The organism is Salmonella enterica subsp. diarizonae (genome assembly GCF_008692785.1).
Classification (GTDB): domain Bacteria; phylum Pseudomonadota; class Gammaproteobacteria; order Enterobacterales; family Enterobacteriaceae; genus Salmonella; species Salmonella diarizonae.
The window spans coordinates 57,672-115,342 of the sequence record NZ_VXJV01000006.1; the positions used below are offsets into that span (position 1 = coordinate 57,672).

At 49.9% G+C, this 57,671-nt stretch carries 55 protein-coding genes, 1 tRNA gene and 4 pseudogenes (2 of these 60 cut by a window edge); 28 read left to right on the top strand and 32 right to left on the bottom strand.

The genetic code is table 11. The annotated features are described in order from the left end of the window. The 4 genes in view from F4V72_RS13435 to F4V72_RS13450 are tightly spaced (at most 48 nt apart) and all read right to left on the bottom strand, a layout consistent with a single transcriptional unit that may run on beyond the window. A protein-coding gene (locus F4V72_RS13435) for a protein disulfide oxidoreductase (RefSeq protein WP_023248711.1) crosses the window boundary here: on the bottom strand, nt 1-491 show its 5' portion. Its footprint begins 16 nt before the window's first position; the window shows 491 of its 507 coding nt (coding positions 1-491); the start codon lies at nt 489-491; its stop codon lies off the left edge, out of view. Further along, entirely contained in the window at nt 481-1,104 is a 624-nt protein-coding gene (locus F4V72_RS13440; protein ID WP_023248712.1) for a DsbA family protein, read from the bottom strand. Before F4V72_RS13440 ends, F4V72_RS13435 begins: the two co-directional genes overlap by 11 nt. Then, on the bottom strand, nt 1,101-2,987 hold the full coding sequence (locus F4V72_RS13445; protein ID WP_070804033.1) for a protein-disulfide reductase DsbD family protein: 1,887 nt from the start codon (nt 2,985-2,987) through the stop codon (nt 1,101-1,103). The genes F4V72_RS13440 and F4V72_RS13445 overlap by 4 nt, the downstream gene beginning before the upstream one ends. A gap of 48 nt (nt 2,988-3,035) precedes the next feature. Beyond that, nucleotides 3,036-3,398 carry a copper resistance protein gene (locus F4V72_RS13450; RefSeq protein WP_070804032.1) on the bottom strand — a complete coding sequence of 121 codons (363 nt, stop codon included), beginning with the start codon at nt 3,396-3,398 and terminating at the stop codon, nt 3,036-3,038. Between the two features lie 234 nt (nt 3,399-3,632). On the opposite strand from F4V72_RS13450, the gene cbpA reads away from it, so the two are divergent. The 3 genes from cbpA (at nt 3,633) to F4V72_RS13465 (ending at nt 5,875) form a co-directional block, all read left to right on the top strand. After that, a complete protein-coding gene (cbpA, locus tag F4V72_RS13455; protein WP_023248715.1) occupies nt 3,633-4,553 on the top strand; it encodes a curved DNA-binding protein in 921 nt (306 codons plus the stop codon). Next, on the top strand, nt 4,553-4,858 hold the full coding sequence (gene cbpM, locus F4V72_RS13460; protein WP_023227206.1) for a chaperone modulator CbpM: 306 nt from the start codon (nt 4,553-4,555) through the stop codon (nt 4,856-4,858). Before cbpA ends, cbpM begins: the two co-directional genes overlap by 1 nt. 654 nt (nt 4,859-5,512) lie before the next feature. Further along, nucleotides 5,513-5,875, top strand: coding sequence for an anti-adapter protein IraM (locus F4V72_RS13465; RefSeq protein ID WP_023248717.1), 363 nt, complete (start codon nt 5,513-5,515; stop codon nt 5,873-5,875). A 408-nt stretch (nt 5,876-6,283) separates the two neighbouring features. Here the strand turns inward: F4V72_RS13465 and F4V72_RS13470 are convergent, their stop codons facing one another. The 9 genes from F4V72_RS13470 to hpaG form a co-directional block, all read right to left on the bottom strand. After that, nucleotides 6,284-7,222, bottom strand: coding sequence for an MBL fold metallo-hydrolase (locus F4V72_RS13470; protein ID WP_023248718.1), 939 nt, complete (start codon nt 7,220-7,222; stop codon nt 6,284-6,286). A 13-nt stretch (nt 7,223-7,235) separates the two neighbouring features. Further along, a complete protein-coding gene (gene hpaA / locus F4V72_RS13475; RefSeq protein WP_000336602.1) occupies nt 7,236-8,132 on the bottom strand; it encodes a 4-hydroxyphenylacetate catabolism regulatory protein HpaA in 897 nt (298 codons plus the stop codon). 9 nt (nt 8,133-8,141) lie between these two features. Beyond that, complete coding sequence (gene hpaX, locus F4V72_RS13480) at nt 8,142-9,518, bottom strand: 4-hydroxyphenylacetate permease (RefSeq protein WP_053530158.1); 1,377 nt, start codon at nt 9,516-9,518, stop codon at nt 8,142-8,144. Nucleotides 9,519-9,590: 72 nt separating this feature from the next. Further along, entirely contained in the window at nt 9,591-10,385 is a 795-nt protein-coding gene (gene hpaI, locus F4V72_RS13485) for a 4-hydroxy-2-oxoheptanedioate aldolase (RefSeq protein WP_136058368.1), read from the bottom strand. Nucleotides 10,386-10,395: 10 nt separating this feature from the next. Beyond that, nucleotides 10,396-11,199: a 2-oxo-hept-4-ene-1,7-dioate hydratase gene (gene hpaH / locus F4V72_RS13490; RefSeq protein ID WP_000884795.1), complete on the bottom strand. Its 804-nt coding sequence runs from the start codon at nt 11,197-11,199 to the stop codon at nt 10,396-10,398. Between the two features lie 77 nt (nt 11,200-11,276). Next, entirely contained in the window at nt 11,277-11,657 is a 381-nt protein-coding gene (locus tag F4V72_RS13495; RefSeq protein WP_070801978.1) for a 5-carboxymethyl-2-hydroxymuconate Delta-isomerase, read from the bottom strand. A gap of 9 nt (nt 11,658-11,666) precedes the next feature. After that, nucleotides 11,667-12,518 carry a 3,4-dihydroxyphenylacetate 2,3-dioxygenase gene (hpaD, locus tag F4V72_RS13500; protein WP_136058369.1) on the bottom strand — a complete coding sequence of 284 codons (852 nt, stop codon included), beginning with the start codon at nt 12,516-12,518 and terminating at the stop codon, nt 11,667-11,669. Between the two features lies 1 nt (nt 12,519). Further along, nucleotides 12,520-13,986 carry a 5-carboxymethyl-2-hydroxymuconate semialdehyde dehydrogenase gene (gene hpaE / locus F4V72_RS13505; RefSeq protein WP_136058370.1) on the bottom strand — a complete coding sequence of 489 codons (1,467 nt, stop codon included), beginning with the start codon at nt 13,984-13,986 and terminating at the stop codon, nt 12,520-12,522. Beyond that, entirely contained in the window at nt 13,983-15,272 is a 1,290-nt protein-coding gene (hpaG, locus tag F4V72_RS13510) for a 4-hydroxyphenylacetate degradation bifunctional isomerase/decarboxylase (RefSeq protein ID WP_053530156.1), read from the bottom strand. Before hpaG ends, hpaE begins: the two co-directional genes overlap by 4 nt. A 274-nt stretch (nt 15,273-15,546) precedes the next feature. Here hpaG and hpaR point away from each other — a divergent pair, with 274 nt between their 5' ends. The 3 genes from hpaR to F4V72_RS13525 all read left to right on the top strand — a co-directional run bounded on the left by hpaR (nt 15,547) and on the right by F4V72_RS13525 (nt 18,298). Further along, complete coding sequence (gene hpaR / locus F4V72_RS13515; RefSeq protein ID WP_023248725.1) at nt 15,547-15,987, top strand: homoprotocatechuate degradation operon regulator HpaR; 441 nt, start codon at nt 15,547-15,549, stop codon at nt 15,985-15,987. Nucleotides 15,988-16,205: 218 nt separating this feature from the next. Beyond that, the gene (hpaB, locus tag F4V72_RS13520; protein WP_000801496.1) at nt 16,206-17,768 is read left to right on the top strand and encodes a 4-hydroxyphenylacetate 3-monooxygenase, oxygenase component; all 1,563 of its coding nucleotides are present in this window, start codon (nt 16,206-16,208) and stop codon (nt 17,766-17,768) included. A gap of 17 nt (nt 17,769-17,785) precedes the next feature. Beyond that, on the top strand, nt 17,786-18,298 hold the full coding sequence (locus F4V72_RS13525; protein ID WP_023248726.1) for a 4-hydroxyphenylacetate 3-monooxygenase reductase subunit: 513 nt from the start codon (nt 17,786-17,788) through the stop codon (nt 18,296-18,298). Between the two features lie 123 nt (nt 18,299-18,421). Here F4V72_RS13525 and hiuH read toward each other — a convergent pair whose 3' ends face one another. After that, nucleotides 18,422-18,832, bottom strand: coding sequence for a hydroxyisourate hydrolase (gene hiuH, locus F4V72_RS13530; RefSeq protein ID WP_023248727.1), 411 nt, complete (start codon nt 18,830-18,832; stop codon nt 18,422-18,424). Between the two features lie 135 nt (nt 18,833-18,967). Between hiuH and hprR the strand changes: the two genes are divergently transcribed. The 4 genes from hprR to F4V72_RS13550 all read left to right on the top strand — a co-directional run bounded on the left by hprR (nt 18,968) and on the right by F4V72_RS13550 (nt 22,859). Then, entirely contained in the window at nt 18,968-19,648 is a 681-nt protein-coding gene (hprR, locus tag F4V72_RS13535) for a response regulator transcription factor HprR (protein WP_023248728.1), read from the top strand. Then, nucleotides 19,641-20,999, top strand: coding sequence for a heavy metal sensor histidine kinase (locus F4V72_RS13540; RefSeq protein WP_023248729.1), 1,359 nt, complete (start codon nt 19,641-19,643; stop codon nt 20,997-20,999). The genes hprR and F4V72_RS13540 overlap by 8 nt, the downstream gene beginning before the upstream one ends. 180 nt (nt 21,000-21,179) lie before the next feature. Continuing rightward, a complete protein-coding gene (locus tag F4V72_RS13545; protein WP_150342466.1) occupies nt 21,180-22,649 on the top strand; it encodes a C69 family dipeptidase in 1,470 nt (489 codons plus the stop codon). A 108-nt stretch (nt 22,650-22,757) separates the two neighbouring features. Continuing rightward, nucleotides 22,758-22,859 (top strand): hypothetical protein, encoded by a 102-nt coding sequence (locus tag F4V72_RS13550; RefSeq protein WP_044136463.1) that lies wholly within the window; start codon nt 22,758-22,760, stop codon nt 22,857-22,859. 8 nt (nt 22,860-22,867) lie between these two features. Here F4V72_RS13550 and F4V72_RS13555 read toward each other — a convergent pair whose 3' ends face one another. Continuing rightward, entirely contained in the window at nt 22,868-23,038 is a 171-nt protein-coding gene (locus F4V72_RS13555) for a YlcI/YnfO family protein (protein WP_023248731.1), read from the bottom strand. 332 nt (nt 23,039-23,370) lie between these two features. On the opposite strand from F4V72_RS13555, the gene F4V72_RS13560 reads away from it, so the two are divergent. Both F4V72_RS13560 and sigE read left to right on the top strand, forming a co-directional pair. Then, entirely contained in the window at nt 23,371-25,050 is a 1,680-nt protein-coding gene (locus tag F4V72_RS13560; protein WP_088734029.1) for a type III secretion system effector inositol phosphate phosphatase, read from the top strand. A gap of 15 nt (nt 25,051-25,065) precedes the next feature. After that, nucleotides 25,066-25,407: a type III secretion system chaperone SigE gene (gene sigE, locus F4V72_RS13565; RefSeq protein ID WP_023248733.1), complete on the top strand. Its 342-nt coding sequence runs from the start codon at nt 25,066-25,068 to the stop codon at nt 25,405-25,407. A gap of 250 nt (nt 25,408-25,657) precedes the next feature. Here sigE and F4V72_RS13570 read toward each other — a convergent pair whose 3' ends face one another. Both F4V72_RS13570 and F4V72_RS13575 read right to left on the bottom strand, forming a co-directional pair. Beyond that, the gene (locus F4V72_RS13570; protein WP_053510719.1) at nt 25,658-26,065 is read right to left on the bottom strand and encodes a hypothetical protein; all 408 of its coding nucleotides are present in this window, start codon (nt 26,063-26,065) and stop codon (nt 25,658-25,660) included. A gap of 326 nt (nt 26,066-26,391) precedes the next feature. Further along, on the bottom strand, nt 26,392-26,925 hold the full coding sequence (locus F4V72_RS13575; protein ID WP_023248735.1) for a DUF2165 family protein: 534 nt from the start codon (nt 26,923-26,925) through the stop codon (nt 26,392-26,394). Between the two features lie 290 nt (nt 26,926-27,215). Here F4V72_RS13575 and F4V72_RS24810 point away from each other — a divergent pair, with 290 nt between their 5' ends. The 4 genes from F4V72_RS24810 (at nt 27,216) to F4V72_RS13595 (ending at nt 30,104) form a co-directional block, all read left to right on the top strand. Next, the gene (locus F4V72_RS24810; protein ID WP_071891266.1) at nt 27,216-27,296 is read left to right on the top strand and encodes an IS1-like element transposase; all 81 of its coding nucleotides are present in this window, start codon (nt 27,216-27,218) and stop codon (nt 27,294-27,296) included. 106 nt (nt 27,297-27,402) lie between these two features. Continuing rightward, nucleotides 27,403-27,492, top strand: a complete 90-nt coding sequence (locus tag F4V72_RS24815) for a hypothetical protein (protein ID WP_380913895.1) — start codon at nt 27,403-27,405, stop codon at nt 27,490-27,492. A gap of 200 nt (nt 27,493-27,692) precedes the next feature. Then, complete coding sequence (locus tag F4V72_RS13590; protein ID WP_053510724.1) at nt 27,693-29,030, top strand: surface lipoprotein assembly modifier; 1,338 nt, start codon at nt 27,693-27,695, stop codon at nt 29,028-29,030. Between the two features lie 9 nt (nt 29,031-29,039). Then, on the top strand, nt 29,040-30,104 hold the full coding sequence (locus F4V72_RS13595; protein WP_121767776.1) for a transferrin-binding protein-like solute binding protein: 1,065 nt from the start codon (nt 29,040-29,042) through the stop codon (nt 30,102-30,104). A gap of 184 nt (nt 30,105-30,288) precedes the next feature. Here the strand turns inward: F4V72_RS13595 and F4V72_RS13600 are convergent. The 7 genes and pseudogenes from F4V72_RS13600 to F4V72_RS13635 form a co-directional block, all read right to left on the bottom strand. Further along, a pseudogene (locus F4V72_RS13600) lies at nt 30,289-30,500 on the bottom strand (Hha/YmoA family nucleoid-associated regulatory protein). A gap of 133 nt (nt 30,501-30,633) precedes the next feature. Then, nucleotides 30,634-31,743, bottom strand: coding sequence for a fimbrial protein (locus F4V72_RS13605; RefSeq protein WP_232081681.1), 1,110 nt, complete (start codon nt 31,741-31,743; stop codon nt 30,634-30,636). A 73-nt stretch (nt 31,744-31,816) separates the two neighbouring features. Next, nucleotides 31,817-34,309 (bottom strand): fimbria/pilus outer membrane usher protein, encoded by a 2,493-nt coding sequence (locus F4V72_RS13610; RefSeq protein ID WP_232081682.1) that lies wholly within the window; start codon nt 34,307-34,309, stop codon nt 31,817-31,819. A 64-nt stretch (nt 34,310-34,373) separates the two neighbouring features. Next, entirely contained in the window at nt 34,374-35,105 is a 732-nt protein-coding gene (locus F4V72_RS13615; RefSeq protein WP_053509657.1) for a fimbria/pilus periplasmic chaperone, read from the bottom strand. A 56-nt stretch (nt 35,106-35,161) separates the two neighbouring features. Further along, nucleotides 35,162-35,698: a fimbrial protein gene (locus F4V72_RS13620; RefSeq protein WP_023247011.1), complete on the bottom strand. Its 537-nt coding sequence runs from the start codon at nt 35,696-35,698 to the stop codon at nt 35,162-35,164. Between the two features lie 1,749 nt (nt 35,699-37,447). Next, entirely contained in the window at nt 37,448-38,335 is an 888-nt protein-coding gene (locus F4V72_RS13630) for a siderophore-interacting protein (protein WP_023247013.1), read from the bottom strand. Nucleotides 38,336-38,350: 15 nt separating this feature from the next. Beyond that, complete coding sequence (locus F4V72_RS13635; RefSeq protein WP_023247014.1) at nt 38,351-39,562, bottom strand: MFS transporter; 1,212 nt, start codon at nt 39,560-39,562, stop codon at nt 38,351-38,353. Nucleotides 39,563-39,694: 132 nt separating this feature from the next. On the opposite strand from F4V72_RS13635, the gene iucA reads away from it, so the two are divergent. From iucA to iutA, 5 genes are read left to right on the top strand one after another with little or no spacing between them, the layout of a single operon-like run. Next, a complete protein-coding gene (iucA, locus tag F4V72_RS13640; protein ID WP_149667662.1) occupies nt 39,695-41,419 on the top strand; it encodes an aerobactin synthase IucA in 1,725 nt (574 codons plus the stop codon). Next, nucleotides 41,420-42,367: a N(6)-hydroxylysine O-acetyltransferase gene (gene iucB / locus F4V72_RS13645; protein WP_085347509.1), complete on the top strand. Its 948-nt coding sequence runs from the start codon at nt 41,420-41,422 to the stop codon at nt 42,365-42,367. Next, the gene (gene iucC / locus F4V72_RS13650) at nt 42,367-44,100 is read left to right on the top strand and encodes an aerobactin synthase IucC (protein WP_023247017.1); all 1,734 of its coding nucleotides are present in this window, start codon (nt 42,367-42,369) and stop codon (nt 44,098-44,100) included. Before iucB ends, iucC begins: the two co-directional genes overlap by 1 nt. A gap of 3 nt (nt 44,101-44,103) precedes the next feature. Continuing rightward, nucleotides 44,104-45,438 carry an NADPH-dependent L-lysine N(6)-monooxygenase gene (gene iucD, locus F4V72_RS13655; protein WP_023247018.1) on the top strand — a complete coding sequence of 445 codons (1,335 nt, stop codon included), beginning with the start codon at nt 44,104-44,106 and terminating at the stop codon, nt 45,436-45,438. A gap of 25 nt (nt 45,439-45,463) precedes the next feature. Then, a complete protein-coding gene (gene iutA / locus F4V72_RS13660) occupies nt 45,464-47,665 on the top strand; it encodes a ferric aerobactin receptor IutA (protein WP_079836515.1) in 2,202 nt (733 codons plus the stop codon). 147 nt (nt 47,666-47,812) lie between these two features. Here iutA and F4V72_RS13665 read toward each other — a convergent pair whose 3' ends face one another. The 3 genes and pseudogenes from F4V72_RS13665 to F4V72_RS24825 form a co-directional block, all read right to left on the bottom strand. Then, entirely contained in the window at nt 47,813-48,766 is a 954-nt protein-coding gene (locus F4V72_RS13665; RefSeq protein ID WP_226296218.1) for a hypothetical protein, read from the bottom strand. A 637-nt stretch (nt 48,767-49,403) separates the two neighbouring features. Beyond that, nucleotides 49,404-49,619, bottom strand: a pseudogene (tnpA, locus tag F4V72_RS24820) (IS200/IS605 family transposase); the annotation flags it as partial. A gap of 130 nt (nt 49,620-49,749) precedes the next feature. Then, nucleotides 49,750-49,935, bottom strand: a pseudogene (locus tag F4V72_RS24825) (lysozyme inhibitor LprI family protein); the annotation flags it as partial. A gap of 272 nt (nt 49,936-50,207) precedes the next feature. On the opposite strand from F4V72_RS24825, the gene F4V72_RS13680 reads away from it, so the two are divergent. Both F4V72_RS13680 and F4V72_RS24445 read left to right on the top strand, forming a co-directional pair. Continuing rightward, complete coding sequence (locus F4V72_RS13680; protein ID WP_053530145.1) at nt 50,208-50,978, top strand: N-acetylmuramoyl-L-alanine amidase; 771 nt, start codon at nt 50,208-50,210, stop codon at nt 50,976-50,978. 137 nt (nt 50,979-51,115) lie between these two features. Further along, nucleotides 51,116-51,448, top strand: a pseudogene (locus F4V72_RS24445) (tyrosine-type recombinase/integrase); the annotation flags it as partial. 103 nt (nt 51,449-51,551) lie between these two features. On the opposite strand, the gene F4V72_RS13690 reads toward F4V72_RS24445, so the two are convergent. After that, nucleotides 51,552-51,639, bottom strand: a tRNA-Ser gene (locus F4V72_RS13690). Nucleotides 51,640-52,030: 391 nt separating this feature from the next. Here F4V72_RS13690 and yccA point away from each other — a divergent pair. Next, the gene (gene yccA / locus F4V72_RS13695) at nt 52,031-52,690 is read left to right on the top strand and encodes an FtsH protease modulator YccA (protein WP_023247024.1); all 660 of its coding nucleotides are present in this window, start codon (nt 52,031-52,033) and stop codon (nt 52,688-52,690) included. Between the two features lie 86 nt (nt 52,691-52,776). Next, nucleotides 52,777-53,106, top strand: a complete 330-nt coding sequence (gene tusE, locus F4V72_RS13700) for a sulfurtransferase TusE (protein ID WP_000904448.1) — start codon at nt 52,777-52,779, stop codon at nt 53,104-53,106. On the opposite strand, the gene yccX is transcribed toward tusE, so the two are convergent. From yccX to F4V72_RS13715, 3 genes are read right to left on the bottom strand one after another with little or no spacing between them, the layout of a single operon-like run. Continuing rightward, nucleotides 53,103-53,384: an acylphosphatase gene (gene yccX, locus F4V72_RS13705; protein ID WP_023247025.1), complete on the bottom strand. Its 282-nt coding sequence runs from the start codon at nt 53,382-53,384 to the stop codon at nt 53,103-53,105. The two genes, tusE and yccX, sit on opposite strands and share 4 nt — an antisense overlap. Before the next feature lie 48 nt (nt 53,385-53,432). Next, nucleotides 53,433-54,212 (bottom strand): AraC family transcriptional regulator, encoded by a 780-nt coding sequence (locus F4V72_RS13710; RefSeq protein ID WP_023247026.1) that lies wholly within the window; start codon nt 54,210-54,212, stop codon nt 53,433-53,435. A 25-nt stretch (nt 54,213-54,237) separates the two neighbouring features. Further along, nucleotides 54,238-54,786 (bottom strand): YbhB/YbcL family Raf kinase inhibitor-like protein, encoded by a 549-nt coding sequence (locus F4V72_RS13715; protein WP_023247027.1) that lies wholly within the window; start codon nt 54,784-54,786, stop codon nt 54,238-54,240. Between the two features lie 214 nt (nt 54,787-55,000). Between F4V72_RS13715 and rlmI the strand changes: the two genes are divergently transcribed. Both rlmI and hspQ read left to right on the top strand, forming a co-directional pair. Continuing rightward, nucleotides 55,001-56,212, top strand: a complete 1,212-nt coding sequence (gene rlmI / locus F4V72_RS13720; RefSeq protein ID WP_023247029.1) for a 23S rRNA (cytosine(1962)-C(5))-methyltransferase RlmI — start codon at nt 55,001-55,003, stop codon at nt 56,210-56,212. A 57-nt stretch (nt 56,213-56,269) separates the two neighbouring features. Continuing rightward, the gene (gene hspQ, locus F4V72_RS13725) at nt 56,270-56,587 is read left to right on the top strand and encodes a heat shock protein HspQ (RefSeq protein ID WP_000561983.1); all 318 of its coding nucleotides are present in this window, start codon (nt 56,270-56,272) and stop codon (nt 56,585-56,587) included. 54 nt (nt 56,588-56,641) lie between these two features. On the opposite strand, the gene F4V72_RS13730 is transcribed toward hspQ, so the two are convergent. Further along, the gene (locus F4V72_RS13730) at nt 56,642-57,055 is read right to left on the bottom strand and encodes a CoA-binding protein (protein ID WP_001537782.1); all 414 of its coding nucleotides are present in this window, start codon (nt 57,053-57,055) and stop codon (nt 56,642-56,644) included. A gap of 173 nt (nt 57,056-57,228) precedes the next feature. On the opposite strand from F4V72_RS13730, the gene F4V72_RS13735 reads away from it, so the two are divergent. Then, nucleotides 57,229-57,671, top strand: partial view of a DUF2057 family protein gene (locus F4V72_RS13735; protein ID WP_136058372.1) — the 5' portion only. It continues 220 nt past the right edge of the window; 443 of the gene's 663 nt are visible here — the first part of the coding sequence; the start codon lies at nt 57,229-57,231; its stop codon lies off the right edge, out of view.

The window sequence follows — 57,671 nt, forward strand, 5'->3', positions numbered from 1 at the left end:
CACCACAGCCGAAGCTTCATGCCCCAATAGCTGGTCCAGCCGCTGGTGGTGAAAACGACCCGACCCTGTGAAACCACCACCAGCGTTGGCGTCACGCTGATTTCCCAGCCAGCGGATAAGGCACCGTTAGCATCATTGACGACCGGAAAGTCAACGCCCTTGCGCGCTAGCCAGCGGGCAACCTCTGCGTCATCGCCGGAGCGGAGCGCAACGGTCATGACGTTTTCCCCTTCCGCCGCCAGGCGAGCGACCGCAGGCGTAGTAAAGCGGCATACCCCGCACCAGCTAGCCCAAAAATAGAGCAGTACGGGGCGTTCCTCGCTCAGTGTCGCCAGAGTTGTCGACTCTCCCGTCAGCGTACGTAACGGTGTAGCAGCAAACGACGGAGGTGCCTGCGGCGCGCGCCAGACGTCCATGGCCACCATCACCGCGATGAGGAGCGCCAGAAAAACCGCGGCTTCACGCAGCCAACGCCGCAGTTTACCCGCCATTGGCAGCCGCCAGTTTTTCTTTCACCACCGCTTCCAGCGTATCCCAGGGCACTGCGCCCGGAATCAGTTCGTCGCCGATGATCGTCGCTGGCGTTCCTTGCACGCCGACCAGCCTTGCCAACTGCAAATTCGTGCGTATGGTTTCCATGCTTTTTTCATCCAACGTCACTGGCGTAGCCCCTGCTTTCTCCTGGGCCTGTTTAATACTGCCATCCGTATGGTAACCGCGCTTTTGCATGAGTTTTTCATGTAGTGCGAGGAACTGTTGCGGATGATCGCGCCAGGTGGTCAGCGCAATACGCGCCGCCAGTACGGAGCTCTCTCCTTTGAATGGCAGCGGTTTAATAATGACCGCAACGTCAGGATATTTCTGCACAATCTTCTCAAGCATCGGATCGAGCTGTTTACAATACGGACAGTTGTAGTCCGTAAAGTTCACCAGCGTCAGTTTAGGGTGTTTAGCGCCTATCCGCGGGCTGGCAGGATCGTTAAACAACGCCGCATGGATCAGATTTTCAATCTGCTTTTCCTGATCCGGCGTAAAAGGGGCGGTTTCTTGCGCGATGCTCAGCGTCGAAAACAGCGCCAGCAGTAAAACAATCATGTATTTCATTGGGTTATTCCTTTCGCTTTTTTCAACGTTTGTAATACCGCATCGCGGGTCAGCAAGGTGGGCAATGCCTCCCCTTCCGGCAAGCCGGGGCCATATATCTGATTAAACGGAACGGCGACCTGGCCGCGCGTTTTCAGAAAATCTGTAATGGCATCGGACGGCAGCGTCCAGTCTCCCCGCAGCGCCACAACATCCGGCTGTTGCAAGGCGGCCTGCACATCCTCTTTTTGCAGCACGTTGTATTTATTCACTTTACAGGTAATACACCAGTCCGCAGTGACATCGACAAATACCCGCTTATGCTGCGCCAGCGCCGACTGGATTGCCTGTTCACTCAACGGTTGCCACTGAACATTGTCTTGCGCGCTCTTTGACGCCGTGAAGCCGAAATGCGGCAGGAGTAACGTCGCCAGCCAGATAGCCGACCCCAGCATCATCAGACCGAGAACCCTGCGCAGGACGTTCATCCAACGCCCGGGGCGCGGTAAACGTAGCGCAAGCCCTGGTCGTATCGCGACCAGTAGCCACGGCGCGCTCATTCCCAGGCCTAGCGCAAGGAACAGCCCCCAAAGCGTCGGCAGCGACGCCGTGAGCGCCACCGCTACCGCCGTGCCCAAAAACGGCGCGCTACAAGGCGTCGCCAGCAGCGTGGCGAACGCACCCTGCCAGAAATGTCCCGACATACCATTACCGCCGTAAGTGGCCAGTTTCGTGGTCACAGATGAGGGAAGCCGGAACTCAAAAAGCCCGAACAGGCTGGCGCTAAACAGCAACATCACCAGCGCCATAAAACCAATAAACCATACATTCTGGAACTGGACTCCCCAGGCCAGCGCATGATTTGACAGGCGAAGGAGGGTCATAAACGCCGCCAGCGCCATAAATGACGCAATGATACCGGCGACCGAAGCCAAAAATTGTCGCCTGATGTGAGAGCGGCTTTTTTCCTCTACCAATAAGATAGAGCCAAGTTTCATGCCCAGAACCGGCAGTACGCAGGGCATTAAATTAAGAATCAGTCCGCCGACCAGCGCCATCAATACAACCTGCCAGAAAGGTAGCGCCGCATTGTCCGGCGTCTGCGCTGGCGCCGCGCCAATGGTTTGCGTGCTCTCCTGGGCGATAGCGCCATCGGCTAACACGAGGGTCAGCGATTTGTCGCGCAAATCGGGCGACTTTTCGCCCCAACTGTCCGTCACCGGCACCGTCGCCTGTAACCTGTCGCCCTCTACGCGCAGACGAGGCTTCGCAAAATCAACGTCATCTATGGTGTCAAGATAGAGCCCGGGCGATGACCAGCCCGCCGCTCGCGTAGCAGTGATCACCAGTTCTCCCGTGCGATAGCCGACCTCAAGCGAGTCCGTTAGTCCACTGCGTAGCGGAACTTTGCCCATCGCCCGCGCATAGTCATGGGCAAAATCGGCATTCTGCACAGTGGGCGTCACGGAAAAGGGGTAATCGGTCAACAGACAAACATTGCTGCAGGTTGATAACGTCAACACGCCGCTCAAGGTCGCGGGCGGCGTACCGCGCACGATCATCGGGAAGGTCACCTCGTCGTGATAGCCCTGGGTGGTGATATTCGCCACATCAAAGCGCGAGGGGGTTGGCCAGAACCAGCTCACCTCAGGCATGTCGCCTTTCCAGGCGATAGAGGGCGCGACGCCCCCTTCCCCCGGCGCGCGCCAGTAGGTTTTCCAGCCGTTGTCCAGTTTTACATCCAGCAACAGCCGGGTCTCGCCATTAGCGGACGTATCGGCACGTAGCCGTATGCTGGCATGGTCGTTATCGGGCGAACGCAGCCAGCCGCTTTCCGCCGCCCAGGAGACGGGCAGCCAAAGCCATAACAGGCAGAACAGTATCCGCCTGAACAAAATCATCATATTTTTTCTCCGTGAATGAGTAATTAACCGTTAGCAATAACCGGTCTGTCATTCACGGAAGACACAAAATCGTAGATGTACCCGTAATGTGGGCGGCGAAATAGCCCGTGGAGGCGAAAACGGCAGGCGCATGACCCGGACAGGCGCCAGCAAGGAAAGCAGTAGACAAAGCGCAAGGATAGCGCCTTCAAAGAGTACCGGAGGCGCCGCCAGCAGCGACTTCGCGCTTAATTCACAGGGAGTGACCGGCGAGGCGTCATCCGTCGAGGGATGGGCGCTAACTACCGCTGAAGAGGCCGTCGCCTGCATCTGCAAGGCGTGCAGGCCCGCCATGCGTTGCGCGGTACAAACCATTACCACGACACATGCAAGGCAAAGAAACCACCAGCCCATCCGTTGTTGTTTCGCCATTGCGCCCTCACTGTTTAACGCGAGTTATCTTAGCCACTGGGGCGGTTTTGGCAACCTTTCCCCTGTAAAGTTATGTCGGCGCGTTACGCAACCTCTGATAGTCGGACGACGTAATTTATTCTTACTCATGATATAACTGGTGTTTTCATACGCATTTTTCAGGTTTACCCTACACTTAGTGGAGATACCTTTTTGGGGTCCCTTCTGTATGTATTGATTTAGCGAGATGATGCTATGGAACTTAAGGATTATTACGCCATTATGGGCGTGAAACCGACGGACGATCTCAAGACGATTAAGACCGCCTATCGCCGACTGGCCCGCAAGTACCATCCTGATGTCAGTAAAGAACCCGATGCCGAAGCCCGTTTCAAAGAGGTTGCTGAAGCATGGGAAGTGCTGAGTGATGAGCAACGGCGCGCCGAGTATGACCAGTTATGGCAACACCGTAACGATCCACAATTTAATCGCCAGTTCCAGCAACACGAAGGCCAACCGTATAACGCCGAAGATTTCGATGATATTTTCTCATCTATCTTTGGTCAGCATGGTCGCCATTCGCACCACCGCCACGCCGCACGCGGTCATGATATCGAAATCGAAGTGGCGGTATTCCTGGAAGAAACGCTGGACGAGCACCAGCGTACGATTAGCTATTCCGTCCCCGTTTATAACGCGTTCGGCCTGGTGGAACGGGAAATACCCAAGACATTGAATGTGAAGATCCCGGCTGGTGTCAGCAACGGGCAACGAATCAGACTGAAAGGCCAGGGCACGCCGGGGGAAAACGGCGGACCTAATGGCGATTTATGGCTCGTTATCCATATTGCCCCGCATCCGCTCTTTGATATCGTCAATCAGGATCTGGAAGTCGTCCTTCCGCTTGCCCCATGGGAGGCGGCGCTCGGCGCTAAGGTGTCCGTACCAACGCTTAAAGAGCGCATTTTGCTGACCATTCCCCCCGGCAGCCAGGCAGGCCAGCGGTTGCGTATTAAAGGCAAAGGATTAGCCAGTAAAAAACACACAGGCGATCTCTATGCCGTCATCAAAATCGTTATGCCGCCGAAACCCGATGAGAAGACAGCCGCCCTGTGGCAACAACTGGCGGACGCGCAGTCGTCCTTTAATCCACGCCAGCAATGGGGGAAAGCATAATGGCTAACATCACTGTCACCTTTACCATCACCGAATTTTGTTTGCACACCGGCGTGACGGAAGAGGAGCTGAACGAAATCGTCGGACTTGGCGTGATTGAACCTTACGAGAATGATAATGCCGACTGGCAATTCGACGATCGCGCAGCGAGCGTGGTACAACGTGCGCTACGCTTACGCGAGGAGCTGGCGCTCGACTGGCCAGGGATCGCGGTCGCGTTAACGCTGCTGGAAGAGAATTCACGGCTGCGCGAAGAAAACCGACTCCTGCTGCAACGCCTTTCTCGCTTTATCTCTCATCCTTAATCCGCAATAAAGGCAATAAACCGCGGGTGGGCTTTCAGCCCGCCTCGGATTTATATGCACCTGATAAAATACCAGAACGCATCTGACGCGCTCCACCAACTGAAGATATATAGTCTTACACAACGCCTGCGGCCTGTTCAACAAACCACCAATGTTATGAATTAATGCACCATTAAGAACCTCATCGTTTAAATAAAGACCAGCCGCAAGTTCACATGTTTTAGATGTTTTTGTTATTTTTACACGCCAGCATTCATTTATTGTCTGAAGAATATATTCTTTCGCTGTTTCGTACTCCCTGGTTGATACACATCTTCTTCCTGCCAATATCCGGTAAAATGTGCCGCTGCGTTTACAGGTTGCGGTATTTATAAATAAGAAAGACAACAGACACTTACAGTTTAATTATTGAGCATTATAACATCCCCTGCTGTCCAATATTTACACCGATACTAAAACACAAAAATGTAATAGAATGTAAACAAAATAAGAGCATACAATAAATAACTTATTAAAAAATCAATATAAATGGAGTGGTCAATAAAAAACGATCGTTTTCAACGAGTTATGTTTTTCAGATTTTCATCTATCCTGAATAGGCTTGCGAAAAATGTAATTTACACCATTGACTATTTCACTTAAAAGGTTTCTGTAATGGAATGGAAGGTCGTTGATACAGTTATAAGCCCCTCTACCGGAGTGTCATTCTCATGCATACATAGCCTAAAAAATCTTAGATTGACCTTATGGTATCAGGCAGATGTTTACATGCCTCCTGGTAGCATTATCATACCCTTTAATAAGGGGGTCTTAATAAACGATAAACTTTATCCCGTTACTGTTTACAACGTTACCAGGTTTAATCCTGTACTATGGAAATCGCTTAAAGAAAATAGCCACTGTCCTGGTACCTGCAATCCAAAACCAGAAACCTGCAATTATCCTTTCGAGTGTCTGGTGTCCGTTTGTCCATTTGGTTTAACCAGAAATATTCAAATAGATAATAAGAAAGTTTAGGAAATAAAGTATGCATAAGCTATGCTACTGATTAAGTGTATTCGCGCACGTTTGCAGTATTTTGCAGTTAAATATGTTTGATATAAAAATTGTCCAGTTCGGATATTTTTTGATTTGTTTAATCTAACCTTCACTTTGGCAACGATGAGCCGGTACACAGGATATTACTGATGGCCGGCAGACAAAGAAACGCATTGCTTTTAACACTGTATAAATTCCATCCGTGACATTCTTATTTAGTAATATTTCACCAGAGCAATTATCTTACCTTTATTCTGCATAAAAATCAGCAAGTAGTGTTTAGAAAAAATAATGTTTCAGACGAAAAGATCTACGCGTCATGCTGATCGCCAAAAACATAACGGACTGACATCATGTCAGCCCGTTGGTTTACCCCTCCCCTGATGTTTACGGTACGCTTAGCGTCATATTGTCATGACCGACAATGACAGGACCCGGGTAATTTTTCATGGCTTCCTGTTGCCAGACGTCATCCGCAACCGTCGCAGGCACCAGATGACTTAACACCAGTTTTTTCACGTGGGCCTCGCGAGCAATCTTACCTACGTCTTCAATCGTGGTGTGATGCGACGCAATCGCTTCAGCAAGCGTTTTTCCGTTGCCAATACTATTAGCCAGTTTTGCTACCGAAGGGACATGTACCGCCTCATGTACCAGGATATCCGCCCCCTGAGCGAATGTTGCAAGCGGCGGAAACCAGGACGTATCGCCAGAGAAGACGATTCGCTTACCCTGGGTATCAAAACGGTAAGCGAACGCTTCACCGTCCGGGAAAGGGGAATGAGGCACTTTCAGCGCGCTTATTGTGACCAGTTCATCTTTATAGATGACGCCCTGGCCAATATCTGTCGCCTTAACCAGGTTGCGCGGATCGGGTTTCCCCTCTTCTTCCATGCGTAGCGTGATATCCCGGTCAAAGACTTTCCAGCTAGCCTTCGTCATCGCCTGGGTTCCCGGCGGGCCATAAACCTGTATGGTATGGTCTTTCAGGCCACTTGCCCAGGCATTCATCAGCAAGGAAGGATAATCCAGTATGTGGTCGCTGTGCAGATGGGTGAGCAAAATAGTATTGATGCTGCGCAGTGGAATGCCATTTTTCACCAGTTGCAGACTGGCACCGTAGCCGGCATCTATCAGCCATATTTTATCGCCGATAGTGAGCGCCGTAGCTTGCGGTAGTCTGGCCGTATTGAGCAAAGAAGGTCCGCCTTTGGTGCCCAGTAAAACAATTTTGATCTCTTGAGGCGCAGGAGCCCCGACAGCAATGGCAAGGTGACTTTGCGCCAGCATACAAACCGCCAGCATAGCGACGCTATTTTTCATCATGTTTTTACTCTTCTTAGTTAAGGAAAGAGGGAACTTCACGTTGGCGAAACTGCGAGGGAGAACAGCCGGCAAGGCGATTAAAAAAACGGGCGAAATAAGCCGGATCTTTAAAACCTAATTGCCAGGCGATCTCGTTGACAGCATTGTCGGAAAAAAGTAGCAGTCGTTTCGCCTCGCGTAATTGCCGATCAAAAATCAGGCGCTTAGGAGGGCGATTAGCAAAGCGGCGGCAAATATCGGTCAGGCGAGATTCGGTAATATGCAGCTCGCAGGCATAATCGGGCACCGTCCAGTGCTGGTGGAAGTGGTTATCAATTAACAAGGTAAAGCGCTGAAAGAGTTTCAATTCACCGCGCATCCCGGTTGCGGCGTGATCGTCCAGCTTCGCATTGCGTAACAGCAGAGTAAATACCGCCTGCGCCAGTAGCACCAGTGTATGTTCGCAGCCAGCCAGTTGTTCCGTGGACTCCCGCTCAATTAGCTGCCAGTAATGTTTGAGCGCCGCCAGTTCGTTGGGTTTATCCGCCAGAGACAGACAGATTCCCGGCAGGCCGAAGGCCTCTCTGGTACCGGGATAAAGCACTTCCAGCAGCGGCCAAACCAGCTCTTCGCGTACCGTCAGAACATGACCATCGCTATCCGATTCGGTAATAAAAGCATGCGGCACCGAGGGCGGCGTTAGCACAAATAGCGGCGCCTGCACCGAATAGCGATGATCGTCGAGCTGTAGCTCAATCTGGCCGGTATCAAGAAAGTGCATTTGAAAAAACTGGTCGTGGCGATGCGCCTGCATATCACGACCAAAGAAATCCGCCATACGAGCAAACGACTGATAATGCACATCGTTACTGCCCATGCTTTCGTCATACTCTTTGCTGATATCAATATTGGCGATCGCACGTTGGCACATAGTTTCTCCTCAAGGGGTGGCGCGCGGACGCGATGCTTTCATGGGAATGAGCCAGATAATGGCAGCGCCGACGACTAACAGAGAAGCGACAAACCAGAGTCCGCTATTGAAGCTACCGGTGATATCTTTTAGCCAGCCAATCATAAATGGGCTGAGTGCGGAGCCAATATTGCCGGTGGCATTGATGACCGCAATGCCTATCGCCCTGGCGCGTAAACTGATCGACTGATCCGGCGTGGTCCAGAAGATCGCCATCGCGCTAAAGGAACCCGTGGATGCCATCACGATCCCCAGGAGCTGGATCAGGTTATGGTCGGTCGCCGACGCCAGCAGCCAGCCCGCGGCGGCAAACAGGAACGGCAGCGCAGTGTGATGTTTACGCTCTTGATGTTTGTCCGAATGGCGGCTCCAGTAAATCATACCCAGAATAGTACAAATCTGCGGGATCGCCGCCAGCAGGCCGATGGTGATATTGCTGCTGCCTTCATTAAAACTTTTCAGGATTTGCGGCGTCCAGATACTAATGGCGCTAAGCGTATTGGTAAGGCAAAAATAGGCCAGCGTATACATCAGTACAATTGGCGTGAATACTTCGCGCCACAGACTACGCTGCTGCATGGCGTTATGGCTGATGGACCCTTCCGGCTGAACCAGCGTCAGGCGGTCATTATCCATCATCTCCTGCAAACATTTTTTATCCTCTTTCGTCAGCCATTTGGCTTTTGCCGGGGTATCATCCAGGTAAAACCAGACCATAATGCCTAACAAAACTGACGGAAATCCTTCCAACAGGAATAACCACTGCCATCCATGCAGATTGAATATACCGTCCAGCGATAAAATATAGCCGGAGACAATCGACCCCAACGCGGTAGTGGCCGGCATGGCAATCATAAATAACGCGTTGGCGCGGGCGCGGAAAAACGCCGGGAACCAGTAGGTTAAATAGAGCAATATTCCTGGCAAAAAGCCCGCTTCGGTAATGCCCACCAGCATTCGCAGCACATACAGGCTTTTCGGTCCCACCGCGAACATCGTGGCGGTAGATGCAATACCCCATAGCACCATAATGGTCGCAATCCAGCGGCGCGCGCCGACGATGCTCAACATCACGTTGCTGGGAATGCCGAAAATGACGTAGGTGGCGTAAAACAACGTTGTGGCAAGGCCAAACATGGTGGCGCTTAACCCCAGATCCTGCCCCATCGTCAACCCGGCAAAGCCGATGTTAATACGGTCTAAAAACGAGAAGATAAACAACACGAATAAAAATACGATCAGTCGGCGGAACAGTTTATTTATGACGGTTTGTTGACCCGTGCTGAGCGTTTTGTGCGAACTGACAGACTCAGGGCTTTCCGGAAGTGCAGATGATGTGTCGCTCATTTTTTTTCCTCTGATGGGAATTTTTGTAGGGTACTACGGGTTACCCGGTGGCGCTGCGCCATCCGGCCAGGCTTAATAGACGCCGGACGAACCGGACATGTTGTTTTTTTCTGTGCCAAAGCGCGCCGCCAGCGCCTGTGCGCCGCGCGCCAGCAGCGTGGTGTCAACGCCGACGGCGACAAATAGCGCCCCCAGATCCAGATAACGTTTCGCCAGTTGTTCATTGGCCATCAGAATCCCCGGCGCTTTCCCCGCCGCGCGTATCTGCACGATGGCGTTCTCAATCGCCGCCTGCACTTCCGGGTGCTGCGGGTTTCCGGCAAAGCCCATATCGGCGCTAAGATCCGCCGGGCCAATAAACACGCCGTCAATACCATCCACATCGAGAATTGACGCCAGATTGCTCATCGCCTCACGCGTTTCAATCTGCACCAGTACGCACATGGCGTCGTTGGCCTGGTGGAGATAGTCCGGAATGCGATTCCAGCGCGATGCCCGCGCCAGCGCGCTACCCACGCCGCGAATACCGGCAGGCGGATAACGCGTAGCCGCCACGGCCTTTCGCGCTTCATCGGCATTCTGCACCATCGGTACCAGCAGAGTTTGCGCGCCGACGTCAAGCAGTTGCTTAATCTGTACCGGATCGTTCCACGACGGACGCACCACCGGCTGGCTGAGATAGGGCGCAATCGCCTGCAACTGGGTCAACACCGTCTGCACGTTGTTTGGCGCGTGTTCACCGTCAATCAGTAGCCAGTCGAAGCCGGTGCCCGCTAACAGTTCGGCGCTATAACTGTTGGCAAGCCCCAGCCACAAACCGATTTGCGGGCGTCCCGCTTTTAACGCGTCTTTGAAAGCATTTTTCATCGTTTTTTCCTTACACAAACCGGCAACTGATCGCACCCATGTTGCCATAGTCGACATGGAAGGTGTCACCCTTGCGCGCCGGTACCGGGCGGGTGAACGAGCCGCCGAGGATGATTTGCCCGGCTTCAAGCTGGACATCGTAGGGAGCAAGCTTGTTCGCCAGCCACGCCACGCCGTTGGCCGGATGATTCAGCACGCCTGCGGCGACGCCGGTCTCTTCGATCACGCCGTTGCGATAGAGCAGCGCGGAGATCCAGCGCAGATCCAGCTCGTCTGGCTTGATGGGACGACCTCCGAGGATCACCCCGGCGTTAGCGGCGTTGTCGGAAATAGTGTCGAACACTTTGCGTGGGCGCTGGGTTTCCGGGTCGATGTTGTGGCTACGAGCGTCAATCAATTCCAGCGCCGGAATCACATAATCCGTGGCGTTGTAGACGTCAAACAGCGTGCAGTGGGGGCCGCGCAGCGGTTTCGCCAGCACGAACGCCAGCTCCACTTCAATACGCGGGACGATAAAACGGTCGGTGGGGATATCGCCGCCGTCATGGAAGAACATATCGTCAAGCAGCGCGCCGTAATCCGGTTCGCTGATTTGCGAGCTTGCCTGCATCGCTTTCGAGGTCAGGCCGATTTTGTGGCCTTTGAGCGTGCGCCCTTCGGCAATCTTGATATTGACCCATTCACGCTGTACGGCATAGGCATCTTCAATAGTAATGTTGGGATAATCCAGCGACACTGCGCGAATCTGTTCACGCTGTTTTTCAGCCTGATTAAGTCGCTGGGCGATCAGGGTATGGGTCTGTTTATCGAGCATAGTGTTTCCTGTGACATTGCATTACCGGATAGCGTTCGTCTATCCGGCCTACGGTTTTCGGCCGGGCAATTTGCACGCTATTTAAATAACGCGTGTACGTTGTTTTGTTTGTAATTGAGCGTCGGATGTAACTCGGCAATCTCAAATGACAGCGCCAGATAGCGGCTCTCCATCAGAGCGGCGAAGTGGGCTTTAATCAGCCCAAACAACATGTTGCCTACCTCCTGACGGCTTTCCAGGCTGCGCCCGGCACCGATTTTCAGCGTCATATGCACGAAGGCGTAATCATGCTTATCGTCAGCCATCTGCCAGGTGTCCAGCCAGTGGGCGCGGCTACGGATGCCGCCCATCGGGAAAATACCAGTGGCGGCCAGCGCCTCGTTCACCTTGCTGAACAGGCCGGGTAAATCAGCCTGCTCACGAATATTTTCAGTACATTCAGCAATAAAGTGCGGCATAAACACTCCTTACGCAGGCAGCGGGAAAACGGCGTTCACCTGGCCGGTACCGGAGCTGGCGAACAGATCGGTGATGAACTCTACCTTGCCGTCGTATTTGTCCCAGCCCAGCATTCCCAGCAGCATTACTGTGTCGTGCATGTTGCCTTCGCCGTAGCAGTAGTCGGCGTACTCCGGCAACATGGTACAAAATTCCTTAAATTTGCCCTCGCGCCACAGCTTGACCACGCGCTCGTCCATCTGATGATCGAACTCGCGGGTATAGCTGTTCATCCCCTCTTCTGCCCGTTGGTCGTCAATAAAACGGTGCGACAGAGAACCACTGGCGAATACCGCTACGGTACCGTCATATTTCTCAATCGCCTTGAGAATTGCTTCGCCCAGTCTGCGACTGTCGGCAAAGTCATGAACAGTACAGAACGCCGAGATGGAGACCACTTTGAAGTGCTTGTCGCTGTTCATGTAGCGCATCGGTACCAGCGTGCCATACTCCAGCTTCAGGCTCGGGATGTTGTGCGCTTTGGCGCGCACGCCCAGTTTGACCGCTTCGTCGGCGATAAGGTGGCCCAGCTCCGGGTTGCCGTCATAGTCGTAAGTCATATCGCGAATAAAATGCGGCAGTTCGTTGCTGGTATAGACCCCCCGGAAATAGTCGGCACAGTTAATGTGGTAGGCGCTGTTCACCAGCCAGTGGGTGTCGAATACGATAATGGTGTCGACGCCCATTTCGCGGCAACGCTTGCCAATCTCAATATGCCCATCAATGGCTGCCTGACGACAACCGTGATTTTTTCCCGGCAGTTCAGAAAGATACATTGACGGCACGTGGGTGATTTTTGCTGCTAACGCTAACTTGCCCATATCAGACTCCCCATTTTGGGATAGGATGGTCGCCCATTGAGATGCAGACGTTTTTCATTTCCGCAAACACTTCGAAGCTATATTCGCCGCCTTCGCGCCCGGTGCCGGAGGCTTTCACGCCGCCGAACGGCTGGCGCAGGTCGCGGACGTTCTGGGTGTTGACGAAGACCATGCCAGCTTCAATTCCACGCGCCAGGCGCAGCACTTTGCTAACGTCCTGGGTCCAGATATAAGAGGCCAGACCGTATTCCACGTCATTTGCCAGACGTAGCCCTTCCGCTTCGTCTTTGAATGGCAGCAGGCAGGCGACTGGCCCAAAGATCTCTTCCTGCGCTACGCGCATACGGTTGTCGACATCGGCCAGCACGGTTGGGCGCAGGAAGTTGCCGTCTTTCAGATGCGCAGGCAGGTCAGTGGGTTTTTCCGCGCCGCCCGCCAGCAGCGTTGCGCCCTCTTCAATGCCGAGGCGGATATAACCGGAGACTTTCTCCCAGTGCTGTTGGCTAATCAGCGCACCGACCTGGGTGTTCGGGTCGGTCGGATCGCCGACACGCAGGCGATTCGCGCGTTCGGCAAAGCGCTTCACGAACTCAGGGTAAATGCTCTGCTGGATAAAGATGCGCGACCCGGCGGTGCAGCGTTCGCCGTTGATCGAGAAAATAGTGAACAGCGCAGCGTCCAGCGCGCGCTCAATGTCGGCATCTTCAAAAATCAGCACCGGTGATTTGCCGCCCAGCTCCATCGAGTATTTTTTCAGACCGGCATTTTTCATGATATTACGCCCGGTGGCGGTACCGCCGGTAAACGACACCGCGCGCACATCATGGTGACGTACCAGCGCATCGCCCGCCGTCGCGCCGTAGCCCTGCACCACGTTGAGCACGCCTGCCGGAATTCCTGCCTCCAGCGCCAGCTCGCCCAACCTGTCAGCAGTCAACGGCGACAGCTCGGACATTTTGAGCACCGCCGTGTTGCCCAGTGCCAGGCACGGCGCGACTTTCCAGGTGGCGGTCATAAACGGCACGTTCCACGGCGACACCAGTGCGCAGACGCCGACGGGCTGCACCAGCGTATAATTGAGCATTTTATCGTCAACCGGATAGGTCTTGCCGTTCATCTGCTGACACACTTCAGCAAAGAATTCGAAGTTATGCGAGGCGCGCGGGATCAGCACGTTTTTGGTCTGATGAATAGGCAGGCCGGTATCGGCGGTTTCCATCGCCGCGATTTCCGGTACATTCTGGTCAATCAGGTCGCCAAGGCGGCGCATCAGGCGCGCGCGCTCTTTCATCGGCAGATTAGCCCACTTCGGGAACGCCTCTTTTGCCGCCGCGACAGCCTGGTTCACTTCTGCTTCACCGCCGGAGGCCACTTCCACCAGCACCTCGCCGGTCGCCGGGTTGGTAGTCTGGAAGTAGTCGTTGCCTGCAACGTTTTTGCCGTTAATCCAATGATTTATTTTCTTCATTTTGCATTCTCCTCACTGACGATTCGGTTAACCAGGCGCCCCACGCCTTCTACTTCAACGACAACTTCATCCCCCGGCACCACATCGGACAGTCCTTTCGGCGTGCCGGTGGCAATCATGTCGCCCGGTTGCAACGTCATAAATTCGCTCAGATAAGAAATCAGGAACGGGATGCTGAAGATCAGATCGGCGGTCGTCCCTTGCTGGCGCAGCTCGCCGTTGACAAAGGTGCGTAGCGTCAGGTTGTGCGGATCAGAAACCGCTTCTTTATCGACAATCCACGGGCCTATCGGCGTCAGGCCGTCGCGGCTTTTTACCCGTAGATTCGGACGGTAGTAGTTTTCCAGATAGTCGCGGATCGCGTAGTCGTTACAGACGGTGTAACCGGCCACATACTCCATTGCTTCGGCTTCGCTCACCTTACGCGCCGTTTTGCCAATCACCACGACCAGCTCGGCTTCGTAGTGCATGTATTCGACGTTATCCGGGCGCACCGATGTTTGGTTATGTTCGGTAAAGGTGTTTGGCGCTTTGATAAATACCAGCGGCTCTTTCGGCGGGGTAAATGCCAGCTCGCTGGCGTGGTCGGCGTAGTTCAGCCCCAGCGCAAATAACGTTCCCGTCGCTGACAGCGGCCACGTAAAAGTCTGATGGCGGGCGAATTCCTCTTCTGCAACAACCGGATTTTCCAGAGCAGGTAAACCTTTCGCCAGAATACGCACCCGATCGCCGGGACGTAGCGCAACGCGATTCTGCGGCGTACCAAGTAAGATCGCATCACCAGGGTTAAGCGTAGCGAACTCACTTAACGCGCTAAGCAGTTGTGCGGCGTTACGCTGCAAATCGGCAGTATTCCAGTGGTCAGCTTCTCGTCCGTTGATTTCAGTGATAATGGTGAGATTATCCACATCACTCAGCGGCGCCATTTCACCCAGCGGGCAAAAGCCATCGCGACATTTCGCTTTAATCGCCGGGCGATAAAAGCTCTCTTCCGGCAGGCTAACTTCGTTAGCCAGCGCATACCCGGCGATATAGTCCGCTGCCGCTTCAGGGCGTACCCGGCGGGCGGTTTTCCCCACGATAAGCGCCACTGTCGCGCCGCTCAGTACCTTTTCTCCCTGCGGATAAGGAATGGGATCACCGTGGCGAATCACTGTATTACGCGGCTTGATAAACCACACTGCGGTTTTAGGCGGCGCATTATAGGGAGGCTGAGAGAAAGCCTCTCGCCAGGCATCAAGCTGACTGCGATGGTTTAACGCAACGGCGAAAACTGTACCCTTCATACATAAACTCCTCAGGCCGACTTAACGGGCTGTGATTTCATTAATATATTAATGATTAGATTTATGCTTTCGCTGTACATTTAGCAAGCCGAAGTAAAGTATTTGTGATGTGATTAACAATATTTTCACAAAATTATTTTTAAAAACATAAATATCAAATAGTTAAATAAAACACCTTGTTTCTGATAGACTCTAATCACAAAACGGATGTCATAGTTAACATCGGTATATACGATTATTCAGGTATTAATAATTCTGCAAAAGAGACCCACTTATGCATGATTCATTAACCATCGCATTGCTTCAGGCGCGCGAAGCGGCAATGACCTATTTCCGCCCCATCGTTAAAAGCCACAATCTGACCGACCAGCAATGGCGCATTGTTCGAATACTGGCCGATAGCCCATCAATGGATTTTCACGATCTGGCCTTTCGTACCTGCATTTTGCGTCCAAGTCTGACCGGAATCTTGACGCGCATGGAGCGAGACGGACTGGTGTTACGACTCAAGCCGGTTAACGATCAGCGTAAGTTATATGTCATGTTGACGGAGCAGGGACAAACGTTGTACGCCCGTGCCCGGACGCAGGTAGAAGAGGCTTATCGAAAAATTGAGGCCGATTTCACGCCCGAAAAAACACAGCAATTGATGCTACTGCTGGAGGATCTTATTGCCCTGGGACGCCAGCTTCCTGATAGCGAAGAGGAAGCATAGCATTCTTACCTTCCCACGCCGCCGACGCGGGAATGCCCTCCCGCTTATAACATTGACGGCGATCGCATTTTACTCTTCTTCTTCGACGTTCATCTGAAAAGTACCCGCCGTTGTCCTGAAAGTCTCTTCACAGTTTACGCTTCTACCTATTCAATTAAACAACAAATAAGAAACATATTATTAACAAAAACATTCCGATTAACGAGGAAGAGGCCGCAATGAAACCTGAAGATTTTCGTACTGATAACAAGCGTCCGTTAACTGGCGAAGAGTATTTAAAAAGCCTGCAGGACGGGCGGGAAATTTATATTTACGGCGAACGTGTTAAAGATGTTACGACACACCCGGCATTCCGCAATGCCGCAGCCTCTGTTGCACAACTGTATGACGCATTACATAAACCGTCGATGCAAGATACCCTGTGCTGGAATACCGATACCGGCAGCGGCGGTTATACGCATAAATTTTTCCGCGTGGCGAAAAGCGCAGACGATCTGCGCCAACAGCGTGATGCTATCGCTGAATGGTCACGTCTGAGTTACGGCTGGATGGGACGCACACCGGATTATAAAGCCGCCTTTGGCTGCGCTCTGGGCGCTAACCCAGCCTTCTACGGCCAGTTTGAGCAGAACGCCCGCAACTGGTACACCCGTATTCAGGAGACCGGCCTGTACTTTAACCATGCTATCGTCAATCCGCCGATCGACCGCCATAAACCTGCCGACGAAGTGAAAGACGTTTATATCAAGCTGGAGAAAGAAACGGACGCGGGGATTATTGTCAGCGGAGCGAAAGTCGTCGCCACTAACTCCGCCCTGACTCACTACAACATGATTGGTTTCGGCTCAGCCCAGGTGATGGGTGAAAACCCGGATTTTGCCCTGATGTTTGTCGCGCCCATGGATGCCGAAGGCGTAAAACTTATTTCGCGCGCCTCGTATGAAATGGTCGCGGGTGCGACGGGCTCGCCGTTTGATTATCCTCTCTCCAGCCGTTTTGATGAAAACGATGCCATTCTGGTGATGGACAAAGTGCTGATCCCGTGGGAAAACGTGTTAATTTACCGTGACTTCGATCGTTGTCGTCGCTGGACGATGGAAGGCGGCTTTGCCCGTATGTATCCACTGCAAGCCTGTGTTCGTCTGGCGGTTAAACTTGATTTCATTACCGCTCTGCTGAAAAAATCGCTCGAATGTACGGGCACCGTAGAGTTCCGGGGCGTGCAAGCCGATCTCGGCGAAGTAGTGGCCTGGCGCAATATGTTCTGGGCATTGAGCGATTCTATGTGTTCTGAAGCAACCCCGTGGGTAAACGGCGCCTGGCTACCGGACCACGCCGCGCTGCAAACCTATCGTGTGATGGCCCCAATGGCCTATGCGAAAATTAAAAATATTATTGAACGTAACGTTACCAGCGGTCTGATTTACCTGCCTTCCAGCGCCCGCGATCTGAATAATCCGCAAATCGACCAGTACCTGGCGAAATATGTACGCGGCTCTAACGGGATGGATCATGTTGAACGCATCAAAATCCTTAAATTGATGTGGGATGCCATCGGCAGCGAGTTTGGCGGCCGTCACGAGCTCTATGAGATTAACTACTCGGGCAGCCAGGATGAAATTCGTCTGCAGTGTCTGCGTCAGGCCCAGAGCTCCGGCAATATGGATAAGATGATGGCGATGGTCGATCGCTGCCTCTCCGAATATGATCAGAACGGCTGGACGGTTTCGCATTTGCACAATAACGACGACATCAATCAACTGGATAAGCTGCTGAAATAACGCGGCAGGAGGTTCTCATGCAAGTAGATGAACAACGTCTGCGTTTTCGCGATGCGATGGCGAGTCTGGCGGCAGCGGTCAACATTGTAACCACTGCGGGTCACGCCGGACGCTGCGGCATCACCGCAACAGCGGTCTGCTCCGTCACCGATACGCCGCCCTCCGTGATGGTATGTATTAATGCCAATAGCGCCATGAACCCCGTTTTTCAGGGCAACGGCAGGCTGTGCATTAATGTACTTAACCATGAGCAGGAGCTGATGGCGCGCCACTTTGCCGGTATGACGGGGATGGCGATGGAGGAGCGTTTTCACCAGCCATGTTGGCAAAACGGGCCGCTGGGCCAGCCGGTACTTAACGGCGCGCTGGCCGGTCTTGAAGGCGAGATCAGCGATGTACAAACCATTGGCACGCATCTGGTGTATCTGGTAGCAATCAAAAATATTATCCTTAGCCAGGATGGGCATGGCCTGATTTATTTCAAACGCCGTTTTCATCCGGTAAGACTTGAGATGGAAGTGCCTGTTTAATCGCCACTCATGCCCACAAGCGGCATAACCACCGCTTGTGGGAAGATAGCCGATACGCTGAAGATTTTTATTCCCGCCGCGATGTCTGCCCGTCATAAATCGCGGCGTTTAACAAAACGTAAATTAGCTCCCGCGATAGGTTGAATAACCATACTGACTTAATAACAGCGGCACATGATAGTGCTCATTCGTTTTGCTGATATGAAACTCGACGGGAATCTCCGGGAAAAACGTGTCCAGTTTTTTACTTTCAAAATAGTGGCCGGTTTTAAAAATAACGCGATAATCCCCCGGCGCGGCAGGTTTTTCCGGCCACAGTGCTTTAATACGCCCATCCTGGTCGGTATGTCCGGTGTTTAATTGCGCCCATCCGTTGTCCTTTTTCTGCTCCAGTACCACCTCCACGCCGGGCGCTGGTTTGCCTGTTTGCTGATCGAGAATATGTACGCTGAGGATATTGTTCCCAGCGGCCAGCGCCATTGCCGGGGCTGCAATAATAGACGCTATCACGGTAGCCAGTATATATCGTTTCATGCTTCACTCCTTTACGGTATTGATGCAAGAAAATATATCTGGCGCGTCCAGGATTAACCTTACACGGACATTACAATTATGTCATCTTGTTGGAGATTGACGGATTCGCTAACAAGCCTATGGCATACTGCGTTGATGAAGATTTTATTGATTGAAGATAACCAGAAAACCATTGAGTGGGTACGTCAGGGACTTACGGAAGCAGGCTATGTGGTTGATTATGCCTGTGATGGACGAGACGGATTACACCTGGCCCTTCAGGAACATTATTCATTGATTATTCTTGATATTATGCTGCCGGGGCTTGATGGATGGCAGGTTTTACGCGCGTTACGCACTGCGCATCAGCACCCTGTTATTTGCCTGACGGCGCGCGACTCGGTTGAGGATCGCGTCAAAGGTCTTGAGGCGGGCGCTAATGATTACCTTGTTAAGCCTTTTTCCTTCGCCGAACTGCTGGCCAGGGTGAGAGCTCAACTCAGACAGCACGTCCCTGTCTTGACCCGACTGACGATCAATGGTCTGGACATGGATGCCACAAAGCAATCAGTGTCAAGAAATGGAAAACCGATTTCCCTGACCCGCAAAGAATTCCTGCTCCTCTGGTTACTGGCGTCCCGGGCAGGAGAAATCGTGCCCCGAACCGCGATCGCCAGCGAAGTATGGGGGATCAACTTTGATAGTGAAACCAACACCGTTGATGTCGCGATTCGTCGGCTTCGCGCCAAAGTAGACGATCCATTTGAAAAGAAGCTCATTATGACCGTCCGGGGGATGGGTTATCGATTACAGGCGGAAGTGTCGCAGAATGGTTAAGTTATCAATGACGCTGCGCCTGACAATTTCTTTTATCACCATACTTATCCTCACCTGTACCGGCATTAGCTGGACGCTCTATAACGCGCTGAGCAAGGAATTAACGTATCGGGATGATATGACGCTAATAAACCGGGCAGCGCAAATGCAACAACTGTTACTGGATGGCGCCAGGCCGGAGAATCTGCCGCTCTATTTTAATCGGATGGTGGATACGAAGCAGGATATCTTGTTGATTCATTCACCAACAGGCCATAGTGTTGCGATTAATCATAGCGGCATCCCCGACCAACGCTTTAACACAATTCCAGTGGTTAAAAACATAACCCGCGAAGCCTTATTTCGCCAGACGGTACAAGGAACAGAGCTGACCGCGGTACGGGTAATCGCCAGACGCGACGATATCCCGCTGACCCTTACCATTGCCAGGCTGGCGACGGAAAGGCGACAAATGCTGGAGCAATATCGTCGCAACAGTTTGCTGATGAGTCTTATCGCGATCCTCGTCTGTTCGGCACTCAGCCCGTTAGTCATCAGAAATGGGCTGCGGGCCATTACGTCGCTCAGCCGGCTCACCGCGGCGACAGATAGCGGCACACTTCGCCAGCCGCTGGCGGAACAGGCATTACCCGCCGAACTCAGGCCGCTTGGGCAAGCGCTAAATACCATGCGCCAGAAGCTTTCCGACGATTTTGAACGCCTGAACCAATTTGCCGACGATCTGGCGCACGAGCTGCGCACGCCGGTTAATATTTTACTGGGGAAGAATCAGGTGATGCTGAGTCAGGAGCGCAGCACCGAAGAGTATCAACAAGCCCTTGTCGATAATATTGAAGAGCTGGAGAGACTGTCGCGACTGACAGAAAATATTCTCTTTCTGGCGCGCGCGGAGCACCAGAATATAGCGGTAAAAAAACAGCCTGTTTCGCTAAATGCGCTGGTCGAAAATATGCTCGATTATCTTAGCCCTCTTGCCGAGGAGAAGGGCATCCGTTTTATAAGTCAATGTCAGGGGACGGTATGGGCTGATGAAATGTTATTACAAAGAGTACTCTCAAACCTGTTGACGAATGCCATCCGTTATTCTGATGAAAACGCCGTGATACGTATTGAAAGCGCTTATGAGAATAACATTGCAGAAATTCGGGTCGCTAATCCGGGAAGCCCCCCCGCCGATCCGAACAAGCTCTTCAGGCGTTTTTGGCGAGGAGATAATGCCCGCCACACCACCGGTTTCGGCCTGGGGCTATCGCTGGTTAACGCGATTGCCCTATTGCACGGCGGCTCGGCGTCTTACCGCTATGCCGATGAACACAACATTTTTTTGGTTCGTCTGCCTGATAACGTTTGATAGCTAAGGGCAGTACAGGTTCTATTCCCCTTCCCTGTCACAGGGCTATTGTTCTCAATACAACCTCAATAAAAAGAAAATAAGATATGTCGGTAAAGAGTATTGCCGACGCGATCACTTTCTCGGTTTCCAATCCAGGGTCAATTCATCCCATTAACGCGTCATTCAGTGGGAATCTTTATGAAAATGTATCTTGCATTCGCCATTACGCTGCTGGGTATGGGTAAAGTCATTGCCTGTACTACCCTTTTGGTAGGCAATCAGGCTTCGGCTGACGGTTCCTTCATTATCGCGCGCAACGAAGATGGCTCGGCGAACAACGCCAAGCATATGGTTATTCACCCAATCGCGTTTCATCAACACGGCGAGTATAAAGCACACCGGAACAACTTTAGCTGGCCTCTTCCGGAGACAGCGATGCGCTATACGGCGATTCATGACTTTGATACTAACGATAACGCCATGGGGGAAGCCGGTTTCAATTCAGCGGGCGTCGGAATGAGCGCAACGGAAACCATTTATAACGGCAGAGCGGCGCTGGCCGCCGATCCTTACGTGACAAAAACGGGAATTACTGAAGACGCCATTCAGACCGTGATCCTGCCAGTGGCGCAATCGGCGCGTCAGGGTGCCAAATTACTGGGCGACATTATTGAACAAAAAGGCGTGGGCGAAGGTTTCGGCGTCGCTTTTATTGATAGCAAAGAGATATGGTATCTGGAGACGGGGAGTGGTCATCAATGGCTGGCAGTACGACTTCCGGCAGATAAATATTTCGTTTCCGCAAATCAGGGACGTTTACGCCATTACGATCCGGATGATAAAGCGAATTATATGGCGTCGCCGACGTTAGTAAGTTTTGCGAAAAAGGAGGGATTATATGATCCGGCTCACGGCAGATTCGACTTCCATCAAGCCTATTCGCAGGATAACAAAATCGATATCACCTATAATTATCCTCGCGTCTGGACGCTGCAACACCAGTTTAATCCGCATCTGAATACTGCCGTTAACGAAGGGGAAACCTTTCCCATTTTTTTAACGCCAATGACGAAAATCAACGTGGCGGTAGTACAAAACGCGTTACGCAATCACTATCAGGGAACGTCGCACGATCCTTATGCCAGTCATAATCCTCAAGAACCATGGCGCCCCATATCCGTTTTTCGTACCCAGGAGTCGCATATTTTACAGGTCAGACCGAAATTACCGCAGGCTATCGGCGAAATAGAATACATTGCCTATGGAATGCCATCCCTTAGCGTCTATCTCCCCTATTATCAGGGAATACGTCATTATCAACCCGGATATGATAAAGGAACCGATCGGGCGAGTAACGATTCTACCTACTGGACATTCCGCACGCTGCAAACGCTGGTTATGCAGGACTACGATACGTTTGCGCCAGATGTGCAACGCGCCTGGAAAACATTTGAACAGCAAACGGCTAAGCAACAGCATACGATGGAACAGGCCTATCTGAGATTATATGCGTCGCATCCGAAAGAAGCGCAACGCTTACTGCAAAATTTTGAAGATAAAACGATGCAAAGTGCGCAGACGCTCGCCCATCGTCTGACAAACAATATTATTACAACAATGACTTACCATACAGATATGAAATATCACTTTTCAAGTACGCAACCATAAATTTAATGGTAATCTATTAGCCACTCATAAACAATAAGATAAAGCGGCAGCAAAATTAGCCAGATATAAAAGACAATAATTATTATGGATTCATAGAGAGGATAGTTTATTACACTCCAGGAGAATATCAGTAAAGAGACAAAAGCGGCAAAAACCCAGGAGGTATATAAGCACGTTTTTCTTTTCAAAATAGCCCCCCCTCTCGCATAAGACGATAGCTACAGCTTATGTCCCGTATTACATAACTTCTCCCGACAGGCCTCTTTTACCCATGCTGAAAAATTTTGCGTCTTCTCTGATTTTAACGCGAATTCTATCTGTTCGAGCATGGAATAGGAAAAACGAATATTTTTCGTCACGGTCTTACTTGTCCGGGGCTTGGCTGGCATACACACACCTGTATAACATTTGATGTAACGCCGTTACTTTACGCAGGAGCAAATTGGTGAATTTGATCTGAATCAAAAAGACAGGTTTTCAATAAAAGTTGTGCCGTAAATTGTGAAGTTTGTAGATTTTATGAACATCTGATGTGCCGTTCTCCCCTCATCATCACCGCTATGTATGGGCGTCAGGACGTTCCCCAGCCTGAGCAGAAGTGTTTTTCCACTAAAAAGGACGTTTTCTTAAAGTTTCTGGCGAATAAAAACCACACCCTTTTAAGAGGTCGTTGAACCTGTCGAATGTTCCCACTACACCATTCAGGGATATTAAAACTGCTATGCAAATACAGAGCTTCTATCACTCGGCTTCATTAAGAACCCAGGAGGCTTTTAAAAGCCTACAAAAAACCTTATACAACGGAATGCAGATTCTATCTGGTCAGGGAAAAGCGCCGGCTAAAGCACCCGACGTTCGCCCGGAAATCATTGTCCTGCGAGAGCCTGGCGCAACATGGGGAAATTATCTACAGGATCAGAAGGCGTCTAACCACTCGCTGCATCACATCTATAATTTACAGCATGACCTTCTTACCGTCGCGGCAACGATTCTGGATAGACAAGACCCGGTACTAATGTCAATGGCAAATCAAATGGAGTTAGCAAAAGTTAAAGCGGACCGGCCAGCAACGAAACAAGAAGAAGCCGCCGCAAAAGCGTTGAAAAAAAACCTTATCGAACTTATTGCAAAGCAACAGCAGAGTGGTCTGCCTGCAAAAGAGGCTTACCGCCTTGCAGCAGCGACGTTTAGGGACGCTCAGGTCAAGCATCTTAATAGTCAGCCCTGGCAAACCATAAAAAATACGTTAACACATAACGGGCATCAATATACCAACACGCAGCTCCCTGCCGCAGATATGAAAATCGGCACACAGGATATCTTTCCCAGCGCTTACCAGGGAAAGGGCGTATGCAGTTGGGATACCAAGAATATTCATCACGCCAATAATCTGTGGATGTCTACGGTGAGTGCGCATGAGGACGGTAAAGATAAAACGCTTTTTTGCGGGATACGTCATGGCGTTCTTTCACCCTATGATGTGAAAGATCCGCTTCTGCGTCAGACCGGCGCTGAAAACAAAGCCAAAGAAGTATTAACTGCAGCACTTTTTAGTAAACCTGAGTTGCTTACCAGGGCCTTAGAAGGTGAAGCGGTAAATGTGAAATTGGTATCTGTTGGGTTACTCACCGCGTCGAATGTTCTCGGCAAAGAGGGAACAATGGTCGAGGATCAAATGCGTGCATGGCAATCGTTGACCCAACCGGGAAAAATGATTCACTTAAAAATCCGCAATAAAGATGGCGAACTACAGACGGTAAAAATAAAGCCGGAAATCGCCGCGTTCAATGTGGGTGTCAATGAGTTGGCGCTCAAGCTTGGCTTTGGCCTTAAGACATCTGATAGCTATAATGTCGAGGCGCTACATCAGTTATTAGGTAATGATTTACGCCCTGAGGCCAAACCGGGCGGCTGGGTTGGCGACTGGCTGGCTCAATACCCGGATAATTATGAAGTCGTAAACATATTAGCACGCCAGATTAAAGATATCTGGAAAAATAACCTTCATCATAAAGATGGCGGCGAACCCTATAAACTCGCACAACGCCTCGCAATGTTAGCCAATGAAATCGACGCAGTGCCCGCCTGGAATTGTAAAAGCGGCAAAGATCGTACAGGAATGATGGATTCAGAAATCAAGCGAGAGATCATTTGCTTACATCAGACCCATACTTTAAATGCTCCTGGCAGCCTTCCAGATCGCAGTGGACAGGAAATTTTCCAAAAAGTATTACTTAATAGCGGCAACCTGGAAATTCAGAAACAAAATACGGGCGGGGCGGGAAACAAAGTAATGAAAAATTTGTCGCCAGAAGTGCTCAATCTTTCCTATCAAAAACGAGTTGGGGATGAAAATATCTGGCAATCGGTAAAAGGAATTTCTTCATTAATCACTTCTTGAGTCTTGAGGTAGTATATGGAAAATCTATTAAATCGTTTATATGACGCGTTAGGCCTGGATGCGCCAGAAGATGAACCGCTTCTCATCATTGATGATGAGATACAGGTTTATTTTAATGAATCCGATCTTACTCTGGAAATGTGCTGTCCCTTTATGCCATTGCCTGACGACATCCTGACTTTGCAGCATTTTTTACGCCTGAACTATACCAGCTCTGTGACTATCGGTGCTGACGCAGACAATACTGCTTTAGTGGCGCTTTATCGCTTACCCCAAACCAGTACCGAAGAAGAGGCGCTCACTGGTTTTGAATTACTTATTTCAAACGTGAAGCAATTTAAAGAACATTATACATAATATATCAATATGTTCTCTTCAGGAGATAAAACGCTATGCGTATTCTCGTTGCCTAAAGAGACAAAGCCACAGTCTATATACAAACCAAAGATAACCCCCAGCGAATGTTATTCGCTGGGGTTGGTTTTTAGTGGAAATGTAAGGGGCAAACGCTCATCTCTCTCATGCTGATCTGTTTGTGGGAGAAATTTTATAGTATGCCTGCGTTCGCTGCGCTATTTTCATATCACTATAGCGCACTATTTATCTATTAACTATTGACTATCATCGCAGCTAAACCCGCAGACAGTGTTGCAGCAAAAATCGCAGCAATAGCTACCGCTGTCACACCAACGCCAGCCCCGACAACTGCGGCGGTTTTGCCTTTAGAGATATCTTTTTTCTCAAGTGAGGTCAGGTCTGCCAGCGGAATTACCTGATCGGTACTCGTAATTAATGATTGTGGCGTAACTTTCTGGATAGTCACCGTATCCTGACTGCCATCTTTACATTTATATTGTACTACATCGCCTTCATATAGCGGAGGATCAAGAAGATAGTAGGTATAGTTTCTTTCTAATTGATGCTGACGGAGTTGTACGGGATTATAGGTTGAACATCCCGTCATCATCATGACGGTAGCAACCATCATTCCTGCCAATATTTTTTGATATTTCATCTTTTTTTCTCCCCTTCTTTCTCACCGATTGATAACGACCAATCATAATTTACCGCCAGATAGTTGAGAGTCAGTTAACCGTTATGATGATTTACCCGCCTGTTTATACAATGAGGACGCGCTGCACGACTTTTATAGTGATACTAATAACACAGTCGTTCTAAACCATTACTATACAGCAGTGTTATTGTTTAAATCATTAACATACTCAGACCGTGCGTTACTATATCTAATTTAATAATCACACACTGCACCACAAATAAAAATTCACGCCTGCCATGTATGACCAAAAATATATATCAGGATGAGATGAACATCACTGTCACTCAATTTTTCAATGCCGACTTTGAATTTGTCGATTGCGTCGAATCACCTTCAGGTATAATGAGATAAATAAGCACAACAATCATCATCATAAAAAGTCGAAATGATGCCTCAACGCCGTGGTAAGTTTTAGTAGACATCCACATTCTAAACCATTCACCACCTATGGCAGCAAATCCCGCCAGCCAGAGAATAACCCCTAGTGTAAGGGCAACGATCCCCCATTTTTTTGAGTGAGTAAACTGTTCTGCTGACGCATTCCGGCAACAAAACATAATATATCCGCCATACCATCCAGTCACAGAGATCATTACTTCAAATGCTATAATAATAGAATATGCGATATGATAGGCTATAGGGTTAAGTACCGCTCTGTAACAGATAGTGGAAGACGGTAAAATTGACTCCATAGACATTACTAATTTTACAAATGCAAAATTAGTCTGGTAATCAGTAAGATTACCAAAAGCCACAAGAGTTACATAAAAGGATACGGCAGTAAGCGTTATAATTTTACTATATCTAATAATTAACATAAGTAGCCCTTTTCATGATATGTTTGGCGTAGAACGTAACACACCAAAGATAAACCAGAAGTCACTACGGACAATAAGAGCCAGCCTTCAGTCAATCAAATAAACCAGATGTTTTCATTAGCCGAAAATAATATCCATTGTCGCTATTTTCAGCAAATAGAACCCGTGCACAAGCATGCCTTCGTAAAAACCGGAGAGCCACAACACCACTGCCGTATTTGTCAGCGCTCGTTTCAGGCTAATTACCGCGACAATGCGCACAAGCAGGATGTGAAAAAAGCTATTTCTCAATGGCTCAGGCATCAGCGATACAGTACGAACCACTGAAAGTGGGCATAAACACCGTTATCAGAACCTTAAAAAACTCTTAACAAAGCAGGTAATCAACATTGGCTTTATTACCACAGATGACTGGGGGAGTTATGAACATGAAGTTCCGCCAGAAATCCACTTATAAGCAAGGCATTCACACATCACATTGAGCGACATAATTTGAATCTACGGATACATATTAAGCGACTGGCACGTATATCGAGAGACAACATGAACCCCCTGTATACCCCATAAACTCTTGCACAAATGCAGATGCAGGCCCAACGGAGATAAAAAACAACCTATTTCGGCAGGACAAAAAATGACTCACCTCGAAAAAACCGAGCATTCAGCGGTGATTATTCGAATAGTTTTTTATTATGTAATCATGTTAAATATGATAACGATAATCATTCAGTAATGATAGAAACACATAAACAGAATTATATATTTTCATGAAAATTATTGCATACATACGGCTGATGCAGGGGAATCCATCAGCTATGACCTTTATTTTATTGATTCTTTTTTCCTCCTCCGTACCAGCAAAACAAAAAAACCAGGGAATCGTACATACTGATTTTATTAACTATTTAGTGAATAATGATCCTGTAGGTGTGAAAAATACTCTGCAATATTGTGATAAATGCCTGCAGAATATCGACCCTCTTTTTCTCGACTGGGCTAACGCTATTCTTGAGTATCACAAGAAAAATTATGCTGAATCAATACAATATTACAGAAAAATAATTTCAGCCAGGCCTGACTGGTACAGTGCAAGGTTACAACTGGCCACAGTCTTATATCTGAACAAAGACATTCTTTCGGCTGAAGAGCAACTGAGAAAGTTACGCAGTGAACATCTGACAGAAGAGGCGGCTGGTCTCATTGACAGATTTATTGCCAGGGTACAAAAAACAGATCACTGGTCATTCCGTGGTGGTTTTACATATCTGAATGAAAAAAACATTAATAATGTTCCACCGTCAGGACGTTCCATCAGAGGATGGAAGCCCGAAAAACCGCAGTCGGGTAAAGGGGTGATGTTCTGGGGAGAGGCGGAAAAAAGGTTTTCTCTTCCGGATAATTTTTTTGTTATTACCCGCCTGGCTACTTCAGGGAAAACATACTGGAATAACCATTCTTATGATGAGCTGGATGGCAGTGTTGGCGTGGGAGCAGGTTATCGGAATGTAAATACCATGGTCCAGTTTATCCCATTTTACGAAAAAAGTTATTATAGCGGAGGTCAAACATCAGATGGTGGTTTGCAGTCTTACTCTGATACAACTGGTATCAAGGTGGAAACAGAATTCCAGCTCGCATCACGTTGGCGTTTATATTCAGATGCTAAGTTGGATAAAAATGAGTATAAGAAAAAGACTTACCTTAACGGATATCGCTACTCGCTTAATGAAACTCTGATTTATTTCCCTGATTCACGCCAGTATATTTCTGCGGGTCTGGGATACAGTATGCTCAGAACTGAAGAAAAAGATAGCTCTTTCAATAAGTCAGCATTCCGGGCCGGGTGGATGTACGAATGGGATGGAGGTATATCAACGCTCTTACAAGCTGCTTATGGTTATAAAAAATACCTGGACGGAGACTTCTGGGGAATAAAACAAATGAACCATGAATATAGTACGTCTGTAACAGTATGGCATCGCGATATTTATTTTTTTGGAGTAACACCAAAAATAACATGGAATTATCAGAGAACTGACAGTAATCATCCTTTCTACGACACAGAGAGGAATCGTCTTTTCCTGAGTTTCAGCAAATACTTCTGAGAGGATACAATGAAAACCACTTTTATTATCACCAGCATAATCTTGTCGTGCAGCCTGTTAACGGCCTGCGGTGGCGGAGGGGGAAACAGCAGCAAAACACATAGTACCACCACGAGTGAATCCACTCACGTCGTGAGTATCACCACATCAGGAACCCCCGGTTCATCTAATAATAATTCAGATGAGATAACTGAAACCGTCGGCTCCACGGGAAATGATTCCACCGACAATACGGGGATACCTGCAATTAGTGAAACTAGCGGAACTAGCGGAACTAGCGGAACTAGCGGAACTAGCGGAACTAGCGGAACTAGCGGAACTACGCTACAGAAAGAGCCTGTAATATCAACGCCGTCCAGTGAGACTCGTATTCCAGAGGCTAAGTACAGCTCAGGCACCATCCTTACCCGTACAGTAAATGATACGGACTCCAAAATACTTCATAGAAATGATGTAGTACGCAATCCTGATGCCTTTACTCTCAGAATGAAAGACGGTGAAGTTGTCGTGGATGTCAAACCAATAAATACCGGCGATCCGGCTGACTACCGTGAGCTGGTATCAAAAAATCTTAATATCCTGAGGGATAAAAGTGGTGAGGCTGTCGGTTTTTACGGCATCGTGGAAACGTATACGAGTGAAACTACCCGAAATCTGTCAGGCAAAGAAAAATATGGCAGAATGGATTATATCGTTGCCATGAACGGAGAAGAAAAGAAACTCCCTTCTGTCGCGGCTGACTATACCGGTAAACTTTACTACGATCAGGAGCAGGCCGCAGGAAAAGAAGCCGATATCAGCCTTCGTTATGAAGATCGTCAGGTTACCGGGGCCATACTAGATAAAGATCGCCCACATTTCAGCATGGAAATTGATACCCGAAAACCTCACGAAGTGGACGAAGATGGCAGTTTCATGGCCGTGTTAGTGGGGACGAATAACCGTGCAGACACCAACATGCACGGGTACATTTATGGCAATTTTTACGGAAAGGACGGTGAAATCGTCGCCGGTTCGGTCCACTCTAAAGATGATGACAGCTGGGGTGGCGTGTTCGGGGGAGAAAAGCAGTAATAAATATCAGGAGGTGGTATATCCACCTCCGCTAATTTTAGTGGTGCGGCAGGAATAACCCTGACCGGTCCCCCCGCAGCCCGCAAGGCTGACACAAAATAGGCATCCCCCCGGTCATATTTTTCGAATAACACCGCTAGCCTCCACTCAAAAGACTATAAAAAAGAGTCCGGAATCTGTTTCTTCAACCATTATCTGACAAACCGCACCCTGCCGGAAATCTGTCATATAGTTTATTCATTGTCAGCTCTGCAAGACGATGATCTACTGCCGAATTAAATAACCCAGTTCATCGTTTGAAAGTTTATACCGGTTTGACTCTGCTACTTTCACCTGGGTTTCCTTATTCTGACATTTTCTGAACTAAAAGAACCAGTCCTGTTTATTTTTCTTCATTACTCTCTCTGCTATGAAATTGTTTCTTATTTCCCTGGCATTTATTGCTACCTTTTTCCTTATCTGGTTGTCGATAAGGCATTGACGTAACCAGTCTCATGACAACGGCTAACATGGCCTTACTTAACCTGTTTTATTGATATGAAAATGTTATTGTTGATATAGCCTGAACCGTGCCTGCCTGAATGTCTCCGGTGCGAATATAATTAACTTTAAGACTGACCGCAGGGGCAGGATCTCCCCTGTATGTCGAAAATCGCCACTGGTTTGTATTTCCTTTTACTGAGGAATCTGGGCCGAATCTTAAGGCTTCAGAGTGTCCGTCTTTATATATCTTCAGACCCATCCCTCGTGCTGTTGATGCGTTATCCAGTGAAAGTACCGGGCTCTGGTTTGCCGGGTCCGTTGCATCCGTCAGTGTTGCATATACATCAATGCCATCCTGGCATTTTAACTGTAAATTGAGTTTTCCTCCTGGTACCTCTGAGCCGACTGACGGGAACTGTTTTTTATAGGCGGCAGCTAACTGAACAGTATAGTTACGTTGCGAAAGACTGCATGTTTTTGTTTTAACAAAGAAATTAAAACCGTTCAGAATAATAAATGAGGTGCCTCCCAGATTGTTGACCCCACTGTTACTTGATGTGACTGAAAAGTTTCCCACATGAACAGGGGGGACATTAATCCACCCGGGTGCAAGCCTGCCCAACACAATGACGCCAATCCTTATCGATGCCCCCATTCTTGGGATAAGATACCATCGGCCATTAGGCGGTATAACGTCCATCAGATTATTCCCTTTCATCTCCACTCCTTCGCCAAACCCGCTTTCCTGACTGTCCGCTATCGTAAAAGTCACCCCGATGTTAGGCACACCAATATCGTAAATATCCTGCCCGTTATACTGGCCCACGACCGGACGGGTTATTACAGCCTGCCCTCTGAGATAATATGGCCAGCAGTAATCAAACAAGACGTTTTCACTGTAATAAGCACTTTTACCCACCTGGTACGGATAGGAAGACGCATCAGCGGGAGCATCAAGATTACTGAACCGTATATCCGGTCTGAGAATAAAATTTTTAGGTGTGTTATTGCAGAAACGGGCCGCTGCGCTCTGCCCAGACTGGAAAAGAAAAAGAAGTACAATGAAGTAACGCATTTTAGCCGGCAACGCCTTCATAATCGCAGTCTCCCTATCCTCAGTTACATTGTCGGTGGATAACATGCCTGAGTTTTTCATCTCAGCACCCGTTACAGACCCCGGCTAATTAAGAGCCAGGAATACAGCGCATATTACTTTTCAATAACCACAGTTATTGTTTTTGCGGTTTCATACAGCGGACTGGCAGTATGGTGACTCCGGGTTTATCCGTCTGGCGTTTTACAACAGAGTGATAAGAAAAGATGCAGTGATCAGCAGCATACCGTCCCCATATCACCTTTATGGTTCCTTTATCCTTCAGACCCCGGGCAAAAAGTCGTCCTCCCTGAACAACATACCCAACAGATTTACCCTGAGCATCAAAGGCCTCGGATGCCATAGGAGGGATGCTTCCGTCTGACATTCGTATATCAAACAACATTGCTTCACCTGACTGCGTGGTGAAATTCACCAGCGTCGCACTGTTTGCCCGCGGAATAATTTCCTGTTCTGTCGCTGACAGCTCAACATTCATCGGCAACGCTTCGGGATCGATACTGACCGCATTTTTTTCATAAGGTGTGACAGAAGGGACGATACCGTTTCCCCATGGATCGAGACGATTGCCCGGAGAATTATTAATGGTTGCACCACCGGCGCCTTCCGCATGGATAATAGCGAATGTGTCACTCAGATCGTTACTCAGGGTGATACCAAATGGATGAGCCACGACGGCACCGGAAACGCCAAGCGAGGTCTGGCGGTTATTAAGACTGTCGTTACCGGCTGTCGCGGTTAAATAAGCGTAAGGCGAACGGTAACCGGTACTGGCTGAATATCCGGAACCGCCTTTTTCCATCGCGCTGGCAGAAAGACCATATGAAAACTGATTGTCCTCTCCGGCAACCCCGCTGACCGAGGTCTGCAGGCTGTTTCCGGCACCTTTGCTGCCATTCAGCGTGGTGGATAAGAGCGGACTCTGCTGACTTTCCCCCAGTGGAATGGAGAAATTCACATAAATACGACGATCATCACGCAAATTGTCAGTGTCAAATGACCGGGAATAACCCACCTGGTAGTTCAGCCGCCGATATACGTTACTGTACCCTGCCTGATATTCGCTGCGGGTCCCTTTACGGCTCCAGTAGCTGTATGTTGAACCCGTCAGATAAAGGTTGCCCCTTCCTGCTCCCAGTTCCTGGTTTACTGATAACTGAAACTGGTTTCTCGGGCGAAAGAACATGCTATTTCTGGCCTGGCTGTTTTCGAAATAATCCACCCGGTTAGCCCACATGGCATCCCGCAGGTTGTAAAAGTCTTTTGACATATACCGATAGGCGGCCAGTGTCAGGCTGGTGTTTGTTAATGGCATACTCACATTGTAGCTGGCGTGCAAACTGTACCCTTTTTGCGTACGGTCATTACGGCTCAGTTTCGTCTCCGAGAACGTGATATCAGATGCAATGGCACCAAATGGGGTGTTAAATGCCGCGCCGGCAAGAGCTGCAATATAATGTGGTGTTGCCATCACCCCGGAGTTTACCGTCACATCATTCACTAATCCGTACTGCAGAGTTCCCTGAAAAACAATTTCATCCAGATTATTGTCTGCATACCGGTAGCGGCCTGTTGATACCTGGTATCGGGTATACCCGGGACGGACAAGTTGCGCCACTGAAGCAAACGGAACAGTAAACAGGCGTGTCTGTCCGTTTGCTTCTGTCACGCTGACCGTCAGGTCACCACCATATCCGGAAGGATAGAGGTCATTGACGGTAAACGGTCCAGCCGGAACGGTTGTTTCATAAATGATATTCCCGTTCTGTCTGATGGTTACTTTTGCATTGCTGCTGGCGATACCATGTACCACCGGCGCATAGCCTCTCAGGGAGCCCGGTAACATCCGGTCATCGGATGCCAGTCTCACTCCCCGGAGGCTGACATTTTCCATCAATTCTCCTCCCGTACTGAAATCCCCCACCGTCAACTGACCACGCAGGGCTGCAACATCATGCCGGAGGTTGGTTTCTGTGCTACGGTACCCCCCGGTACGCCCTCCGGACCAGTTTCCCCTGTGTCGTAAAGCAAATCCGGCAAAATTGAATCCTGCTCTGATCCCCAGATACGTCCTGTCTTCCTGTGTACCGGCAACCCGGTAACGGTAATTATTCAGGTTATAGTTAACAAACGCGGCAGGTACCCCCGTCTGCCACTGTGCCGGAGAGATATAACCGCGGGGACGATGGATAAGCAGCGCCTGGGGAATATCGATATTCAGACGCAACTCTGATGGTTCAAACCGTATTCTGGATACCGGTATGACAGAAGAAATATCCGTACAACCGCTGCTATTTTTTATTATCCTGTCACTCAGCGCTTCTTCGTTTAAATCCAGTAATGATAACAGCTCGGGTGTCAGGCAGAGGAGAGTTCTGTCCATACCGGATGAAAGATTAAAACGCAGTACCGCTCTTCCTTTCCATTCTCCATTAAGCCAGATATCGGAGTAATATTCACCCGGCGGAACAGGTTGTCCATGACTGAAACGCTTCACATCAATAATGTTTTCTCCGGGTATATGTTGTAAAAATACCGGATTAAATTCGACATCGGCTGCCGCCAGTACATCCCTGTTTACCAGACACGGCAATATAATGAAAAGCAATAATACCGATGGCCTGCCTGTTGTTGTCCTTTGTAACCGGCATTTGTTTTCCACTGTTCATCCTTTACTTAATTGATGACTTGCCTTCCTCATAACCACCGTAATCATTAATGACAGTCCAGATGACGCTGGCACCGTAAAGGTTTTTCCCCGGCAAGGTGAACTCTTTAACAGAATAAGGTGAAACCATCCCCGGCTGCGTTAATGACTGAATATCTCTGTCAGACTTCAGTGCAATTTTTTTATAGGTAACAAAATAAGGTGTCTGATTATCAGCCCTGAGGAAGATCTGGTTTCCTCTGTTTACCCGTGACCACGTAACCTGTCTGGCGGCATCCGCTACAGATTGATTTAAAGTTGCAGGCCGGAAAAAAAGTTTAATACGACTGCGGACAGCAAGCTGGAGATAATTTACATTACCGACATCCGCCTTTTTTCCTCCGAATTCAGGCCTGGGAGGAATGTCAAGTACATTCAGATAAAATACCGACTCTCTGTCCCGGGGAAGAGGCTCCCCGGTATACATAATTCTTAAAGTCTGTCCTGTTCCCGGTTCTATTCTGGAGACCGGAGGGGTGATGACAAAAGGAACCCTGACAGATCCCGGAGAACCAGACGCATCCCCTGTATCGAGCCATGCCTGAACCAGTGACGGTGAATTATCACCATTCTGGAGCTGCACATTAATACTTTTTTTCTGCTCCGGATATACCACCCGAGTCCCCATAATAACAACGCTGGCGCAGGCAGAAAAAGACAGCAGTCCTGATATAATCAAGAGTATCAGTCCGGGCATGGTAACCTCTGTTCAGACAGGAAAAACCGGATTTGCTGCAAAACACTCAGGGAGAATTATTCGTATGCAATCGTGTAATTCACGGTAGCGGCCACATCCCCGGCTGTTGCAGCGCCTGTTGCATAATATCTGGCGTTATAACGCAGTTTTACATCTGAAGCGTCAATCCGGGTTGCTGTGGTATTCTGAGAGGAGACATCTTTACCCAGGGTAATCGGAGTATTTCCATCGGCGTTTAATAACTGAACCTGCACATTAGTTGCCGTTCCCGTATTATTCAGATTCCCGGTAGTAAAATCAGTGGTGGCGTTGGGTTCAAAATAGGCTTTTACACTTTGACCACCGGAAGACGATCCGGTATCACATCCATTCAACTCAATCACAAATGGTGTTAACGCCGCTGTTTTAGCCGGAGTGTCCAGAAGTGTTTTTGAAACAGCCGGTAGCGTCACGGTTAAATTTTTACTGCCGGTTGTCACCGAACATGTCTGGTCCAGAATTTTTCCCACAAAATTAATTGTGCCGTCATAGGAAAGAACACTGGCGGAAAAAATAAACGACAACATACCTGTGGCGATGAAAGTCTTTTTCATGCAACTGCTCCTCAATAACAGCATTAAGTACGATTACCAGCATCAATGAAATAAATACAGACAAGACCTTTATAAATACAAACCAGGAGTTATCTGACAGAAAGTATTATTGACGGCAACATAAAATTCAACGTGTTTATATCGTTTGATCACTAATTAATTGATAGGAAACAACTATCAAACATTAAAAATCGATCGTCGTTATCGATCTGGCATTCTATTGCCACTTACTTATCTCTTTGTTTTATAATCCCTTAAAAAACATAAAGTCACGAACGGCTTCATTAGCATCCTGGTTTATCTGTTACCAGCTCTGGCTAACGTCATAGCATATGGAATATTCTGAGCGGGCTATCTTTTTAAGCCAACATTATCCACAAAGAAATAATAACCATGTTTATCTCCCCCTGTAATGCCCCTCTTTATCTGATGACTGAAATAATGAACTGACTGCCACCAGTAATCCGCCGATTATCTGCCCTCCATTGCGCTCACATAAAGAGTGATGCACGGTAATACATTAAGGTAAATAAAAACTATTCGGCCTTCCCGAAAGTACCACAGATTACATCCCGGGATACATTATTCCGGGATGCCCGGCAACCCTGACTCACGGGGAAAAATGAATGATAAATCCCGTGCTATTAAACACTAACAGGTAGCGAAATATTAAGTCGATGAATCCGCGAAAATGCCTGGGCAAAGAATTGGCAGGACTGTTTTGCTCTCCACAGAAGCCCGGGATTACGGAGATAAATATCCTGTTTCCAGAACCACTATAACTCACTAAAAATCAGCATGGTAAACCGCCGGATTACCCTTTTACCGCATCAGTAAAACTCATCTCCTATACACATTTCACGACGTGATATTTTACGTTATTCATTTTTTAGGATTTATCTGTTCATTTCTACAATAAAAGTCATGTAAATTGTGTGCCATTGCACAGATAACAATCAGGCTGGAAATAAGTTTGCCAGTTTCAGCCGATGAATAAATGCGCCTTAATAACACATCTGTGCGACTGGAGAGGTGATGTTAAATCTCCTTAACATTCAGTTGCTACTGCCCGCTTTATTCCCCGTGAGCGGGACTTTTTACTCGCAAATGTCTCTGATATCACAAAGGTTGCCATGCCCGGATATTACAGAATCCCCCCCGGATGGGAAAACAGAAGACGAAGACAGGATGACGATGTGCTTCTGGAGGCCACGGTGACTGTAGATAAGACAATACAAATACAGGTAGAAAATACGTTCATTCGATGGCTAAAAACGAGGGAAAAGGGGGCAGTTTCTCTTGATAATAAAAAGATAACATGCTGGTACTGTGGCGGAGTATGGCTTCATTACACTGTCAATACTAATGTGATTTCTTTATACCTGCACTCGGGAGGCGAGGATGCCTTTGACTCTCTGGCTGACTGTGCAAATGAAATCGCCCGGCTTTTATATCAAAACCACTCTGACGTCAGCATCAAATGGACTGAGCATCCACACCGGCGCAAATACCTTAAGGATACGACGGGCACTTAACCGATAAGCTTTTTTTTACACCGCGTTCCGGCACCGATGGACAGTACGGTGATTGCGGTGGCCTTCAGCAGGGACAGACCGTGAACTCAGCCCTGAGTGCGCCAGGTATGCGTTTACGGACACTAATACCTGAAGAGATACCGGAGAGTCGAATTGCCAGCCTGCTGTATTCGGAATCCGACTGCCCTATCCTATAGCCAAATTAATCCTTTTATCACGCGCGCCCTTTAGACCAATATGCCATAAAGTTAATCGCTTTGTGCTCGACGCCACACTCACCAATTAAATAGCGGCGCAGTCGCTTGACGACTGTGGACTCTGCGGCTACCCATCCATAAAACTCTGTGTTGCTGGTTGTGGCTTTATCCCAGATAATATCCCCTTCGGCTTCTTCTCGCACCGTATCGTGATGGCGACTTTCGGGTATTCTCGCATGCGTTTTCACGGCCTGAATCAGACATTCACCGTGCTTCACCGCCGAGGAATTACGCGGCAACCAAAAAATTTTGGCGAAATTAAACTCGCTTAAATTCGCACAGTCACCCTGTTCAGGAACTTCAAAGAACGCCTGAACCTGTGGCGGGTTCGTCTGTTCCGCCAGCATTTCCAGGATTCCTCGCGCAGCAGGGAGCGCCGTCTCATCAGCAATGATTAATGCATTCCGCAGTCCATGAGGGGGCGTCCATTCATAGCCGCCGCTGTCTTCAACATGCGTCGCATCAGGCGCCACCATCTGAATGGCATCACCGGGTCTGGCATTAATCGCCCATGCCGAAGCCGCGCCTTCTGTACCATGATTGATAAACTCCACGGTGACCTCCTGGCAAACAGGATCGACATGTCGCAGCGTATAAGTACGGATAACCGGGCGCTTCTCTTTTGGCATCCCCCGCACAAGCTGATACCAGTGCCCTTCCGCAGGTAACGACGGCGGTGTACCGTCTTCGGACGGAAACAGTATCTTAATGCGCTGATCCGGCGAGTCGCACTTCATCTGCGACACCTCCTGTCCGCTGAAAACCAGGCTCAGCAGCGAAGGGGAAAGCTCCGTCTTACGCACCAGTTGAACATTGAACAGGCGGTAGCCCTGAACTCCAGCCATAACTTTTCCTTACGCTTAAATCGCAGAATGCTGTGAACGGTAGCGGCTGCGCCAGATAAAGCCAGATACCACAGTAAATAACACAGCGACAAACAAGGCCGCCATAATCAGCGCCGCTGCGGTGCCAGTTTTCGACACCAGCGGCACCAACAATGCACAAAGCCCATAGCCAAGCGTGTGGCTGGTAGCGATCCAGCCCGCACCTGCGCCGTCTGTCAGCTTATCGTTCAGTAAAAGCTGATAAGCGGGCGTTGCCAGAGCGGCCCCAAACGATAGCGCCGCACAGCCGAGGTAAAACAACCATAGCTGTTCGGCAATCATTATCGCCAAACCACTAATCATCAGCGCCCCGGCACTCAAGAGCAGCGCCATCGGCGTCAGGCGCTGAGGGCGGAGCACCCCGAACTGTGCGATAAGCGCAGCAACTGCGGCCAGACCCAACAGCCACGCAATCTGATGGCTAATGGCGGCAGTATCCGTGGCGAACTGGCGAGTAAGGGCGGGCGAAAGACCAAGCTGCATCATGCTCACCGCCGCGGCTAACAGCAGCGCACAAAGCAGATATGGCAGACAATTCAACCTCAGTCTGGCGCTCTTACGCTCCGCTGCGGGCTGTGGCGGCATGCCCGGCAAACGCAGCAGCATCAACAGCGCCAGCAGTGGGGCTGCCATTAGCAGCCCTATCGGTGCCAGAGGGTGAATTGCCAACATTGCCGCAGCGCACAGCGGCCCGAATAGTCTGCCGCAGCTCAAGCCGGAGCTAATGGTCGCCAGAGCGGTCATGCGATTCTCTTTCCCCGCTCTCTGCAATGCCCAGACCTGACAGGCTGGCACCATCGCCGACACGGTAAGCCCGTAAACGATCCGCGCGATGATTAATATTCCAAGTCCCACCGCTGTCGTTACGGCGTCGGTCGCCATTAGCACGCAACCCAGTCCGAGCAGCGTAAAGCTTGCGCTGTATCCTCCCAGAGCCCACAGCACCACCGGCTTACTGCCCACACGGGTAATTTGCTTTCCCCACCACGGGGAAGATGGCAGGAACAGCATTGAGCCGAACATCAGCAAAGCCGCCCAAATCGACAGGCTCAGGCTTGTCTGAATCACCAGCACAGGGATCGCGACCAACAGGCCGTTTTGCCCGACACCCAGTAGCCCCACGCTGAACGCAAGCGGCCAGCAGGACAATGGCTTTTGCGGCGTTTCCGCTATCTCAACAGACGTCACGATATTGCAATTCCGTATATTAATTGTGTTTATTTGTAAAATTAATTCTACAGATTCTAACAATTGCCATTGATAATGAGAAACATTATCGGCAAAATTCGCATTATCATAACGCGTGGGATCTATTTGATTATGACTTTGCCAACTAAAACGCCGGCCCTGGATGTAGCTGCGCAGTGTTTCCTGAATTCCCTGGTTCGTGAAACCAAAGACTGGCGGCAGACTGAATACCAGCCAGCCGAATTGATCATCCCGCTGGGCGAACAGCAGGCACTCCATTTCAGAGTGGCTTATTTCTCCCCAACCCAGCATCACCGTTTTGAGTTTCCGGCTCGTTTGGTCACAGCGTCCGGTAGTCAACCCGTCGATTTCACCACCTTCTCCCGGCTTATTATTGATAAGCTCCAGCACCAATTCTTGTTGCCCGCGACCCGTTGCGAAACCTTCCATCAGCGTGTGATGGAAAGCCACGCCCATACTCAGCAGGCGATTGACGCTCGCCATGACTGGGTAGCCCTGCGTGAAAAAGCGTTGGACTTTGGCGAGGCGGAGCAGGCTCTGCTGGTCGGGCATGCCTTCCACCCGGCACCTAAGTCTCATGAACCGTTTAATCAGCAGGAGGCCGAACGCTACCTTCCGGACTTCGCTCCCCACTTCCCGCTGCGGTGGTTTGCGGTGGACAAAACGCAGATCGCCGGTGAAAGCCTGCATCTCAGTCTGCAACAGCGGTTGACGCGTTTTGCCGTAGAGAATGCGCCGCAGTTACTCAACGAATTAAGCGACAATCAATGGCTATTCCCGCTACACCCGTGGCAGGGGGAGTATCTATTGCAGCAGGAGTGGTGCCAGGAGCTTGTCGCTAAAGGGCTGCTTAAAGATTTAGGCGAGGCTGGCGAGCCGTGGCTACCGACCACCTCTTCTCGCTCGCTCTACTGCGCCACCAGCCGCGACATGATCAAATTCTCCCTGAGCGTGCGTCTGACCAACTCCATACGTACCCTGTCAGTGAAAGAGGTGAAGCGTGGAATGCGCCTGGCCCGCCTGGCGCAAACCGACAACTGGCAGACGTTACAAGCCCGCTTCCCAACCTTCCGGGTGATGCAGGAAGATGGCTGGGCTGGGCTGCGCGATCTCCACGGCAACATCATGCAGGAAAGCCTGTTTGCCCTGCGTGAAAACCTGCTGGTGGATCAGCCACAAAGCCAGACTAACGTACTGGTCTCTCTGACTCAGGCCGCACCGGATGGCGGTGATTCGCTACTGGTTGCGGCGGTAAAACGCCTGAGCGATCGCCTCGGCACCACTGCACGGCAGGCCGCCCACGCATGGGTCGATGCTTACTGTCAGCAGGTGCTGAAACCGCTGTTTACGGCTGAAGCGGATTACGGTCTGGTGCTACTGGCGCATCAGCAAAATATTTTGGTTCAGATGCTTGGGGATCTGCCGGTCGGGCTTATCTACCGTGACTGCCAGGGCAGTGCGTTTATGCCTCACGCGGCAGACTGGCTTGACACCATTGGCGAGGCGCAGGCGGAAAACATCTTCACCCATGAGCAGTTGCTACGTTACTTCCCTTATTACCTGCTGGTTAATTCCACTTTTGCCGTGACCGCCGCGCTGGCCGCAGCCGGGCTGGACAGTGAAGCGAATCTGATGGCGCGCATACGAACTTTTCTGGCTGAAATACGTGAACAGGTGACCCATAAAACCTGCCTCAACTACGTGCTGGAAAGTCCGTACTGGAACGTAAAAGGTAATTTTTTCTGTTATCTGAACGACTACAACGAGAACACTATCCTCGATCCCTCAGTGATCTACTTCGATTTCGCCAATCCGTTGCTGGCCCAGGAGGGCTAAATGTCTAAGACAAATATCGTTCACAGCGGATATGGACTGCGCTGTGAAAAACTTGACAAGCCTCTGGATCTTGGCTGGAGCCAGGACAATAGCGCGGTGCTGCACTACCCGGGGCCGCTACCGACAGGGTGGCTGCGCGACGCGCTGGATCAGATATTTATCGCCGCACCGCAAATTTCAGCGGTGGTTCTCCCCTATGCCGAATGGCGCGAGGAGCCACAGGCGCTGACGCTTTTCGGGCAGGTCAAAAGCGACATCATCCACCGCGCCGCCTTCTGGCAGTTACCGCTATGGCTGAGTTCTTCGGCAAACCGGGCCTCCGGCGAAATGGTTTTTGATGCAGAGCGTGAGATTTACTTCCCGCAGCGCCCACTTCGTCCGCAGGGAGAGGTTTATCGCCGTTACGATCCACGCGTTCGCAAGACGCTGAGTTTCCGCGTTGTCGATCCCGCTCTTGATGCAGAACGGTTCACCCGCTGGATGAACGATCCGCGCGTTGAGTATTTCTGGGAGCAAAGCGGCTCACTGGAGGTACAGATCGCTTACCTGGAGCGTCTGCTCACCGGTAAACATGCGTTCCCACTGATCGGCTGCTTCGACGATCAGCCGTTTAGCTATTTCGAAATCTACTGGGCGGCAGAAGATCGCATTGGTCGCCACTATTTGTGGCACCCCTTTGACCGTGGCTTGCATCTGCTGGTTGGTGAACAGCAATGGCGCGGAGCCCACTACGTGCAAAGCTGGCTGCGCGGACTGACGCATTACCTGCTGCTGGATGAACCACGCACGCAGCACACCGTACTTGAGCCTCGCGCGGATAACCAGCGCCTGTTTCGCCACCTTGAACCTGCGGGATACCGGACAATTAAAGAGTTCGACTTCCCGCACAAGCGCTCGCGCATGGTGATGGCGAATCGCCATCACTTCTTCACGGAGGTCGGCCTGTAATGAATCACAAAGATTGGGATTTTGTTAACCGTCAGTTGGTGGCAAAAATGCTGGCCGAGCTCGAATATGAGCAGGTTTTCCACGCTGACTCTCAGGGTGACGGCCGCTACTACATTAACCTGCCGGGTGCGGAATGGCACTTCAGCGCTGAACGCGGCATCTGGGGCTGGCTGTGGATTGATGCCCAAACCCTGCGCTGCGCGGATGAGCCGGTTCTGGCGCAAACGCTACTGATGCAGCTAAAGCCGGTGCTGTCGATGAGCGATGCCGCCATTGCTGAGCATATGCAGGATTTGTATGCCACGCTGCTGGGTGACCTACAGTTGCTGAAGGCGCGTCGCGGGCTGAGCGCCAGTGACCTGATTGATCTTGATGCCGACCGCCTGCAATGTCTGCTAAGCGGCCATCCTAAATTCGTTTTTAATAAAGGCCGCCGCGGCTGGGGCAAAGAGGCGCTGGAGCGATATGCGCCAGAGTATGCCACCCCCTTTAGACTGCACTGGCTGGCGGTAAAACGTGAGCATATGGTTTGGCGCTGCGACCGCGAGCTGGATATTCAGCAATTATTGACGGCCGCGATGGATCCGCAGGAGTTTGCCCGCTTCAATCAGATCTGGCAGGAAAACGGGCTGGACCATAACTGGCTTCCGCTGCCGGTACATCCGTGGCAGTGGCAGCAAAAAATCGCCCTCGATTTCATCGCCGATCTTGCCAGGGGCAGAATGGTTTCCCTCGGCGAGTTTGGCGACTTGTGGCTTGCGCAGCAGTCGCTGCGCACCCTGACCAACGCCAGTCGCCAGGGGGGGCTGGATATCAAGCTGCCGCTGACCATTTACAACACCTCCTGCTACCGGGGGATTCCAGGCAAATACATTTCCGCCGGGCCGCTGGCCTCACGCTGGCTGCAACAGGTTTTTTCGACCGACGCCACGCTGATGCAAAGCGGCGCAGTAATCCTCGGTGAACCAGCGGCGGGCTATGTGTGCCATGAAGGCTATGCCGCACTTGCCCAGGCCCCCTACCGCTACCAGGAGATGCTCGGCGTTATCTGGCGTGAGAATCCGTGTCGCTGGCTGAAGCCGGACGAAAGTCCGATTCTGATAGCGACACTGATGGAGTGCGACGAAAACAACCAGCCGCTGATAGGCGCATATATCAGCCGCTCCGGGTTGGACGCTGAAACCTGGCTTACGCAGTTGTTTCGGGTGGTTGTGGTTCCGCTGTATCACCTGCTTTGCCGCTACGGCGTCGCGCTTATCGCCCACGGACAAAATATAACGCTCGCGATGAAAGATGGCGTACCACAGCGCGTTCTGTTGAAAGATTTCCAGGGCGATATGCGGCTGGTGAAAGATGAGTTCCCGGAGATGAACTCTCTGCCTCAGGAGGTACGTGACGTCACCGCTCGCCTGAGTGCCGACTACTTAATTCATGATTTGCAGACCGGCCACTTCGTGACGGTTCTGCGCTTTGTTTCGCCGCTGATGGCTCGCCTTGGCGTACCGGAGAGGCGTTTTTATCAACTGCTGGCAGCAGTGTTGAGTGATTACATGCAGGAACATCCACAAATGTCAGCGCGCTTTGCGCTTTTCTCACTCTTCAAGCCACAAATCATCCGCGTGGTGCTGAACCCGGTAAAACTGACCTGGCCTGACCAGGATGGCGGCAGCCGCATGTTGCCGAATTACCTTGAGGATCTGCAAAACCCGCTGTGGCTGGCAACCAGGGACTGAATCATGACAAACACTGTAGATTTTATTGGCGTAGGTATCGGCCCGTTCAACCTGAGCATCGCGGCACTGTCTCATCAGGCCGAAGGATTCAGTAGCCGCTTCCTTGACAGCCGCCCGAATTTTGCCTGGCATCCCGGCATGCTGGTGCCGGACTGCCATATGCAGACTATGTTTCTGAAAGATCTGGTTAGCGCGGTGGCACCCACCAGCCCGTACAGCTTTGTTAACTATCTGGTGCAGCGCAAAAAATTCTACCGCTTCCTGACCACCGAGCTGCGTACCGTATCCCGCGATGAGTTTTCCGACTACCTCCGCTGGGCCGCCGAGGGTATGAACAATCTGCATTTCAATCATACCGTTGAAAGTATTGATTTCGACGAGACACGCCAACTGTTTGTAGTGCAGAGCAGTCAGGGTGAAAGCTATGCCCGCAACATCTGTCTGGGCATTGGTAAGCAACCGCACCTGCCGCCTTGCGTAAAAGCGGCGACGCAAACCTGCTTCCACGCCAGTGAAATGATCCTGCGCCAGCCAGACCTCGGTGGCAAGCGGGTCACCGTGGTTGGCGGCGGGCAAAGCGGCGCCGACCTGTTCCTCAATGCGCTGCGCGGAGAATGGGGCGACGTTGCAGAGATCAATTGGGTTTCGCGCCGCAATAACTTTAACGCGCTGGATGAGGCGGCATTCGCCAACGAATACTTTACGCCTGAGTACGTTTCAGGCTTCGTCGGTCTGAATGAAAGCGTGCGCCAGAAGATGCTCGACGAGCAGAAAATGACTTCCGATGGCATCACGGCTGACTCGCTACTAACCATCTATCGCGAGTTGTATCACCGCTTCGAGGTGCTGGGGCAATCGCGTAACGCCCATCTGCTGCCAAGCCGTTCGGTCACCGAGCTGAAAAGTCGCGACCAGAGCTGGCAACTGCTGCTAGAGCATCATCTGGATAACGGCTATGACACCCTGGTAAGCGACGTGGTGATTTTCGCGACCGGTTACCGTCCCGCGCTGCCGCAGATACTTTCACCGCTGATGCCGCGAATCGCCATGCGCGATGAGTGCAATTTCAAAGTACGCGACGACTTCACTCTGGAGTGGAACGGCCCGAAAGAGAACAACATCTTCGCAGTCAACGCCAGTATGCAAACCCACGGCATTGCCGAACCACAGCTCAGCCTGATGGCCTGGCGCTCCGCCCGTATTCTTAATCGCGCGCTGGGGCGTGATTTATTCGATCTCAGTACGCCGCCCGCTCTGATTCAGTGGCGCAGCGGCAGCCGGGAAAAACCGCAGCCGGAAGCGGCTTCTTTAACTCGCTACACAGCATCTTTGGGCTGATATTTTTCGCCCGTATGAAGGAATAATGATGATAAGCAAAAAATATACGCTTTGGGCTCTTAACCCGCTGCTTCTCGCCATGATGGCGCCAGCAGTCGCCCAACAAACCGATGATGATACGCTCGTGGTATCTGCCAACCGCAGCAATCGCACCGTAGCGGAGATGGCGCAAACCACCTGGGTTATCGAAAACGCCGAACTGGAGCAACAGATCCAGGGCGGTAAAGAGTTGAAAGACGCGCTGGCTCAGCTGATCCCAGGCCTTGATGTCAGCAGCCAGAGCCGAACCAACTACGGTATGAACGTGCGGGGCCGTCCACTGGTTGTACTGGTTGATGGCGTGCGTCTCAACTCCTCACGTACCGACAGCCGACAACTGGACTCTATCGATCCTTTCAATATTGACCATATTGAAGTGATCTCCGGCGCGACGGCCCTGTATGGTGGCGGCAGTACCGGTGGTCTGATCAACATCGTGACCAAAAAAGGTCAGCCAGAAACCCAGATGGAGTTTGAGGCTGGCACCAAAAGCGGCTTTAACAGCAGTAAAGATCACGATGAGCGCATTGCCAGCGCTATCTCCGGTGGCAACGACCATATCTCCGGGCGCGTTTCAGTAGCGTACCAGAAGTTTGGCGGCTGGTTTGACGGTAACGGCGATGCCACCCTGCTCGATAACACCCAGACAGGCCTACAGTACTCCGATCGCCTGGACATCATGGGCACTGGTACACTGAACATTGATGATACCCAGCAGCTTCAACTGATCACACAGTACTATAAAAGCCAGGGCGACGACGATTACGGGCTGAATCTTGGGAAAGATTTCTCAGCTATTAGCGGGGCCAGCACGCCATACGTCAAGAAGGGGCTGAATTCCGACCGTATTCCCGGCACCGAGCGTCATCTGATCAGCCTGCAATACTCTAACAGCGATTTCTTGGGCCAGGAGCTGGTCGGCCAGGTTTACTACCGCGATGAGTCGCTGCTGTTCTACCCTTTCCCAACCGTAAATGCTAATAAACAGGTGACGGCTTTCTCTTCGTCACAACAGAACACCGACCAGTACGGCATGAAACTGACCCTGAACAGCAAACCGCTGGACGGCTGGCAAATCACCTACGGGCTGGATGCCGACCACGAGCGCTTTACCTCCAACCAAATGTTCTTCGATCTGGCCCAGGCAAGCGCTTCCGGGGGCCTGAATAACCAAAAGATATACACCACCGGACGCTATCCATCGTATGACATTACCAACCTGGCGGCCTTCCTGCAATCGAGCTATGACATCAATGATATTTTTACCCTCAGCGGCGGCGTACGCTATCAATACACTGAGAACAAGGTTGATGATTTCATCGGCTATGCGCAGCAACAGCAGATTGCCGCCGGGAAGGTAACATCCGCCGACGCCATTCCGGGCGGCTCGGTCGATTACGACAACGTCCTGTTCAACGCTGGTCTGCTGATGCACATCACTGAACGCCAGCAGGCATGGCTTAACTTCTCCCAGGGCGTAGAGCTGCCGGACCCTGGTAAATACTATGGTCGCGGCACCTATGGCGCAGCGGTGAACGGCCATCTGCCCCTGACCAACAGCGTGAACGTTGATGACAGCAAGCTGGAAGGCGTGAAGGTCGATTCTTATGAGCTGGGCTGGCGCTTTACCGGCGACAACCTGCGCACCCAAATCGCAGCCTACTACTCGATTTCCGATAAGAGCGTGGTGGCGAATAAAGATCTGACCATCAGTGTGGTAGATGACAAACGCCGCATTTACGGCGTGGAAGGCGCGGTGGATTATCTGATTCCGGATACCAACTGGAGTACCGGTGCGAACTTCAACGTGCTGAAAACCGAGTCGAAAGTGAACGGTAGCTGGCAGAAATATGACGTGAAGGTGGCAAGCCCATCGAAAGCGACAGCCTACATTGGCTGGGCGCCGGATCCGTGGAGCCTGCGCGTACAGAGCACCACTTCATTCGATGTGAGCGATGCAAAAGGCTACAGCATTGATGGCTATACCACCGTCGATTTGCTCGGCAGCTATCAGCTTCCGGTGGGTAAACTCAGCTTCAGCGTTGAGAACCTCTTCGACCGTGACTACACCACCGTCTGGGGGCAGCGCGCGCCGATGTACTACAGCCCGGGTTACGGCCCCGCTTCCTTGTATGACTATAAAGGCCGCGGCCGCACCTTCGGTCTGAATTACTCAGTTCTGTTTTAAACCACTCTCCTTGTCCGGCACATGCCGGACAAGGAGAAGAAATATTTGGAGAATCAGATAGGCGGCAGATATTTGAATTCCCGTAAGTGCGTCAGGTTGGGCTCTAATAATTGTTCATGCTGTCAGCATCAATGCGACAGAGTCTATTTAATTATTCGGAAATTTTTCTATACACTCAACGGGGCGACTTGTCATGGTAACATCTGCGCCTATTCTTTCTAAAGGAATACGACAAGCAGTTATAATAAACTCTCGTAACGGATCGTAGGGCATGGAGTCAACTTCAGCAGTAAATCCTTGTTTTTGAATGCGTTGCACCAGTAATTTTGTTTCATCTATATTTTTGGGGTTAGGATCAACTTCAATTGAATAAAGTTTTTTATATCCTTTACTCTTTATATCCTTCAAGGCATTATCAAGAGATGATTGAGAATTAACCCTGGTGGTAAAATAAACTGATTTTTGATGATCGTTTAGCCAGTTAGCGTCATTTTGGCTACCGGATTCTATCAATGTACGCTGAGCAAGATCTAATTTATTAATATTATCAATTAACTTCTCATTTGGTGTTGTTTTTGTGTTAAACATAAAACAGAATTCTTTATTTTTATCCATAGCAACATAGTCATCTATTCTGTAAACACCAAGTGTTGGATCTTTTTTCCTGTATTCATTAAGTTGCTCAGAGTTTATTTTACTCAATAAGAAGAATGTACCATTTGATCTTTGACTATCATTATGCGCCACAACCCAAGTGTGGTCTGATAATGTACGCACTGACATTTTCAAAAACCTTATCGTCTTTTCTTTATCACTTTTAACAATAGTATTGTACTTACTGATTGCAGTTACCTGTCCAGGACAAGTATTAAAAGCACTATTCGTAGGCTTACAAACTTCAAATGCTCTAAAGTTGAATGCTTTTCCATCGAATACGCCTTTATCAGTGGCCCCCATTTCATGGGCAATAATCCTACCGCATTGCGCTAATGGGAGTTTATATTGAGTTTTATGACTACAGCCAGATAACAAAGACCATATTATGCAGAAAAGTACAAACATAATATATTTTTTTCTTAATGGTATTTTTTTTATCATCATTAACCCCTTCTTGATTGTGGTGAGAATTGATCTTGCCCACCCTCTCCTGTCAGCTTTTGTCTCTAAGTTAACATTACCCGCTGGCTCCTGAATTCCCCTGGTGACAGGTATCCCAGGGTATTGTGCAGGTGGTTTTCATTGTAGTGGGATGAGGGACAATAGAACGAAAACGTACACTAAGGAGATAATTTATTGTTTAATTAAAATTTAGTGTGCCCAACTCTCCCTTCGAGCATCCTCCAGCAGTATGAACGTAGGGTATGCCAATTTATTGATATGCTTGTACATTAGTGGAGACAATCGGATGATATCCTCATCCATGGTTTATTCCCCCCATTACTGAGCATCAAGCTCAATCCATTATTTTCGCGCAATACTATGCCCGTCAGCATAGAGAAACACTGTATCTCCCTGTCGCTGAATCAGTGAAATATCAAAGACAGCATAAATTAAATATATGTTTAACCACTATAAAAATACCCCATCAGAACATTAACATTGTTTAATAAAGTGAATTGAGCGGATTCGCGTTTGAACTCTGCGCTAAAATTTCTTCTTTTCATAGGGGCATCTGTGTTGTTATGAGGTGAGCATATCACCTCTGTTCAGGTGGCCAAATTCAGAGTACCGCTACATTTAGATGTCCTACCACATGTGATATCGATAATTTTGGCGGGATTTTTACTAACAGATGCACATAATCCAACTGAACATTTAGCTCTACTATTTCTATACCGAGCTACTCACCTGAAATCCTGAACTGTTTGCAGACTTCCTTGCCAACATTGTTCCGCAGGATGCGAAATTGGCATTTGGGTGTCCAGACAATATAATATTGACAACACCAAAGCACATGAGATGCTTTCTTTAACCATTAGTAGCATTTTGGCAGAGCCAACCTCTTGCTGACCACCTCCACAGGAGGTGGCATTCAGATAGTAGTTAAAAGAGATCGCAAGAAAATCCTTTTAAAATTTATTGCCCTACCCCTTTGTGTTGCCAGAAAGCTCGGCCAACTCTTTCCCTCTTGTTTCTGACATTTTTGCAACACATTCATTGAAGATCGTTTGATATGCCGAGCTTTTATTATCAATCTGGAATGAATATAACTTACAATTAGAATCGCTAAATTTAATCCAATCCCTTTGGGAACTCTTAATGTTGTTGACGAACGCCTGTTTTAGAGATTAATCATTCACATATGCTGAATTAACTTTAGATAGCGCGTCGAATATTGCTTGATCAACTATTTATCAGATGAATCCTTTTCGCTTTCCGGGCACGAAGCAACTTGATCAGATGTTGTTATTTACTCTAACAACAAACTATGACTTACATCACAAAAACTCATCCAGAGATAACTCCATACTAACTTTGTGTACATTTTGTTGACATATATAATGGTATCAATAGGTTACATATTAATATAAAGGACTTGGCTATGTACTCAATTGATTATAATAGCTATCGCTCGGTAAAAGGTTTCAATCGTCGTGTTCGTTTCCTTGTGATGCATTACACTGCTATTGATTTTAAGGCGTCAATTACCGCTTTGACCGGGCCTTCGGTGAGCGCTCACTATCTCGTTCCTGACCCTTCAGAAAAAACGTATATTGATGCTGGTTTTAAGGATATGCGTATATTCAACCTGGTTGATGAAAATGAGCGGGCCTGGCATGCTGGCGTAAGTTCATGGGCCGGACGCAGCCAACTGAATGATACCGCCATCGGGATTGAGACGGTTAACCTGGCCAGTGATAACAACGGCGTGTTTGTCTTTCCTCCCTATAATCCGGTCCAGATTGATGCAATCAAGGCGCTGGCCGCCAATATTCTGCAACGATATCCTGATATTACGCCGGTGAACGTTGTCGGACACAGCGATATTGCCCCGGGGAGAAAAAGTGATCCTGGAGCTGCTTTCCCGTGGAAAGAACTTTACGACGCAGGTATTGGTGCATGGTATGAGGAATCGACCATGCAGCACTATCTGACGCAATTCAGCAAGTCTGTACCATCTAAAGCAGATCTTGTTGCTAAGTTAAAAGTATACGGATATGACATCTCAGATGCTGGAACAGAAATCGGATACAAGAATTTACTCCGTACATTTCAGCTTCACTTCCGACAAAAGAATTATGATGGTGTCGCTGATGCTGAAACAACGGCAATTCTTTATGCGTTAGTGGATAAATATTTCCCGGCAAAATAATTATTAACCACTGGTTTAAATAATTAATGTGCCACAGGTTAGAAATCAGTGGCGCAGTTTCATTAAGCTGGCGGTTCCGGTCAGTCAGGTTTTGAAGAGCACATAAACTCACTCTCATATGAATTATTTTCCATGGAAAATACAAGCAAGCACTGAAAACAGCACAGACAGAATGTCCAAAACTGTCACCTGACGCGCTGGTTCTCTACAACAACGATCGTGGTCAGTTCATCCGCAAGACGTTCAATAATCGCTGGTTAAAAGCTGTACGCGCCGTACAAAGTGAACCGGGCCGACAACTGGATTACACGTTCCACGATATCGAGGCAAAAGCTATTTCAGATTTTGAGGGTAGTAGCAGGGATAAGCAGATTTTCAGCGGTCACAAAACAGAAAGCCAGGTGCTTATCTACGACAGGAAGGTACAAATCAGCCCGACACTGTATCATCCGGTTATTGGGGAAAAGTGAATTTTTATTCAAATGGAAAGATACGATATTCTCTGAGAATATTCTTTTTTATTCTTCGCCTCAAAAACAAAGGGGCTACCTTTCGGTAACCCCTTGTTTAATCTGGCGGAAGCGCAGAGATTCGAACTCTGGAACCCTTTCGGGTCGCCGGTTTTCAAGACCGGTGCCTTCAACCGCTCGGCCACACTTCCGGAATGAGGCGCACTATAAACATCCCGGTGCGTCATGTAAAGACCGAATGTGTTCGTTTGCGTGAAAAACAGGCAAAATTTCTTTAATCGCCTGAAATGACAGCATATTGACCATTTCTTCAACACAAATGCTGGCTTAATGCGTGTTTATCGTCCCTTCTGTTTTACCGCTGTGATTATCGATTTTTTGTCGCTAGCGCTTTGGTGGCGCTGCCACCTGTTTCATGGCTAGCGCTAGTGTGGGAAGACCTTTTTAACGGCGGTAATTGCCTGAAATCTCTTAAGGAAACTAAACGTAAACGGATGCGTAAAGATGGGTAAAACCACTGGGTGATAGTGACCGTTTTTATTATTCTTCTTTATTAATTACATCTGTCATAAGAGAGTGACTATGGATCGTATCATTACATCATCGCGTGATCGTAGCTCGCTACTGAGCACGCACAAAGTACTGCGCAATACCTATTTTCTGCTGAGCCTGACGCTGGCTTTCTCCGCAATTACCGCGACAGCCAGTACGGTATTGATGCTGCCCTCTCCCGGCCTGATCCTGACGCTGGTCGGTATGTATGGGTTGATGTTTCTGACCTATAAAACCGCCAATAAGCCGACCGGTATCCTGTCTGCTTTTGCGTTTACCGGCTTCCTCGGGTATATCCTGGGTCCGATTCTTAACGCCTATCTGTCAGCAGGCATGGGCGATGTCATTGGCATGGCGCTGGGTGGTACTGCGTTAGTGTTTTTCTGCTGCTCCGCTTACGTCCTGACCACCCGTAAGGATATGTCTTTCCTGGGCGGTATGCTGATGGCCGGGATCGTCGTCGTGCTGATTGGTATGGTGGCGAATATTTTCCTGCAACTGCCTGCATTGCACCTGGCGATTAGCGCGGTGTTTATCCTGATTTCCTCGGGCGCTATCCTGTATGAAACCAGTAACATCATTCACGGCGGTGAAACCAACTATATTCGTGCGACCGTCAGTCTGTACGTTTCGCTGTACAACATCTTTGTCAGCCTGCTCAGCATTCTGGGCTTCGCCAGCCGCGATTAATCGACATTCACCTTTTCCAGCCCTGCTTATGCGGGGCTTTATTTTTTGCTACACTGCTGTCCGTGTTGATTATGCAGTGAAACGTTATGTTGATCTTTGAAGGTAAAGAAATCAGTACTGATAGCGAAGGTTATCTGAAAGAGACGACGCAGTGGAGTGAACCGCTGGCAGTCGCTATCGCCGCGAATGAAGGCATTGAGCTCTCTGCGGAACACTGGGAAGTCGTGCGCTTCGTGCGCGAATTCTACCTGGAGTTTAATACCTCTCCCGCCATCCGAATGCTGGTAAAAGCGATGGCGAATAAGTTCGGCGAAGAAAAAGGCAACAGCCGCTATCTGTATCGTCTGTTCCCGAAAGGCCCGGCAAAGCAAGCGACCAAAATCGCTGGCCTGCCCAAGCCGGTAAAATGTATTTAATACCGAATACTGAAGCCTGTTAACGTCTCACGAGGGCTGTGCGGTTCAGTGAGGATGTTGTCCACACGAGCAGAGCGCGGCCCGCCTTCTTTCAGCCACTTGATGAGCTTTTCCACCTGCGCCGCGTCGCCACAGGCCACCACTTCTACGCTTCCGTCATCCATATTCTTCGCATAGCCGGTTAACCCCAGTCGCAGCGCCTCATGCTGCGTAGTATAGCGAAATCCGACTCCCTGAACGCGACCATAAACCCAGGCGATAATGCAGACGTTCGACATGATGGTTCTCCTTTCATAATCAGTGGTGGAGGCTCATACAGGACATACTTAACGTACCTGACTGGGCAGACATCCATAATGTTGGCGGAATCTGGCCGTAAATCGCGACCCCGACAGGTAGCCGCACCGTAGCGCTATTTCGCCGATCGGCAGCGTCGTCGATTGCAGTTGAGAAAGCGCGCAGGACATGCGCACCTCTTCAATAATTTGCCGATAACTCTGTGATTCGCGCTGCAAACGCCGACGCAGAGTCGATGTACCCATAGCAAGACGGCGGGCTATCTCCTGGGCTGTCCATAGCTTAGCAGGCGAGAGCATTATCAGTTGCCGCACCTGCTCCGTGAGGGTGTAACGCCGTTCAATAAGCAGCGGTCCCGCCGCGCCATCATGCAAAAGCGCTAACAGTAACCCCATTGCCTGATGTTCCTGTAATCCGACGGGTAAGCCCTGGCGCACAGCATCCAACACGTTCGCCCACATAAATGTCAGGCTACAGCTCATCGGCGTACACAGCGATGTCAGTTTTGCCGGTGGATAATCCTGAACGTACATCATTTTAAAGCGAGCAATAATCTCCGGTGAAAGTAACAACAGGTCGGAGCGAAAACCGCTCTGCGCAGGCTGATTAATAATCTCCAGCGGCGTGTTCGCCGGGATAATAATCAACTCGCCAGGCCCGGCGACAAGGCGGTTATCATCCTGAATGATGACTTTACTGCCCTGCGTAATATGGCAGATAGCGGCGGAAAAAAGCGTAACACGATGCAAACGGTGCAGATGACTGGAGCGCACCTCTGCCGTCGTAAGATCCTGATGTCGAATATGCATCTCCTGCACCGTGCCGTCCTCTGTTTTATCTTCCGTATGTGGCCGTGAATTTCGCTTTCGCAATCACATGCGCGTTAAGCATAAACCCTACCAACGCGCCGCTTGCCTCACTGTCGAGCGGCAGTGTTGCCGTATTCAGCGCCCACACGGTAAACTGATAGCGATGAGGCTTATCGCCCGGCGGCGGACAAGCGCCGCCAAAGCCAGCATAACCGAAATCATTACGTCCCTGCACCACTCCCGAGGGTAAGGTGTTTTTATCAGCCCCCGTTGGCAGGTCGTGAATCTGCGCAGGAATATTCACCATCGTCCAGTGCCACCAGCCGCTTCCGGTAGGCGCATCGGGATCGAAGACGGTAATAGCGTAGCTTTTGGTTCCGGCAGGCGGATTGCGCCAGCTCAGTTGCGGCGAAATATTTTCTCCGCTACAACCAAATCCTTTAAAGACGTGTTGTTGCGTTAAACGAAAATCCGCCGGAATATCCGCGCTACTGAGGCTAAACGCCGACGCGGCAGATACGCTGCCACTCAATGCCATCATTGCGGCTGCGGTCAAAGAGAAGACTGTTTTCATTGTATTTCCTTCTTCATGTAACGAAATAGCAATATAAAAAGCGCCCGCTGAAGAAACTGTGCCTTTACGATTCTATTTTGTGCAGAAACGCTCACCACCATACGCTGATGATTGCCCCTCTCATCTGTGCTACCCTACGCGCCATTTCGTTTTCACGGTCCCAGGCTGGAACTATCATCCGGCTCGCGTCACTGTTTGTGAGAGGTTACTCCGCATGACTGAATCTACATTTCCGCAATATCCCCGTTTAGTCCTCAGCAAAGGGCGAGAAAAATCTTTACTCCGCCGCCACCCATGGGTCTTTTCCGGCGCCGTCTCGCGTCTGGAAGGCAAAGCCAACCTCGGTGAAACTATCGATATCGTCGATCATCAGGGAAAGTGGTTAGCACGCGGCGCCTGGTCGCCAGCGTCTCAGATCCGCGCGCGCGTCTGGACATTTGATAAAGCAGAATCCATTGATATTGCGTTTTTCACCCGTCGCCTGCGCCAGGCGCAGCAGTGGCGCGACTGGCTGGCAAAAAAAGACGGTCTGGATAGCTATCGTCTGATCGCCGGTGAATCCGATGGCCTTCCTGGCGTCACTATTGATCGTTTTGGTCATTTTTTGGTGCTGCAACTGCTCAGCGCCGGGGCCGAATATCAACGCGCCGTATTAATTAGCGCTCTGCAAACATGCTATCCGGATTGCGCTATTTACGATCGCAGCGACGTCGCCGTGCGGAAAAAAGAAGGAATGGCGCTGACGCAAGGCCCGGTCACCGGCGAACTGCCGCCTGCGCTTCTGCCAATTGAAGAACACGGTATGAAATTACTGGTCAATATCCAGGGCGGCCACAAAACCGGTTATTATCTTGATCAGCGCGACAGTCGTCTGGCGACGCGCCGCTATGTGGAAAATCAACGGGTACTGAACTGCTTCTCTTATACCGGCGGTTTTGCCGTGTCGGCGTTAATGGGCGGTTGTCGCCAGGTTGTCAGCGTGGATACCTCGCAGGATGCGCTGGATATCGCCAGACAAAACGTTGAACTGAACCAACTGGATTTGAGCAAAGCCGAATTCGTGCGCGATGACGTGTTTAAGTTGCTGCGCGCTTACCGTGAACACGGCGAAAAATTCGACGTTATCATTATGGACCCACCCAAATTCGTCGAAAATAAAAGCCAGTTAATGGGCGCCTGCCGGGGCTATAAAGACATTAACATGTTGGCGATTCAACTGCTCAATCCGGGCGGCATACTGCTGACATTCTCTTGCTCCGGCCTGATGACCAGCGATTTATTTCAGAAAATCATTGCCGATGCAGCAATAGATGCCGGTCGTGATGTACAATTTATAGAGCAGTTCCGTCAGGCCGCCGATCATCCTGTGATCGCCACCTACCCGGAAGGGCTGTATCTGAAAGGGTTTGCCTGTCGCGTCATGTAACTTGAAAAGTGGAATAGTATCCTCATATAAAGGATATCTATTTCCCGGGAGGTGACTATGATAGCCAGCAAATTCGGTATCGGCCAGCAGGTCCGCCATTCCCTGTTAGGTTACCTCGGAGTGGTCGTCGATATCGACCCGGAATATTCGCTTGATGAGCCGTCGCCTGATGAACTGGCGGTTAACGACGAACTTCGCGCCGCTCCGTGGTACCACGTGGTAATGGAAGATGATGATGGTCAGCCAGTCCATACTTATCTGGCCGAGGCCCAGTTGCGAAGCGAAATGCGGGATGAGCACCCAGAACAGCCATCGATGGATGAACTGGCGCGTACCATTCGCAAGCAGCTTCAGGCGCCGCGACTACGTAACTGATTGTATTTAACAGGCCGGATGGCGACATGCTGCTTTATCCGGCCATTTTAACTTTTATTTCGCCAGCCCCAGACGGGGGATCTCAATCGCCGGGCAGCGATCCATCACCACGGTCATGCCTGCATCCCGCGCCAACACCGCCGCCTGTTCGTTGATCACGCCAAGCTGTAGCCACAGCGTTTTTGCGCCGATGGCGATAGCTTCCTGCGCGACGCCCCACGCAGCTTCAGAGTTGCGAAAAACATCCACCATATCGACTTTTTCGGGAATGTCAGCCAGCGTGGCATACCCCTGTTGCCCCAGCAATGTCTTACCAGCGACTTTTGGCGCAACCGGAATCACATGGTAGCCCTGTTCAAGCAAGTATTTCATTACCCGATAGCTTGGGCGATCGGGTTTATCGCTCGCGCCTACCAGCGCGATAGTGCGAGTGGACGTCAAAACGTCAGCAATATCGGTCTCTTTCATCATCTTTCTCCTGGCTGTTTTGCAAAGTGTACGACAAACCTGACATGGCAACCATTCATCCCATACCGATGTATGAGAGCAAAACGCCAAAATATGTCTATATGTTAGTAAACATGATCTAAGAAAAATTTCGATACATTATTAGCCAGACGGCCTTTGGACAGGAGAACCTTATGAAAACCGGCGCGCTAACCACCTTCCTTGCTCTCTGTTTGCCGGTTACTGTTTTTGCCACAACACTCCGTCTGTCGAATGAGGTCGATCTTCTGGTGCTGGACGGCAAAAAGGTGTCCAGCTCGTTATTACGCGGCGCAGAGAGCATCGAACTGGAAAACGGGCCGCACCAACTCGTTTTCCGTGTGGAAAAAACCATCCGCCTGCCCGGTAATGAAGAGCGGCTTTATATTTCTCCACCGCTGGTAATAAGTTTCGATACTCAACTGATAAATCAGGTCAATTTCCAGCTCCCGCGGCTGGAAAACGAGCGCGAAGCCTCGCATTTTAACGCAGCGCCACGCTTGACGCTTTTGGATGGCAACGCCATGCCTATTCCGGTAAAACTCGATATTCTGGCAATTACTTCTACGGCTAAAGTGGTCGATTATGAAATAGAGAC

Coding starts and splice junctions, on each gene's coding strand:
- F4V72_RS13440 (WP_023248712.1), bottom strand. CDS start 1,104: ATGAAATACATGATTGTTTTACTGCTGGCGCTGTTTTCGACGCTGAGC.
- F4V72_RS13445 (WP_070804033.1), bottom strand. CDS start 2,987: ATGATGATTTTGTTCAGGCGGATACTGTTCTGCCTGTTATGGCTTTGG.
- F4V72_RS13450 (WP_070804032.1), bottom strand. CDS start 3,398: ATGGCGAAACAACAACGGATGGGCTGGTGGTTTCTTTGCCTTGCATGT.
- cbpA (WP_023248715.1), top strand. CDS start 3,633: ATGGAACTTAAGGATTATTACGCCATTATGGGCGTGAAACCGACGGAC.
- cbpM (WP_023227206.1), top strand. CDS start 4,553: ATGGCTAACATCACTGTCACCTTTACCATCACCGAATTTTGTTTGCAC.
- F4V72_RS13465 (WP_023248717.1), top strand. CDS start 5,513: ATGGAATGGAAGGTCGTTGATACAGTTATAAGCCCCTCTACCGGAGTG.
- F4V72_RS13470 (WP_023248718.1), bottom strand. CDS start 7,222: ATGATGAAAAATAGCGTCGCTATGCTGGCGGTTTGTATGCTGGCGCAA.
- hpaA (WP_000336602.1), bottom strand. CDS start 8,132: ATGTGCCAACGTGCGATCGCCAATATTGATATCAGCAAAGAGTATGAC.
- hpaX (WP_053530158.1), bottom strand. CDS start 9,518: ATGAGCGACACATCATCTGCACTTCCGGAAAGCCCTGAGTCTGTCAGT.
- hpaI (WP_136058368.1), bottom strand. CDS start 10,385: ATGAAAAATGCTTTCAAAGACGCGTTAAAAGCGGGACGCCCGCAAATC.
- hpaH (WP_000884795.1), bottom strand. CDS start 11,199: ATGCTCGATAAACAGACCCATACCCTGATCGCCCAGCGACTTAATCAG.
- F4V72_RS13495 (WP_070801978.1), bottom strand. CDS start 11,657: ATGCCGCACTTTATTGCTGAATGTACTGAAAATATTCGTGAGCAGGCT.
- hpaD (WP_136058369.1), bottom strand. CDS start 12,518: ATGGGCAAGTTAGCGTTAGCAGCAAAAATCACCCACGTGCCGTCAATG.
- hpaE (WP_136058370.1), bottom strand. CDS start 13,986: ATGAAGAAAATAAATCATTGGATTAACGGCAAAAACGTTGCAGGCAAC.
- hpaG (WP_053530156.1), bottom strand. CDS start 15,272: ATGAAGGGTACAGTTTTCGCCGTTGCGTTAAACCATCGCAGTCAGCTT.
- hpaR (WP_023248725.1), top strand. CDS start 15,547: ATGCATGATTCATTAACCATCGCATTGCTTCAGGCGCGCGAAGCGGCA.
- hpaB (WP_000801496.1), top strand. CDS start 16,206: ATGAAACCTGAAGATTTTCGTACTGATAACAAGCGTCCGTTAACTGGC.
- F4V72_RS13525 (WP_023248726.1), top strand. CDS start 17,786: ATGCAAGTAGATGAACAACGTCTGCGTTTTCGCGATGCGATGGCGAGT.
- hiuH (WP_023248727.1), bottom strand. CDS start 18,832: ATGAAACGATATATACTGGCTACCGTGATAGCGTCTATTATTGCAGCC.
- hprR (WP_023248728.1), top strand. CDS start 18,968: ATGAAGATTTTATTGATTGAAGATAACCAGAAAACCATTGAGTGGGTA.
- F4V72_RS13540 (WP_023248729.1), top strand. CDS start 19,641: ATGGTTAAGTTATCAATGACGCTGCGCCTGACAATTTCTTTTATCACC.
- F4V72_RS13545 (WP_150342466.1), top strand. CDS start 21,180: ATGAAAATGTATCTTGCATTCGCCATTACGCTGCTGGGTATGGGTAAA.
- F4V72_RS13555 (WP_023248731.1), bottom strand. CDS start 23,038: ATGCCAGCCAAGCCCCGGACAAGTAAGACCGTGACGAAAAATATTCGT.
- F4V72_RS13560 (WP_088734029.1), top strand. CDS start 23,371: ATGCAAATACAGAGCTTCTATCACTCGGCTTCATTAAGAACCCAGGAG.
- sigE (WP_023248733.1), top strand. CDS start 25,066: ATGGAAAATCTATTAAATCGTTTATATGACGCGTTAGGCCTGGATGCG.
- F4V72_RS13570 (WP_053510719.1), bottom strand. CDS start 26,065: ATGAAATATCAAAAAATATTGGCAGGAATGATGGTTGCTACCGTCATG.
- F4V72_RS13575 (WP_023248735.1), bottom strand. CDS start 26,925: ATGTTAATTATTAGATATAGTAAAATTATAACGCTTACTGCCGTATCC.
- F4V72_RS24810 (WP_071891266.1), top strand. CDS start 27,216: ATGGCTCAGGCATCAGCGATACAGTACGAACCACTGAAAGTGGGCATA.
- F4V72_RS13590 (WP_053510724.1), top strand. CDS start 27,693: ATGAAAATTATTGCATACATACGGCTGATGCAGGGGAATCCATCAGCT.
- F4V72_RS13595 (WP_121767776.1), top strand. CDS start 29,040: ATGAAAACCACTTTTATTATCACCAGCATAATCTTGTCGTGCAGCCTG.
- F4V72_RS13605 (WP_232081681.1), bottom strand. CDS start 31,743: ATGAAAAACTCAGGCATGTTATCCACCGACAATGTAACTGAGGATAGG.
- F4V72_RS13615 (WP_053509657.1), bottom strand. CDS start 35,105: ATGCCCGGACTGATACTCTTGATTATATCAGGACTGCTGTCTTTTTCT.
- F4V72_RS13620 (WP_023247011.1), bottom strand. CDS start 35,698: ATGAAAAAGACTTTCATCGCCACAGGTATGTTGTCGTTTATTTTTTCC.
- F4V72_RS13630 (WP_023247013.1), bottom strand. CDS start 38,335: ATGGCTGGAGTTCAGGGCTACCGCCTGTTCAATGTTCAACTGGTGCGT.
- iucA (WP_149667662.1), top strand. CDS start 39,695: ATGACTTTGCCAACTAAAACGCCGGCCCTGGATGTAGCTGCGCAGTGT.
- iucB (WP_085347509.1), top strand. CDS start 41,420: ATGTCTAAGACAAATATCGTTCACAGCGGATATGGACTGCGCTGTGAA.
- iucC (WP_023247017.1), top strand. CDS start 42,367: ATGAATCACAAAGATTGGGATTTTGTTAACCGTCAGTTGGTGGCAAAA.
- iucD (WP_023247018.1), top strand. CDS start 44,104: ATGACAAACACTGTAGATTTTATTGGCGTAGGTATCGGCCCGTTCAAC.
- iutA (WP_079836515.1), top strand. CDS start 45,464: ATGATGATAAGCAAAAAATATACGCTTTGGGCTCTTAACCCGCTGCTT.
- F4V72_RS13665 (WP_226296218.1), bottom strand. CDS start 48,766: ATGATGATAAAAAAAATACCATTAAGAAAAAAATATATTATGTTTGTA.
- F4V72_RS13680 (WP_053530145.1), top strand. CDS start 50,208: ATGTACTCAATTGATTATAATAGCTATCGCTCGGTAAAAGGTTTCAAT.
- yccA (WP_023247024.1), top strand. CDS start 52,031: ATGGATCGTATCATTACATCATCGCGTGATCGTAGCTCGCTACTGAGC.
- tusE (WP_000904448.1), top strand. CDS start 52,777: ATGTTGATCTTTGAAGGTAAAGAAATCAGTACTGATAGCGAAGGTTAT.
- yccX (WP_023247025.1), bottom strand. CDS start 53,384: ATGTCGAACGTCTGCATTATCGCCTGGGTTTATGGTCGCGTTCAGGGA.
- F4V72_RS13710 (WP_023247026.1), bottom strand. CDS start 54,212: ATGCATATTCGACATCAGGATCTTACGACGGCAGAGGTGCGCTCCAGT.
- F4V72_RS13715 (WP_023247027.1), bottom strand. CDS start 54,786: ATGAAAACAGTCTTCTCTTTGACCGCAGCCGCAATGATGGCATTGAGT.
- rlmI (WP_023247029.1), top strand. CDS start 55,001: ATGACTGAATCTACATTTCCGCAATATCCCCGTTTAGTCCTCAGCAAA.
- hspQ (WP_000561983.1), top strand. CDS start 56,270: ATGATAGCCAGCAAATTCGGTATCGGCCAGCAGGTCCGCCATTCCCTG.
- F4V72_RS13730 (WP_001537782.1), bottom strand. CDS start 57,055: ATGAAAGAGACCGATATTGCTGACGTTTTGACGTCCACTCGCACTATC.